The following is a 57,671-nucleotide window of genomic DNA, read 5'->3' as shown; positions in this document are numbered from 1 at the left end:
TCATGGAAATTTGAACTACTAATCGTTTGATTAGTACCATTAAAAGTAACAGCTCTGTATGACTCAAAAGTACCCGTGTTATTCCAATTACCTGTTAATGATATATTTCTTGAATTAGCATCTAGATAAGCTCCATCAATTGTAATATCACCATCAACATTTATTTCTTTATCGGTGATAATCTTTTCACCATTACCTGAAAAAACTAAAGATGGTAAACTTGCTGTATTTGCATTCTGAAGACGTTGTTCTTGATCTCCATTAAAGTGGATTATTGCTCCATCTCTATAATTAATAGTAGTCCCTTCGTCAAAGTAGAAATAACGTCCTACAAATAATGTATTAACATCTAAGTCTATTTCTGCATTATTTTTATCTAGATCAAAGTTTCTACTAACAACCACATCAGAATAGAATTCAACTCCTCTATCGTTTTTAATATGTAGATTTCCAAATGTTGAATTAGATGTTGTAGTTAAATCTTGACCATTACTAGATTCTAAGGTAGTAGTTCCTGTTAACTGACTAAATGTACCTGTTCCATTCTCAGTCCAATCCCCCCCAACAGTTAAACTTTCATCAGAAGATGATACTGTTACACCATCATTAATACTTAAATCTCCATTAATTATTAGTGTACCACTAATTGTTTTAGTGCCACTTCCGGCAAAGGTTACATTATTAAAATTAGATTCTCTAACCGTCTGATCTCCTCCATCAAATGTCAGGCTTCCAGTCATGATTGTCCAATCTTGATCCATTAACCAATCACCACCTATTGTAATGCTCTGACTATTATCGCTGAAATCAATATTTCCTCCTACTCTAGAAAAATCACCTTCAACATCTAAAGAACCTCCAGCAGTTTTTACACCAGATCCAGATAACTCAATATTATTATAAATAATACCCGTTGGTATCGTTTGATTAGCTCCATTAAATCTAATTACAGATCCATTCGTACTAAATGTCTTAATAGTAGATGAGTTAGCATTAAGGAATTCAGAAGTTGAAGAAGTACGTAACTCAACAAAATCACCTATTGAAAAATTACTAGCTCCAGTAAAGTCATTCGTTAAAACATGATCTCTGAGATCTATAACCAAATAAGCATTTTCAGCACCGTCAGGGTTGCTTACAACAAATTCCTCTTTGAAATTAATGTTATCATAAAACGTAACATTTCTATCTTGAGTTAAACCTGTTTTATTGACCTGAATCTTACCAAAAGAATAAGAAGTACCACCATCTAACTCTTGTACAGTTTGAGCATTATTTACTCCATCAAAAGTAAATGTACCATACCCAGAAGATGCAGAAGTAATTGAACCTCCGTCTTCATTATAAATATTCCCAGCTAAGTTCACATCAAATGTGGAAAGCTCTAAAGTAACATCATCTCTTAAATAGATATGATTAGCTATATCAACATTCCCAGTAAGTGTTTTGGTATCTTCATCTAAATATAAGCTACCGTAACTCCAGTTTGAATCTGTTGGTTCGATATTCTGTGCTAAAGCCCCATTATAATAAATGAAAGAATTCTCATGAACACTATAATTAGCTGTAGAAAAGCCATTAGGAAAATTATCTGCTCCTCTTAGCTGTAATCTTGAATTATCACCCAATGAGAAAACACTAGAAGATTTACCTGTTAATTGTGCACCATCATTAATGGTAAGATTAATACCATCTTCTATAAAAAAGTCATTAACCTTAAACTCATCTCCAGCTTGAATACTTGAGCTACCTAAGATTTTTATACTTCCTGTGTTACTCAAATCAATAACACCATTTGCCTCATCGTCATAAACAGTTCCTCCATTTATTTCAATATCTCCAGTAATACCAGCAGTAGCATCAAGATCTGTATTAGATAATCTAAAACTATTGAAGGATAAAAGATCAGCTGTGCTTAATTCCGTTAAATCATCAATATGTAATTGACCTGAAGCTTTTAAATCACCAACTATAGTTTTCAAATTATCAACACCATCATCATCTGCGAAACGCACATTGTAAAATGTAACATCGCCTGATAATGTAATACTCTGGTTCGTGAAACCATCGAAATTAGTAGTCGATAAGGTTTGATTGTAAGAAGAGCCACTTTCTACCGAAAAATCTCCATCTATCAACACATTCAAACCTGTATTTACTGTAGTATTTGATGAAATGATAAAATTGCCAGTTGTAAAGACTTCTGCTCCAAAATTAACAATCCCGCCTCCATTAAACTCTACGTTATGAAAGATAAGATCGTTTGAAGTAGCATCTGAAGATAAAGCGATTGCTAAATCATTTGTAAAAATCACGGTACCACCAGCAGAACCATCATATGCTGCCCCATTTGTAATTTCTGACCAACTACCACCTACAGTGATGGTATTTGTTCCTCCTACAAATGTTGCATCATCTTCAATTGTTACATTTCCTTGAATATCCAAATTTCTAGAAACCACATAACTAGCTGTAGTACCATTAGCTTCATTAGGATCTTTAAATGTAACGTTCCCCAACTCTATTGAACCTCCTCCAGATAAAGTAAACGAAGTACCTAAAGAAGAATGCCAAACCAAACTCGTTTGATTCAGAATATCATCATATAAGTCTAATGTTCCTTCAACTGTAATATTATCATTAGCAGTTAAAGTAAAAACATCTCCACTTTTTGTACGAAGAGTCGCCCCAGACTCAACTGTTAATTCCCCAACAGACACATCACTATTTATTTCATAGGTATGTCCATTTAGGATCGTAAATGTTTCGGTGCCATCAAAGACGGGGGTACCTCCATCCCATGCAGAGACCTCCGTAAAATCTGATAGTGCGGTGTTTGATGTATATTGGGCATAACTTAATTTAGATAAGCCCATAAACACCAGAAGTAATAACAGGTAATAAGTCTTTTTCATATTAATAAGAAAAAATTCTTAGCTAAAAATAGAATAGATAGTAAACAGAAAACAAAAATATTAAAAAATGAGTATTAGTTAATATTAACAACGCGAAAAACGCATTGAATTGATAAATAATTGTCAGATTCCAATAACAAAGACAAAATAGTACAATAATTTATTAGGAAAGTAATCTTATCTCAACACTATCAATCCTACTTTCTCTTTAAACGAAATAATAAAAATACAAATAGGATTATGCTCATAAAGGTTTGCCACAATAGAATTTCTTGAAAAACTCACACGATTAACATAGTACAATCAACCATAGGAAGAATTCAACAACAAAACCAAAAATATTCTAAGTATAAATTGCACTATAACAACTTTATCTAAGGCGTTAAGATGAATATCAAAATTATATTTCTAATTTAAATACAAATATAATTCTCACCTATTTGCTACGAAGAACAATATGGACACTAATTATACTATTTCTTTGAAAACAGGCTATATCCATGTTAAAGCTAAGGGTATCAATGATTTTGACACGACTCTTGATATGTGGAAAGACATTATTTCTTCGTGCAAAAAATATAATTGTTACAATATCTTAGGAGAAACCGTAGTTGCAGAAAAAATTGATTTCAAATTTAGTTTTGACATGATAGAAATATTCAAGCGTGTTGAAATGAATATGAGTTATCGAATTGCTTGGGTCAACCATGCCTTTGAAATTCAAGAAGAATTCAATTTTATAGAAACGGTCTTAAAGAACCGATGTATAATCAATGGACATCTATTTAATAATATTGAAGATGCCCAAAAATGGATTTTACTTGAAACTGATAGCGCTACAGCATAATTTTTAGGTTTCCACCTTCCACAATTCCAAGAACATACTTTTATTACGAAATATTTAGAAAAGTAAAAACTACTTTTTAAAGCAATACTCCTACCTTATAAACTGAATCGCTTCTAAAAAAATCACACCCATTTGAATAGTGATTCAACTACCATCTAACCAATTTTTTATTGAAAGTTTTTAAATATGAAAAAGATCTCACTCTATTTATTATTGAGTGTTAGCTCATTTATTGTTTCTTGTCAAAGTAAAAAAGAAGCTAAAAAACCTAATATTCTATTTATCATGTCTGATGACCATGCCTATCAAGCCATTAGTGCTTATGATGATCGTTTGATTCAGACTCCTCAGATTGATAGATTAGCCAATGAAGGTATTCGTTTCACCAATGCATGTGTTACCAACTCAATTTGTGCACCATCAAGGGCGACTATCCTAACAGGCAAGCATACCCACATCAATGGAAAAATTGATAATGTGATGCCTTTTGACACGACACAAGTGACTTTCCCTCAGATATTCCAGCAAAACGGCTATCAAACAGCCATGTTTGGAAAATTACATTTTGGAAATAATCCTAAAGGTGTAGACAAGTTTATGATCTTACCTGACCAAGGTAATTATATAAACCCCGACCTTATCACTGAAAAAGGAGACACAACTATTATAGGTTACGTCACAGACATTATTACAGATCTTACCATTGATTGGCTTAAGGAAGAAAGGGATCAAGAAAAACCGTTCATGATGATGTACCTGCATAAAGCCCCTCATAGACCATGGTGGCCTAAAGCTGATAAATTCGAAAAGTACAGTCGAATGACATTCCCAGAACCAGAAACACTTTTTGATAATTATGAAGGAAGAGGAACAGCAGCTAAAACTGCTGAGATGAATATCCTAAACCATATGCAATATGGTCATGATAGTAAAATCAGACCAGAAACGCTCGCTGAAATGAAAGATGTACTGCCTGTGGTTGATTCATTTCCAAATGGTTTTTATGGACCTTATAACAGAGCAAATAAAGAACAAAAAGCTCTTTATGATCCTATAGTAGATTCTATCAATAATGTTTTCAAAGAAAATTGGCCTAAAATGACCGATGAAGAAAAGATGAGATGGAAGTATCAAAGATATATTCAAGACTATCTTGCTTGTATTGAATCGGTAGATGAAAACATAGGTAGAGTTCTCGATTACCTAGACAAATCTGGATTAGCTGAAAACACAATAGTTGTATATACTTCTGATCAAGGATTTTTCTTAGGCGAACATGGATGGTTCGATAAACGATTTGCATATAACGAATCATTTAAAACACCTTTACTCATTAGATGGCCTGAACATATTAAAGAAGGTACTGTTTCTGAAGAAATGGTTCAAAATCTAGACTTTGCTCCTACCTTTTTAGATGCTGCAGGAATTAAAGTACCAGAAGACATGCAAGGTGAGAGTTTAGTTCCATTACTTGAAGGAGACACCAGTAAGTGGGATAGAGAAGATGTTTATTACCATTTTTACGAATATCCTTCTATTCATATGGTAAAACGTCACTATGCCTTAGTTTCTAAAGAATACAAACTTATTCACTTCTATCATGATGTTGATGAATGGGAATTATACGATCGTAAAAAAGACCCGATGGAGATGAAGAATGTTTATGATGATCCAGAATATGCTGAAATCGTAAAAGAACTTCATCAAAGGCTAATAGCTATGCGCAAAAAATACAAAGATAGTGATGAGTTAAATCAAAAATACATTGATCGTTTTTATCATAGCGAAGAATACAAACATGAGCTAGAAAACTTAAAAAATCATTAATAGTCGATGTAAAGAACTACAGAAAGCCTTTTTGAATATTTTCAGAAGGGCTTTTTTATAGGCTATGCTGTAAGATCAAAGTCAGTAAGATTCCGGTATCAACTTCATCATACTCACTCATATCTAATTCTATTTTTTCACCACTTTTTTTGATGATTGCTAACTTTCCTAAGTCCATATGAACAGACTTTATCTTTTTATACTTTAAAAAACTGATTTCTATAACTTCCAATTTGATTAGAATTAGATTTTTATTCCACCACACATAATTACTCAAGAATAAAGGGAATAAGTAGATCCCACTCAAAATCATAACTCCTAGAACACCTAAGAGCAAACTTATAGTATCAGAAAGTATAGGATATATAAAGAGAGATACTAAGCTGTAAAAAATAAGTATAACAGATAATAGCGTAGATATCATTTTCCACTTTTTCTTGGGGTGGTCAAAGTAAATCTTTCTCATATCAAAAAGTATGAAAGATAGTATTAAAAAATATACAACATTAAACCAAGTAGATTTTGGGTATAAAAAAACCCGTTTTTAGAACGGGGGTTAATTACTTATTTGTTTCGTTTTTGATTTCAATTTTACCACCTGTAGTTTGTAAAACTGTAGCCCCAGATTTAAGAGCATTTTCGATCATTTCCTGTACTTTTTCGTTCATAGTAATTATTGGTTTAAAGTAGGTTTAAAAATCTAAAAACAATAAAAATTTATTTATAGCTTATTTCAAAATAAAAAATAGGGTTTCACTATATGTTTAATTTGAGTATGTATACGGTTAACATAGGAATGAGTTTAAAAATTTAAATGTATTAACAATACAATAAAAGAACTTATAAAAATCCTACTATCTAAACATACCAGACACACAATCGTCAATGTGTACCCCATCATTTATTGAAGCGCTGATGAATATAAGTAAAAAAGGATTATAATACAAATATCATTAGGGCTTAGACCAGACCAACTTCTCCATAAATTAATAAAACACAAGATTTAATTATCAGGATACCTACTTAAAGCCTTGGTCGTAAATGTTGTTCTTCCAATTCAGATTTCAACCACTCTTTGGCTTCTGCTAACTCAGAAATTGAGAAAAACTGAAATTCCCCTGGTGTAAAAAAACCTGCAATCATCAAAGACTCTTTCAATAATTTAGAATCTGTTACAATCGCTATTTTTTCCCAATGCGTATAATGCTTAAGACCTACTTTTGTATCATCCCACAAAGCGGCTCCTTCAAACTTTTCAAATTCTTGATCTAAAAAATATAAAAGTCTTAGATTTTTTCTTTCTGAGAAAGCAGCTTCAACAGCAGGTATAATAATATTTTCATAATCCTCGCCTGTAATAATTTTTGTCAACTGAAAACCTAAAACATCATTCGGTAGATTGTCGATTATATGAACCATTTGAGAAAATAAGTGAATTGAACAGAAATTTTCGATTACAATTTTTACAAGTATTTATAACCTTTATTGAGAAACATAAAATAGGATTTGAGAATTCATATGAAGATTCTAAATCGTACATTTCAAGCAATGTTTACAGCTAATAAAACTTCATTTTTATCTTCAAATGAGATATGTTTGTAAATAACATAACTCAGCAGTTGGGAGTGGCGAGAGCCTATTTACTAAGCTAAAAGTACACTTTTTCAACCATTTTATCTTTTACAAGTAAGATTAGGATTTTTAGATGGAGGTGAGAGGCCGTCTAATGTCTATTTGAAGAAATAAACATCATGGATAAACCAACAAGAATACTCATTATCGGAGCCTGTGGACAAATAGGAACTGATTTAGTTGTAGAGTTGCGTAAGATTTATGGTACAACAAATGTTGTAGCTTCTGATATTGCAGAACCTAAAGCAACACTTTTAGATGGACCATTTGAAAATCTTAATATAATGGATTCTGATAGACTGTATGAAATTGTAAAAAAATACGAGATTACAGAAATCTATCATCTAGCGGCTATTCTTTCAGCTAAAGGGGAGCAAAACCCTAAAATGGCCTGGGACATCAACATGACTAGCCTCTTAAGTATCTTAGATATTGCCAAGGAAGAAAGTATCAAAGTCTACTGGCCAAGTTCTATTGCAGTCTTCGGACCAAATACACCAATGGACAACACGCCTCAAGATACAGTTATGCAACCTAATACCGTTTATGGTATCAGTAAATTAGCAGGTGAAATGTGGTGTCAATATTACCACGAAAAATATGGTGTTGATGTAAGAAGTATCAGATATCCTGGTCTTATCAGCCATGGTTCTTTGCCTGGAGGTGGAACGACTGACTATGCTGTAGATATTTTCTACAAAGCTATTGAAGGAAATGAGTACGATTGCTTCCTTTCAGAAGACACTTACCTTCCAATGATGTATATGTCTGACGCTGTTCGTGCTACTATCGAATTGATGAGAGCACCTGCTGAAAAGATTAAAGTTCGTACATCCTACAATTTGGCTGGAATGAGTTTTTCTCCTAAAGAAATTTATGAGGAAATTAAAAAGCATTACCCTGAATTTAAAATTAAGTACTCACCTGATTTTAGGCAGGCTATCGCAGACTCTTGGCCTTCAAGTATAGATGATTCTGTAGCTAAAGAACATTGGGGTTGGAATGAAAAATTTGACCTTGCGGCTATGACAGATGATATGCTTTATCAGCTTAAAAAAAAGATTAAAATAACTGTTTAGGTTATCAAAAGACTTATATAGATATTAAAAGGAGTGTTTTCAAATTGAAAACATTCCTTTTTTTATGATTTTAATCTAATCTGATCACAATTGTATAATCTTAATTTTTCCTTATCTTAAAACTATTTAAACAACACATACTAACAAATAAGGAGAAAATGTCAGCTGATAAAAGACGCAAATTCTTAAAAAATGCGAGTATTTTGGCTGGTACTGTTCTAAGCGGAAGCTTAGTGAGTGCTTGTAATCAAGATAAGATTAAATCGGTTCAGATTCAGAAGAAATCTAAAACCTACAATTGGCGATGTGTAACTGTATGGCCGCCAAATTTCCCTGTATTAGGTACTGGAGTAGTTGATCTGGCCAAAGAACTTGAAATCCTTTCCGAAGGGAGACTTAAAATTCAAGTTTATGGCTCAGGTGAATTAGTTCCTGCATTAGAATCTTTTGATGCCGTTCAACTTGGAGGTGTTCAGATGGCACATGGTGCTTCCTATTATTGGGGAGGAAAGATGCCTTCTGCAGTATTTTTCTGTGCTATTCCATTTGGAATGACCGCTTCTCAAATGAACTCTTGGATATTATATGGTGGAGGTTGGAAACTTTGGAAAGAACTCTACGACAAAGTAGGACTTATTCCATTTCCATGTGGAAATACAGGAGTGCAAATGGGTGGCTGGTTCAATAAAGAAATAAATAGCATTGAAGACTATAATGGTCTTAAGATGAGAATGCCTGGACTTGGGGGAAAAGTTTTAGCGAAAGCTGGTGGGGCTGCTGTTACTGTACCTGGTGGAGAAATTTATACAAACCTAGAACGAGGAGTTATTGATGCTACAGAATGGATTGGCCCTTATCATGATTATCTTATGGGTTTTCATAAAATAGCAAAATACTACTACTACCCAGGTTGGCATGAACCAGGTCCAATGCTCGAATTAGTTTGTAATAAGAAAGCTTACGAAAGTCTTCCGAAAGAATTACAACAAATGATCGAAACCGTTTCATTGAAATATAACACCTCAATGAGAGCTGAGTTTGACGCGATGAATAATCTGTATTTAAACAAGATCATGGAGGAATCTGATGTACAACTAAAAGCTTTCCCAGATCAGGTCATGCAATCACTTAAACAAATATCGGAGGAAGTCATTGGTTCATTAGTAGAAAATGATCCTTTTTCACAAAAGGTATTTAAAAGTTATGCTGAGTTCAGAAAAAATATTTCAACATGGGAAAAAGTCTCTGAAAAACCCATGGGATTATACATGTAAAAAAGGTCCTCTAAGTTTCTTCTACTTAGAGGACCTTTTTTATTTTCAACCTATTACCCAGCTCCCCACTCCTACATCATGTATAGTTTTAAAACTGTATTTAAGAAATTTTAAAACACCTTCCCAACGCTCTCCTTCTACTTTGTGTCATAAACATATCACAATCAAGATAAACCAACTAACATTGTTCAAATAGAAAATATTGAAAAATGCAATCTTTATCAAAAGGTAAAAATGGTTTAATCTTAAAAACAAACAACAACTATCTAATCGTACTCAGAGGTTTTACCCTCTTGAGCATTACAATTTTATTATTTCAGTCACAAAGTTATGCTCAGCTAATTGTAAAAGACAGTTTAAAAGAGTATCCATATTCACTCCCTATTTGGGGACAAAAAGCACATAAAAAAGGAATAAAAATGCCTCTACCCATTGGATTTAGTGTGAATTATGTTAGTAGTACCATGGGAATGGGGATTTCAGACTTAACTATTGATCTAAATCCTATCGAGTATAAAAAGGATCGACATGGTGAATATAAACTCGATGAAAATGGGAATAAAATTCCTAAATCGTATTTGGGTCAAAACATGTCTCAAGAGATGATTGATGGGCTAGTCGACGACCACATCATAGGTGCTCTTAACGAAGAAGTGACTTTAGCAACAGCAAATGGCTGGAACTATAGAATGGATATTTACTTACTTCCATTTCTGAATGTTTATGGTATGATTGCAGATGTAAAAGGAACAACCTCTGTAGGACTAGGACCTGACATGACAACAGTAGATTTTGATGCTCTAGCATACGGAGGGGGAGTCTCTCTGATGTATGGCATTAAGGGCTGGTTTACTACTGTAGATATGAATTATTCTGTAAGTAGTACTGACTTAATTGATGAACTCGTCCCTGTTAGCACTTATTCAATGCGTATTGGAAAAAAGTTTGAGATCAACAATGGTAAACAAGGATTTGCTATATATTTAGGAGCAATGAATCGAAACTTTATGAATGATAAAGCTTCTCCAGGTACTATTGACCTTAAAGAGCTTCTTACAAATATTGAAGACCCAGAAGAACCAAAACTTCCAGATGCCATACGAAATCAAATCATAAGTACACTTGAAAACACAAGAGTCAACTACTCGATCAAAAAAGAATTACTTCAAACTTGGACAGTCCAATGTGGCTTTAGTTTTGAATTCAATGATCATTTTGCGCTAAGGGGAGAATATGGAATTGCTGAAAATAATAAATTTCTAATGACAGGACTGAATTATAGGTTCGGATTCTAAACTTTACTAATCATAAAAAAGGCTGTTTATAAACTAAAACAGCCTTTTTACATTCATTCCCTACTTCACAATTATTAGCTGAAAAACCTGCAAATGGTTTACTCTAGAAACAAACATATCAAAAGTCTTTCTATCTTTGAACACCTAATTAACCTAATTTAAACTTGATGGAAAGTACTTCCATGAAGGAACATTATTAATCTATTTTAAATGCAAACTTTATTTAAGAAAAAGTTTGAGAGCTTACCTATGCTCTTATTTTTCTGTGCTTGTCAAAAAGGACTAATTTTTCTCTTTATTCTAAACTTCATAAACCTAGTTATACCAAATCATTCATTTGCTCAACAAGCTGTCATTAAAAACATCAGTGACTCAACTGAGATAAATGATTATCAATACATATTTCCATTACTTGGAGAAAACGTCAACGAAAAAGGTTTTACTCTTCCCTACCCTCATGGAATCATGATCAACTACCTTACTGGAAAACAGATGTTAGCTATCGATAAAATGCAAGTAGGTTTCAATAATCATGGTATGATTGATCTAGATCCTATTATCAAATTCAAGGATAATCAAGTAAATATTCACTCAATCAATACAAGAGTTGATACTTGGGTTCTTCCATTTCTAGATGTCTATGGTATTGCTGGGAAAAGCTATTCTAATACAAATATCCATGTGGTAGAACCCATTAACCTTGACCCTATAGTTGATGTTGAGAGCAAATACTATGGTGTTGGAGCTATGCTCGCTGGTGGAATCGGTAAATTCTTCATTTCTGTTGATGCGAATCAAGTTTGGACATTCAGCCCACAGCTGGATGATCCATCAAAAGTACTAACTGCTGGAATCAGAACTGGGCCAACCTTTAAAATCAAAAATAAACCTGAAATGAATATTGCATTATGGACAGGCCTTCAATTTTCCCGATTTGGAACAGAAACAGCAGGACAAATTGATGCTTCTGATATTTTCCCTAATGGTTCTGAGCAGATCAAACAGACTCAACAACAATTAGCTATTTGGTATGACAACCTCTCTCCGATCAAACAAAAATTATATGAAACTCCTTATAACAATGTTCAAGATGGATTATCAAGCCTTGAAGGAAACAGCACCATACAGTACTCTATGGATAAATATATAGAATACCCATACAACTTATTATTAGGTGCTCAATGGCAAATCAATAGGCGATGGCAAATAAGAACGGAGGCTCAAATATGTGGCGATAGAAGTGCAGGACTTTTTTCTGTCAATTACAGATTTGGTGTCAAAAAAAGAAAATTTAGAAATGCTTAAAGACAAAAGAGTCAGATACTTTAAATGTACCTGACTCTTTCGCTTTATCTTAATTCTATTTGAGGTTTAAAAAGAAGAAAAGCTTAAGCCTCTCCTTTGTTTCTTTTCATAGATTCAAAAACCAGTCTTTCTTCCTCTTGTTGAAGTAATTCCTTAGTAACTTTAGATACTGTCAACAATTCGGCCATAGCTTTTTCAGCATCATCTTTAAAACTATACTTTTTTAGAGCTTTAACCTCTCTACTGATTTTCACTTCTGCCTCATTCTTGAAATAAGCTGTAACAAACTTCTTAAGATGTAAATCGATTGTTTTTTTCAGCCTTTCCTTTTCCTTACTCATCTTTATAATTCAATATTTTATGCAAAGAAACCCATTTTTAATCACATTCACTAATCATAAAACCTTCATTAGCAAAATGAAATTCTAGTTTTCTTCAAAAGGTAAAAAAGCATATTTACCAATCTGCCAATTGCGATTAAACATTTGAAGTAGTACTGCAGCTTTAGCTTGATCCGCATAATACTGTTTAGCTACTTTCTTAAAGGTATCCCCTTTTTTCACAAAATGAACCCCTTTGACAGGTACTATAAACCAACCTTCTTTACCAACCGGAATGTATTTGATTGTAGCAGTTGGGACATGAAATAAATGTGCAACATCAGATGATTTCAAAACACCTTCATCATCTCTGAATAAAGCATATAAACGACATTTCTCGGTATCAAGTCGATCAAAAGAACGTTGAATTATCCAATCTTTTTCCAATTTTTCATTGGCTATTATAGATGCTAATTGATCATCTTTCTTATCAAGATCAGCTAATAAAATTTCATTCTTAGCCTTTGTATCTTCTTTATCAGAAGTTAGGTTTGAAAATGTAAAAAGATGAAAACCTAAGATTAAACCAACAAAACCCACCATTGAGGCAAAAGCAATAAAATCTTTTGTCTGAATTATTTTAAAGATTTTCTGCTTCTGATTCATTGGAGTTGCCAAAGGTTGTTTCTCAACTTTACCTTTAACTTCCTTCAGTATGAACGAAATACTCTCAGTCGTCTCTTTCTGAAGAATATCATTTATTGTTTGTTTCTTCTCTGCTAATGTTTGGTTTGAAGAGACAATTTTCTGTAGATAATAGGAGTCCACATAATTTAAAAGCCTATTTGGGCAAAGCAACAAAAGGTCTCCATGAATTAACTTGACATTTTCTAAGACCTCTGAAGTAGACTCAGAATCTAAATCTTGATTTATAAAAGTTGAGATAGTACTATTATCTTTCTTATTCAATCTGATTAACATCCCTCCTCTCAAAAGAAATAAATGATGACCTCCTGAATGATAAGAACAGAGTTGATTATTCTCATTAAAATAAATAGCAGAAAAAGGCATACTTGAACTACTCGGATATTTTTCAACTAGCATTGAATAAGCTTTTTCAAGCATTTTAGCTGAAATATCCTGTTGACTTAACAACTTCAAGTATTCTTGTTCAAGGGCTAAAAACTCTCCATTTTCTGATGAAATCAACACAGATAATGGATTTGTGTTCCCTTTTGTATATTCTAATTGGTCTTCGTTTTTATACTTTATCATAGCTTCTAAAGCTTGTAGCACACCTACAAAAGTAAGAGTATTCATTTCAAAATACATCATTTCTCCAACTATTACTTACGAAGTCAGAAAATATACTGATTTGCAATAAATAAAGAGTAAAGCTTAAGATTCAGATAAATAACCAATAATCATAACACATAACTTGCGCTACTCAAATAAATTGCGTTTCATTATACTACCAAAAAACCTAATTGACCTAAAATCATACTTAACCCAGCTATAAGTAAGATTTAACCTATTATCAGTACTTGACTATGACACTACGTACTTACAGACTACTTCTGTGTACATTCCTATTTTGGGCATGTGCATTACCTTCTTTTGCAACTCATATTGTTGGTGGAAATCTAAACCTCAAACACTTAAATGGGAATAGGTATGAACTTTCCTTAATCATATATTTTGATGAAATAAATGGAAATCATCAAGCGATAGATCGAATTGTCCCTATTTCAGCTTTTACTAAAAATCATAACTGGGTCGAAACATTTGAGTTGAGTTTAAGCTCTCAGACACCTGTGAACTACAAATATCCAGAATGTTCAATTCCTGAGATTGTAACGACCAAAATAGTTTATAAAAATACGATAACACTTTCCCCTACAATCTATACCGATCTGAACGGTTATTATTTCTCATTCGAAAGATGTTGTAGAAATGCAACTATCGTAAACATCATTGAACCAGAATTCAATGGCCAAACCTTTTATCTAGAATTCCCTGCCGTTAATCAGAACAGAACTTCTTTTATCAATTCTTCTCCAAACTTCAAGGAAGTTGAAAACAATTATGCATGTGTAGGACAACCATTTTCTTTTGATTTCGGAGCTATTGACTCTGATGAAGATCAATTAAAATATTCGTTATCTGTCCCTTTGGAAGGAAACAGTTCACCTCTTAATCCTCTTCCTGCACCTCAGAGTGGCCCTTACCCCGAAGTCACTTTCACCAATGGTCATAGTCTTGCTGAATTAATAAAAGGGCAGCCTGCTTTAAGCATTAATGACGACACAGGAATGTTGTCAGTTACTCCAAGTGAAGAAGGGCTATTCGTATTTGCAGTAAAGTGCGAAGAATTTAGAGATGGTGAAAAGATTGGAGAAGTCCGTAGAGATTTTCAGATTCTAGTCAATGAATGCCAAGAAGCGACACCTCCAATTATTGAATCGCTTCAGAGTAATTCACAACTTTGGGAAAGAACCTCTGAAGGAATTGAGATTGATAACACTGAGAATCTTGAATGCTTTTCAGTAAATGTACTTGATGTTGATTCGGATAATATTTCATTAAGAATAAAGGAAAGCAGAGGAATTGATTTAAATAAGATTTCGGTACTAAATTTCAATCAAAGAGTTAATGAATTAGGTTATGCAACTTTTGACGTATGCCTTGATGGCTGTATATCACAAAACGCTAATGAAGTAGCTTTTTTAATTGAGGTATGGGATGAAAGCTGTTCTCAACCATTAAGAGATGAAGTATGGGTGAATTTAAAAGAGCAAAATCCTAACAATTCTCCAACCATAGAAACAGATATTATACTCCAAGAAGAGAAGTACATTTTAAAAGCTCTAGTCAATCATGAATCGAGCTTTTCTTTAGAAATTAATGACCTAGACAGAGATTCAATAGCTTTTGCGTGGAATACCTCGGCTGATACCTTAAACATTTTAGGAATATCTCCTTCAGAGGCTTTCGGAAGAGGTCTCCTTACTCAAACATTCACAATCAACCCTAACTGTGAATTATTTGCTTCAGATGAGTTTGAGCATATTTTTGAGCTAGAAGGAATTGCAAAAGACATTGCTGAATGCGGAGTGATAAGCGAAACAAAAATAAACATCGAGATTCACCTCATCAGACCTGAAAACTCGCCTATGAAGCTTTCATCTGATTTAGAGTATGATGAAAATCTAGATTGTTATTTATTAGAGGTCGGGAGTAATCAACTGAAAACGATTTCAATTTTAGGAGAAGACCAAGACCCCTACGCTATTTCAATTAGTGCACATCAACAAAACTTTAGCTTCGAAACTTCAGGATCATTATTAGGAGAAGTAAAAGGAACTCCTAATCAAAGTTTACAATTGAATGTAGTTGGAGACTGCTCTATTCTTAATAGCGAAGATGGCTTTGCACCAAAATCATATTTCATAAAAGTAAAAGGAGAAGAATATGATGATTGTGGAAAAAGAGGTGAGACAGAGTTAAAAATTAAGGTAACGGTCATACATAATCCAACGGAAAATACAGCTCCTAAAATGACACTTAGGGGAGCAAACACAACAGATTCTCTCTATTACCAAAAAAGCATGTTTATTGGAGGTTTAGCAGATTTCAGCCTTCAATTCATTGACCAAGAAAATGACATGCTGAACCTAACCATTAAAAGTAGTGATGGAAACATTCTAAGTCAGCTAAATTTGAATGATCAAATAGTTTCTGAAACCACTCCTTTTGACTTCTCTATTGATGCTCTTTGCGAATTGATTCCTGATGGTCAAACAGAAAACAAAATACTTCTAACCTTCGAAATTGAAGAATTAAAAAATTGTAACACAGCTCTTACACATACCATAGAATTGGAGCTTCTCATTAGTGATTATCTAAGTTTAGAAAAGCCATTCCCAAATGCTTTTTCGCCAAATGGAGATGGGAAGGGAGATCACTTTTACTTACATCATGTCCTTCCAACAGACAATTGCCAAAGTTACTTTGAAGAGATTCAAATAGTGAATAGATGGGGTGAATCGGTTTACTCTAGTACAGATAGAGAATTTAAATGGGCTGCAGAAGAAATCAGTAGTGGTACTTATTTCTATATCGTGAAGTTTAGTAATAAAAACTTCAAAGGAAGTGTTCAAGTCTTTAAGTAAAAGTAAAAAGCTAGTAGCTTATGAATACGCTACTAGCTCTTTTATCATTTCATTTAAACAGAAAATGTCTTTCTAAGTACTCCCCATAATTGCTTTTTCTTTTCTACGTCATTTTGCAATTGGGTTAGACTATCAGAAGAAATAAGCTGAAACTCTCCCTTCTCTACTATATCATACTTTATCAGATCCCCCATATATGTATTCTTATCTAAATCTGAATAATAAAATACTTTAGTTGGGATGAATTGCTCTTTCAATTTTTTGAATGATATTTCTTTGTTCTCATTCAAATTCACAAGCACAAACTCATGGAGAGTCACATTAACTGCTTCCATAATTTTTAATAAAAGCTGAAATTCTTTCGATTTATAGAAATCGCTCTCTTTGTAATCTACAATTACTAAAATATTTCGTTTGTTCTCTCCTAAATAATGAATACCGCCCTTTTTCTCTGTAGAAACTTCATTTGTTTTGGGTACTTCTTGTTGTTCCTGAGCAGTTTCAACCGTAGGTTTTTCAGTCTTTTGAGGTGCTATTTTCACTTCCTCTTGAGGTGTCTCTATTTCAACAGATTCCTCTTCTACACTGATCACCTCTAACTGTTCACTTCCTTTATGAAGTGAGCTTATCTCTTCTTCTGTCAACTGAAATTCTTCTTTCTCCTTATCTAAAAGAAATAGCGTTTCAGGAATTATATATCGTAAAGCATTCAAGTTATCCAACTCCATAGCTGAAAAATAAAAAAACTCCTGCTAAAAAGCAGAAGTCTATATTGAATTTTTTCAAGATGAAATCTAATCGATTAAACCGAAAAGCTCTCTCCACATCCACAAGTTCTTGACGCATTAGGATTTACAAATTGGAATCCTTTACCGTTCAAGCCATCGCTAAAGTCTAATGTTGTACCCAAAAGGTAAAGTAAGCTTTTCTTGTCTACAAAAATCTTAACCATTTTATCCTCGAAAACTTCATCCGAATCTTTTGGTTCATCGTCAAAAGAAAGGTCGTACATCAAGCCCGAACAACCTCCACCTTTCACTGAAACACGAACGTGGTAATTGTCAGTTTTGCCCTCTTCTTGACGAAGTGCGATGATTCTATCCTTTGCTTTATCTGTTATATTTATCATAATAGTATGTTTTCTTCTCTTATACTAAACTGCAAAAAAAGTATCTTCTCTCTTATTAAACGTCATTTATTAACAAATTGATTAAAAAAAAGTTTCAAATTTGCCTTCCAATCTGAATATAGCAATGACGTAATATGAATATTTCAACTTTAAATGTCGCGATTTTAAATTGCATTTTTTTCCTTATTCCATTAGTTACTACTGCACAAAACCATGTTTATCATGCATATATAAATCTAACAGAAACTGATTTCGGAAAATTACCGATCAACTTGAAAAGAAATGGTTCTCCGCAACAAGAAATCCATTTTAACTTTCCGAAGAGTATCCAAGGAACCTATAGTTATCAAAACTACAATAGATTTATAGAACTTCCGAAGTCTGATAACATTCAATCCTATACTTTAAATGAAGATGTATTTATAATCAAATCAACGCAACCAATCGATCGTATTTGCTACACAGTAAATCAAAGTTGGGACAAATCACCAAACGTGATTTTTGAACCTGCTTCTACCCTATTTTCAAAAGAAGTAGCATTACTCCAATGGTGGGCGATTTTGCCCAAAATCTTAAATGAAAATGCGAAATACATTATCCATCTAGAAATTGAAAACGATAAATACATCACATCAAGTACTCCATTTACACAACTCAATGATTCCGTTTTTGTTTCTGACACACTTTCCTACGAGCAAATTCTTGATCAATCTCTACTTTACAGCGACCAAGAAACGGTATCTTTTAATTTAGAAGAAAGTAATCTAAAAATACAGATTGGGAGTTATTCAACTCTAAATAAAATACACCCTTATCATCTATACAAAGACATACACGAGACATTATCTACTATTTCTGTCTACCTTCCAAAAGAAGTTTTCCCTATTACATACTCCACACTCTTCTATTTCAACCACAAACCATATAAAAGTGGAAAACAGGGGGCTTTAGAACATAAAAGTGGAGCTGTATTTACTTTTCCAGAAAGTAAATATGAATACCTGAAAGATGAAATTAGAAAAACTATTGCCCATGAGTTTTTACATATTCTGAATCCTTTAGTAATATCAAATACCTCTTTACAAAACTACGATACTCAAAATCCAGATATCGGGCAACAGCTGTGGTTTTACGAAGGACTGACTGAATACTTGGCTGTAAAGTTACTTTGGCAATCTGAATTAATTTCGGATGAGCAATTCTTAGAAGAAATCCTTCAGAAATACAATCGTAGTCTTTGGTATGACAATACTGTTCCATTATCAAAACTCAGTGAAGATGTACTTTCAGAATACAGAGAACAATTTGGGAATTTCTATAACAAAGGATTCTTAGTCTCCTTAAGTCTTGACCTTTTCTTCTATCAGAATAATTCTGAATTCACGATCATCGAATTGCTACATATTCTACTTGAAAAGTATCCTGAGGGATTTGAAGATGATAAACTTTTCTCCATTCTTGAAAAAGAATCTTCTGTAAAAGGTGTTAATAAATTCTTAAAATCGATCATTCAAAAAAATGACGATCTTCCTCTAGAAGAGTTCTTATTTAAAATTGGAATTGACTTTACGCCTATACATAAAATCCCCAAAGCTTCCTTAGGGAATATCGGTATCGCTTTTAAAGATGAAAAAGTAATTGTCACTGATGTATCTGAACTTGATCAATTTGGGAAAGCCATCGGATACCAAAAAGGTGATATCCTCTTCTCTTTAAATAATGAATTACTCACGACTGAAAACTTCCCATCTAAAGTTTCAGAATTTCAGAATGAAAGTAATTCTAAAGACACCATCAAAATTCAGATTTTAAGAAATGGGAAGCAGATACATACTAAAGCGAAAGCCTTAATTAACTACCAAGAAGAAAAGGCATCAATAGGATTAATCTTGGAAGAAAAAGCTTCTTTCTTCCTGTTTAAAGAACACAGTATTCTTCAACAAAAAGATTAATAGACAAATTTGAAATAGTTTATATTCTTAAACGAAAATTTTTAAGAAAATTCGGTAATTCTAAAAAATAGAAAATACCTTTGTCTACATTATTGGGCTTTCAACCTTAGATATATGAACTTAAAACTTAGAAATCCTTTGGCTGTCTTCGATTTAGAAACGACAGGACTTAGTACTATAAAAGATAGAATTGTAGAGATTTCTATCGTTAAGATTATGCCAAGTGGAGAGAAAATTATTAAAACCAAACGTCTTAATCCTACAATTCCGATCTCTGCTGAAAGTAGTATGATTCATGGAATTTATGAAGAAGACATTAAAGACTGTCCTACTTTTAAGCAAGTTGCTAAGGAGATTGCTCAATTCCTTGAAGGAGCCGACCTTTGTGGTTTTAATGTATTAAGATTTGACCTTCCATTACTTGTAGAAGAATTCTTAAGAGCCGATGTAAACTTTGATCCTACATCACGTAAAGTAGTAGACGCTCAGAAAATTTTCCATATGATGGAGCCTCGTACACTAGGCGCTGCTTATAAATTTTATTGTGATAAAAGTCTTGAAAACGCCCATTCAGCTGAAGCTGATACATTGGCTACTTTTGAGGTTCTTGATGCTCAAGTTGCCAAATATGAAGGCGTTAAGATGAAAAATGATAAAGGCGAAGAATATACTCCTATTGAAAACGATATTGACTCACTTCACAAGCTTTCATCAAACAACATGATTGACTATGCTGGTAGAATGGTCTATAACAAACAAGGGATTGCTGTTTTCAACTTTGGTAAACATAAGAACAAGCCAGTCACAGAAGTTCTAAAAAGAGAGCCAGCCTATTATGATTGGATTATGAATAATGAGTTTCCTCTTAATACAAAACAGAAGCTTACTGAAATCAAGCTAAAAACAATGTTTAGCTAAATCCGATTCAACTCTTAATTCAAAATATAAGCTCTTTTTGAAGTCAATTTTAGCTACTTCAAAAAGAGTTTTTTTTATAAAAAAATCCCCAATCAAAATAATTGATTGAGGATGGAACGCTTAGTAAATATGGCTTTTATCGTTTAGCTACAGGGCTCACAATTTGCGTTTTACGATCTTGCTTTTCCTTTTTACTATCAAGATCTGTGGTGGCATAGATCAATGAAAAAGGTAAAAGGAAGAAAACAACTAAGGTGTAAGAAAGTCCGATAGCTCTATTCTTCATAGAAGCACGTCCTAGAGTTTCAGCACACCAGATTGGAATGTTACGCACTTTTGGGAAAGGGAAAAGAATCAATACCCCGAAAAGGTTAAAACCAAGGTGACAGAATGCTACAGCAAGAGCAGCTTCATTTTGTGATAATGCCGCGATCATAGCTGTAACTGTGGTTCCTATATTTGCTCCCATCAAAAATGGGAATGCTTTCTTTAATGAGATTTTATCAGCTGCAACTAATGGAACTGCAAGTGATGTAGTTACCGAACTAGATTGTACACCAGCAGTAATTACTGTACCCCAAAACAATGATTTGATTGGAGAACCGAATAACGTACTATCAATACTTTCTTGTGCTTTGCCAACCAATTGTTTTTTCAATAATGAAGTCATTTGATGCAATGAGATAAACAATGTCATTGTAGACACTGTAATAATCATATAAGCATTTTTAGACATCATTACTGAAAGATATTTCACTACGGGCTTAACGGTCACTCCCATGATGCTAAACATCTTGGTATTTTCTGTTTGTTCGTTATAGAAAATACTTGAAGCAAACGCCCCAACAGAAGAAAGTACTCCAAAATAAACTTCGAGTGGAAATAGAATCAATACGACAATTAGGTTAAAGAAATCATGAACCGTAGCTGCTCCGATAGCTTTATTAAATGCACTTTTATCAGAAAGGTGACCTAACGCTACAATAGTACTTGTCACTGAAGTTCCGATGTTTGCCCCCATGATCATAGGAACTGCATTTTGTAAAGACAAAGAACCTGATGCAACAATTGCTACAATCATAGACGTAGTTGTAGAGCTACTTTGAACCAGTGCTGTTGCTAAAAGACCAATGAAAAGTCCAACAAACGGGTTTGATGTTAGCGTGATCATTTCTGTTGCAATATCTTTACCAAGCAACTTAAATCCTGAACTCATAAGGTTCAACGCTACCAAGAACACAAACATTACAGCTACCAGCTTAAATGCTTGTACCAAAATCTTTTGGATTTTGTTTGTTAATTCATTCGAATCACTCATTTTCTTTAATCTTGATAATTCATACCTGAATAGGAAGCAGTTGTTTATTCCATATCAGGTTATCGATTGTAGAAATTTGTATCTGTAAATTCTATTATAAAGCTCGATCAGCTTATTATGATTTGACTACTTTTTCTTATCAAATCTCACATTTCATTTAATATGCTTTGAAATGCTTATCCTAAACTTTTTTCCTTTTAGGTTGATCTCCCACATTAACTAAAATTTGAAGAAACTTTACTCTCTGATAAACAGGTGTAAACAACAATGTTTAGCTAATCTGTGAGACTAAAATTTATACTGATTTATAAGACTTTTTTAGGAAGGGATTGTCAGTCATATAATTGAATAAATGTGCTAGGTGAAACACCGTTTATTCAGGTTTATCTATTTCACTTCTTTTATATAATACGATGCTATCGTATGTATCAATAGGCTTATATTAATTAGAATAAATAGACCTATTCATTAAAGCTCAGATTACTATTAAATTGACAATTATAGAGTTGATCATGATTGATTCTAACTAACCAAATAACAATTCTGCTAATGGATAGTAGAATAAACTTGCAAGTATAATCTAGGCAATAATCTTGCTGGCATCGCTATATACTTACATTGCTAGAACTGCAGTTGCCAAACCTACTGCATCAAAATACTAGACTTTATTTCATTTCGTTAGATAGATCAATCAAAAATTTCAATGAATTATTATTGCTGCCCATTCGGTACAGACTTTTTACAAGCAAATCTTTTTGTTACACAACAATGCTTTTCTTTCAAGCCTTGCTCTAAAAGACAGTGCAATATTCGAGGAAAAAAATCGATATATCACAACTTTCATATTAATATAAGGTTAACGGATAGCACAATAACAACGTAAACAGCACTTGAAAATAAATATGTAGAAACCTCATTATCTATAACTTACCGCATAAATGGTAAACAATTGAAAACAGCATTTTACGTGTAAAAATTATATGAATCAGGGAAGGAAATATCTAAAGAGAAAACAAAGTCCTTTTTTCGACTCATAATCAATCGATTAATATGAGTTATTATTTAAAAAAGGTAAACACGTAACAATTACGTAACACTAGAATTCAAGTAAAACAGGCTTCTGTCAATAAATCTAAATAACTAAGCAAATCAGAATCTAATTGATCATAAAAAAAGGATAATTAAGGCGAAAAATTACAAAAAATAAAAGCCAATTGGATAATTTAAATGATCCAATTGGCTTAATCTATTACCTAAAACTTAACTATGGTAAATACTAATCTTAAATCTTAAATCTTTAGACTTAAGTGTTTATTAGTTTAGTTATTATACCTCTATTTAGTTTACTTTTTCAGAAAGCAAAGTTATGATCGCTTCTCCAACCTCTTTTGCTGAAGCAGGATTCTGCCCCGTCACTAATCTACCATCCACAGAAACTTTTGAAGCCCAGTTTTCAGCTTTATCTACTTTAGCTCCTTTAGCTATAAATTCATCTTCCAATGAAAAAGGTACTACTTCTGTTAGTTTTACAGCTTCTTCTTCTTCATTAGTGAAGACACTAACATTTTTTCCTTCAATCAAGTATTCTCCATTACTCAATTTGATATTTAGTAAACCTGAAGGGCCATGGCAAACAGCACTAACAACACCTTCATTTTCATAAATATCGCGAGCAATTTTTGCTAATTTTTTATTGTTAGGAAAATCCCACATCGTACCATGACCTCCTACGTAATGAATCGCTACGTAATCTTTAGCTTTTACTTGAGACGGCTTCAATGTATTATTCAATTGCTTTTGGATTTCTTCATTCTCCCAAAACGCTTTGTTAACTTTATCATCAAGGTCAAATCCATCTACAGGAGCTTTACCACCTTTTGGACTTACAAAATCAATTTGGTAACCTGCTTTATGAAGAACTTCATATGGGTGAGCTGCTTCACTTAAATAATATCCAGTTTCCTTCCCTGTATCTCCTAATTCTGAGTGACTAGAAAGTACAAATAGGATTTTTTGAGCTTTTTCTGATTGAGCAAAAGTTGAGTTTATTGCTAAGAAAGAGAGGCTAATACTTAAGAATAATAATATGCGTTTCATCTTTATATTTGATTTGTTTAATTAACGATACAAATATCACCTTCTTTTAGAGGCTAAAACAGGAAGAAACGCACAATTTTGATGTGACTTAGATCACACTATCGTTTACCTAATCGACTTAGTGTTTCTCGAGACACCCCTAAATAAGCTGCTATCAAGGTTTTTGGTAAGCGTTGAAATAAATCTGGGTTATATGAAATCAGATCTTCATACCTTTTATCTACCGAATCTTTCATCATTGAAAGTAATCGCTTCTGCAAAGCAACATATCCAAGATTCGATTTACGAAGTAAAAAAATGGTCATTTTAGGATACTTCTCACAAAGGGATTTCCGATCATTTAGGCTTAGACCTAGAAGAATTGAATTTTCGATACAATCAATATTGATAGTCGCTTTTTCTGACTGAAAAAAAGCTTCATAATCAGAAACCCACCAATTCTCTGCTCCAAACTGAAGAATATGTTCTTTGCCATTTTCCTCGATAGCATATGTTTTAAGCAATCCTTCAACTACCCAGTATTCGTGATTTACAGAATCGCCTTCTTGAACTAAGAATTGATGCTTTCTTAACTTCTTTAAGTTGAAATAGGAATAAATATCTTCAAACTCATCATCAGTCAAAGAAATTAATTCCTCTAAATGTAGTCTAAACTTTAAAGCTATTTCAGAATTCATTTGTAAGTAAAATGGGAGGTCTATTTTATATAGAAACAAATAGAGAAAAGAAAAGGCGAGCTTCGAAAAGCTCGCCTTTTACAATTTTGGTATCTATATCAATTATAGAGACGCCATGTAAGAGATCAACTCAAGACATTTGTTTGAGTAACCCCACTCGTTATCGTACCAAGAAACAACTTTCACGAAGTTGTCATTCAATGCGATACCAGCATCAGCGTCGAAGATTGAAGTTCTTGCATCAGAAACGAAGTCTTGAGATACAACTGCATCTTCAGTGTAACCCAATACGCCTTGAAGACCACCTTCTGCAACTGGAGTTTCAGAAGCTTTCTTCATAGCTGCTTTGATGTCCTCGTAAGAAGCACCTTTCTCTAGACGACAAGTCAAGTCAACTACAGAAACGTCTGCTGTAGGAACACGGAAAGCCATACCAGTCAATTTACCGTTCATTTCTGGAATAACTTTACCTACTGCTTTAGCAGCACCTGTAGAAGAAGGGATAATGTTAGACAATGCAGCTCTACCACCTCTCCAGTCTTTCATTGAAGGACCATCAACAGTTTTTTGAGTAGCAGTTGTAGCGTGTACAGTAGTCATCAAACCTTCTGCGATACCGAAGTTATCGTTCAATACCTTAGTGATAGGTGCAAGACAGTTAGTAGTACATGATGCGTTAGATACGATGTTTACATCAGCTGACAATTCAGTGTGGTTTACACCGTAAACGAACATTGGAGTGTGGTCTTTAGAAGGAGCAGACATAACTACTTTCTTCGCACCAGCAGTGATATGCTTTTGAGCACCTTCTTCAGTCAAGAAGATACCAGTAGCTTCAAGTACATATTCAGCACCAATTGCATCCCACTTCAAATCCTCAGGATTTCTTTCAGCAGTAACGCGAACTGTTTTACCGTTAACAACCAAGTTTCCGTTTTCAACAGCTACTTCACCGTCGAATCTACCGTGTACTGAATCATATTTCAACATGTACGCGATGTAATCAACGTCCAAAAGGTCGTTAATTCCTACTACTTCGATGTTTTCTTTTGCTTGCGCTGCACGGAAAACTAGTCTTCCGATTCTACCGAATCCGTTGATACCAACTTTAATTGTTGACATAGTCTAGAATGTGGTTAAAGGATATATAAAATTTGTTAACTCAATAGTTGTTCCTGTCAAGGATCAATTTCTCTTATAACATGAAAATTATGAAAAGAATCCCGATCGATGACATTGCAAACATACCAACTCCTCGCAGGATATATAATGATATTTATCATTCTTTAAATTGATCTTTTCCAAGATATATTCTGTACTTTTGACACTTATTGGTATAATATTTTGTAATCAATTAAAAATCAAGATAATTGATTTTAGTTAGAAGGATATCATATTATTTATGTCTAAATAAAAGAATTAAAAAAACTCTAAGATTCTTCTTAGAGTTATATTTTAGGTAGATATTTTTTCAATATTAGAAAGATCGCATGCCTTTATAGATTGCATTTTCATCTAAAGGAGTGAGCGTCCCCTTAAATTCTATCCTTCCACTACTCACATTTGAGTTCACTGTAGCTGTTGCTACATTACTTCCTGACACTAGATGAACCGTTACATTTGCCATAAGCCCCGATCCCATGACATTAAACCTATAGCTTATCGAGCCATTTTTTGTTGTGGTACACTTTATATCAGATATTCTCCCTTCTAGCGTAATACCTCCTATACCATTCGGACCCGGTGCCATAAAACCATTAAATGCTAATTGTAAAGTGGCTTCACCATCTTTTACATAAATAAAATTTGTCCTTTCTGTCACAGGAATCATTCTACCTCTCTTAGTAAAGAGATAATCAGCACTCAAAAGAAATGTTGTATCTTCTAAGCTTTTTTTAGCCAATTCAAATTCTGCATTCTTAATTGCACTTTCTTGACTTTTCCTTAGTTCTTTTTCTTTCTGACGTTCCTCTTTTTTCTTTTGTTTCTGCTCCTTTTTTAATGCCTTTTTCTCCTCTTTTGTCAACTCTTGTACTTCGCTGATATTTTCTTGAGCTAATAATGAATCTATATTAAATGTCAGTAAACATGCTATCGAGAATATTAAATATAGTTTTTTCATAATAGTATATAGGTTTTAAGTTGAAGTCTGTTTTCTAAATATCTGATTATAGATTTCTGTTAGATTGGTCTTAGATCATAATTATTTTATCTTTACTTCTTTTAATAATAAGACACGATGAAGAAAATAATAGTTGCCTTAGATGGACATGCAGGTTGTGGGAAAAGCTCAACGGCAAAGATCGTTTCAAAAGAGTTAGGGTATGTGTATATAGATACTGGGGCGATGTATCGTGCTGTTACATTTCACTTCTTAGAAAACAAGATTAATCTTGAAAATTTAGATGATGTAGAAAGTGAATTAGCGAAAATCACTGTAGGTTTTGATAAAAATCCTGAGACGGGAGCAATTGAAGTTACTCTCAATGGAGAAAGAGTTGAAGCTCACATCCGTACAATGGAAGTCACAAATAATGTAAGTAATGTCAGTGCTATAAAATCTGTTCGTACATTCTTAGTTGCAGAACAGCAAAAAATGGGCATTGAAAAAGGCATTGTCATGGATGGTCGTGATATTGGAACTGTCGTTTTTCCTACTGCTGAACTCAAGGTTTTCATGACTGCAGATGTTGAGGAAAGAGCTAGAAGAAGACAAATAGAAATGGAATCTAAAGGACTTACGGCTTCTTTTGAAGAAATTGTAGAAAACCTTAAGGAAAGAGATCACATTGACTCTACAAGAGAGGAAAGTCCACTCAGAAAAGCTGATGATGCTTTAGTACTTGACACTACAAATCTCAAGTTTGATGATCAAGTAAAACAAATTGTTGATTGGGCAAATGCGCTTATTAAAAACAATTAATAGATTAAACTGTTTTTGGATTAAAAGGGTAATCCTTTAAATATATTTCCCACAATATTCTACTCAAGCTAAACAAATTTATGGAAGTAGTTATTGACCAAAAATCTGGTTATTGTTTCGGAGTTGAGTTTGCCATTCAAATGGCTGAAGAAGAAATGAATGAATCTGGTAGTTTATACTGCTTAGGAGATATCGTTCATAATAGTATGGAAGTGAAAAGACTTCATGCAAAAGGATTACGTGTCATTGATAGAGATGAACTTGCTACACTTAAAGATTGTAAAGTTCTGATCAGAGCACACGGTGAACCACCTGCAACATACAAAACTGCGATTGAAAATAATATCGAGCTAATAGATGCTTCTTGCCCTGTGGTTTTGAAGCTACAAAATAGAGTAAAAAATGCTTATGATCGTGCTAAAGAAATAAATGGGCAAATGGTCATTTATGGAAAAGATGGTCATGCTGAAGTTATTGGTCTTAATGGGCAGACAGGTAATCAAGCGATTATTGTCACAACCATTGATGATCTTGAAAAAGTAGATTTCAACCGTCCTATCGTATTATTCAGCCAAACTACGAAAAGTACAAAAGGATTTTATGGACTTAAAGAGGAAATCGAAAAGAGATTAACTCAAATCCATGGTGAAGATGCTACTTTAGAGTTATTCGATGCCAATGACTCTATTTGCCGTCAAGTTTCTAATAGAGAGCCTCAGATGGTTAAATTCTCATCTGAAAATGATGTTATCATTTTTGTGAGTGGAAAGAAAAGTTCAAATGGTAAAGCACTTTATGGCGTTTGTCTTCAAAATAATCCTAGAAGTTATTTCGTGGAAAATGAAGATGAAATAGATCCTAATTGGATTAAAGAAAATGATAAAATTGGGATATGTGGAGCTACTTCTACCCCAATGTGGCTTATGGAACAAGTTGCTACCTACATTAGAAGCTTATAAGAAAGTAATTTATAAATAAACAAATAGAGGAATCAAGCTTATTGATTCCTCTATTTGTTTAAAAAGTATCCTAAATAAAAAAGGATTGAATTCTAAATTGTTTTTCTAAACAATCTAAAACTCAATCCATTTTTAATATCCAAAATTATCTAGAGGTTTAGTCTACATTATCATGTAAAAATCTATTTCCTCCATCAATACCGTCTTTCTTAACTTGATATCTTGAAGGATCATTACTTTCTCCTTCAGATTCATTTAACTGAACTCCTTTTCTTCTAAAAGCAGGCTCCTCTTGTCTCTCTCTAATTTCATCTGGTGACATATCAGAAATAGACTTCAATTGAGATACTCTCAATCTTGAAGGTCGAGCATTATTTACGACAGGATTTTCGTTCAATGAATCCGATGGATATTCATCGTTGATATCGAAAATTTTCTTTTCTGGTCTTCTATTTACCTTTGGTTCCTCAAAATTAGGCACAGAAGGTTTTTCTACTTCATGAATAATGAACTCACTGTTTTCAGTAGGTTCTGAAGTTTGAATAGAAGGTTCTGGCGTAGACTTAGCTTCTACAGGAGCTGGTTCAGGAGTAGCAGGAGCTTTATAAACAGGTTTCACTGCCTGTTGTTCAGATGAAATAGACTCTTTTGACTGACGAACAAAAGACTCCGAACTATCTATTTCATGAATAGTCTTTTTTTCAACTACTGCTTCTTCATCGTTCGGGTTTTCTCTGTTTGGAAAACCAGTTGCAATAATTGTTACGCAGATAGACTCACCCAAAGATTGATCTGTTGCAACACCAAAAATCACTTCCGTATCTTGGCTACTTTGTGATCTGATATATTCAGTAATCTCATCCAATTCTTCCATTTGGAAAGAGTCAAGATCACTTACAACAAGGCTCAATAATACGTATTTCGCATTATGAATATTTGTGTTATTCAACAATGGAGAAGCAATTGCTCCTTGAGTTGCACGAATTGCTCTATTTTCACCTTCAGCAACAGCAGAGCCCATTACCGCAGCACCAGAGTCTTTCATTACTGTATTAACATCCTCAAAATCGACATTGATAACGCCTTCTACAGTAATAATTTCTGCAATTGATTTAGCTCCAATCGTTAATACATTATCTGCATGAGAGAAAGCTTCTTTGAATGAAGTCTTTCCATAAACTTCGTGAAGTTTCTCATTTAAAATCACAAGTACGGTATCACAATACTGTCTAAGCTCATCAATACCTTCTTGAGCGCGTCTTTGTTTAGGCGCACCTTCAAATTTGAAAGGCATTGTAACAATACCTACAGTAAGTATATCTAGACTTTTGGCTATTTCAGCAATGACAGGAGCGGCACCAGTACCAGTTCCACCACCCATACCAGCAGTAATAAACACCATTTTAGTGTTATCACCTAGTAACTTTTCAAGTTCTTCTCTACTTTCTTCAGCTGCATTTCTTCCAACTACAGGCTTTGCACCTGCACCTAAACCAGCAGTTAAAGCTGTACCTATCTGAACTTTATTTGGTATAGGGCTAGAATTCAATGCTTGAATATCAGTATTCACAATGTAAAAGTCTACATCATGAATCCCCATTTCATACATATATTTAACGGCATTTCCACCGCCACCACCTACACCTATTACCTTTATAATTTTAGAATCGCTTCCGCCTTGTGGTATATTAAACTCGTAACCCGTTGCTTCCATAGTCCTTATAATTAAGCCTCCTTAATTAGCTTTAGTATTTTGTGATACACCTAATACCTCTATCACATAAAAAATAGTGTACCCTTTAGCTATTTCACATTTAAAATTGCAAATATTTTTTTGGATTTCAAAGATAAGAGTATTCGTCACTAATAAGAAGTATTAAGTTGTTAATCTTAAAGCTTCTGATTTGATGTCAGATTAATAATTACTTTTATCATCAAAGTCATCCTTAAGAAATTGCTTTGTTTTATCTAGGATTTTATCAAAAATAGTACCCTTACGTTCTTCTTTTTCAATATGAATAGAAGATTTTTCCTCCATAGGTACATATGGAATTTCTTGATGATGTTGTTTCTCCTCAACTGCTTGAGGTTCTAAACGATCTTCATCTCTATCATCCAAAGACCTGAACCCTGCAAGAACAAGCCCTAAACAAGTAGCATATTTAGGATTTTTGATGATCTCGTCTTGAGTTTTCCCTACATATTCATTAGGGTAACCAATACGAGCATCCAAGCCAGTTCTGTAAGAGAACAACTTACAAATATCTTTAAGAAGAGCACTACCTCCCGTAAACACAACACCACAAGAAAGCTTATCTTTGAAACCTGAATTTTCAAGTTCCATAAGAATCAAGTCAAAGATTTCTTCAACTCTTGCCTCTATGATATATGAAAGGTTTTTAAGAGATATCTCTTTTGTTTCCATATTTCTAAAACCTGGAATAGAGATATATTCATAATCAGATGCAGTTTCTGCTAAAGCCTTACCAAACTTCACTTTAAGAGTTTCAGCATGTGAAGGCATCACAGAACATCCATGACGGATATCTGAAGTAATGATATTTCCTCCAAAAGGAATTACTGCAGTATGTCTCACAATACCATCGTAGTAAACTACAATATCAGTTGTACCTCCTCCAATATCTATAACTGCAACACCAGCCTCTTTCTCTTCCTTGTTCAAAGTAGCAAGCCCTGTAACCAAAGGATCTAAGTATAAACCTTCGATTTCTAAACCAGCTTGTTCTAAACAATTTCTGATCTTCTTTATCTCATTTATCTCAGCTGTCACTAATTGGAAATCTGCTTCAAGCTTTACACCTGCCATTCCAACTGGATCTTTTACATTATTTTCATAATCTACAGAGAAATACTGAGGTAAGACATGCAGGATATCTGTACCTGGAGAGGTCACAGTTTTTAGCTGATCGTCAAACAAACGCTCTACATCTTCAACTGAAATTATAGCATCATGATGAGGACGTGTGTAACTACCTCGTTGTTCAAAACAACGAATGTGTTTACCAGAAATACCAACATTTACCACATTAATGGAAATGTTTGAAGATTCTTCAGCTTTCTTTACAGCTTGTCGAATTGCCGATACGGTTTTTGTTAGGTTATTAATGCTACCCTCCTTCACCCCTTCCGAAGATGAAACGCCTGAACCTAGAATTTCTAGGTTGCCATAAGTATCTACTCGGCTAACAATAGCACATATCTTAGTTGTACCGATATCAAGCCCAACAACTATTTTGTCATCTTGCATCGTTAGATAATTTTGGATAATTAGAGAATATTTGGTCTAGATCAATCCTTTGCGAGATAGTTAAGTCAAGTTCAAAAAACCTTGAAAAAGATAAAATTCTTTATTCAATACCAAACCATATTACTTACATACAATTTGATTTGAATATTGCAACTTTACAAGTTTGTAAGTATTCCACCCTTCACTTTTCACAATATCATTATAATAAATCTTCATTTTGTCTAATTTACTTTCAAAGTCCTCAACTGTTCCAAATTCAAAGGTTTGATTACCAATTTGAGTATAGATCAAAATTTGATTATCGGCTCCAAATGACAATTGTGAGATGTTGGATTTGAAGAATTCATCGTGAAAAATATACCTTAAAAATCTCAGTATTTTATATCCTTCTAATGTATTATAAAAATTTGGTTTCAATAATTTATTAGCCCCTTTACCTGTCAACATCACGACTCTTGATGTAAACTTTTGAGACAATTGAATTACTTTTCCATCTTGAGTTACATAAGCCCCTTTTCCTTCAGGAGTTAAAACTCTTGCCAATGGTCCATCCTGTTCAATATTCACTAAAAGCCTCCCATTTGGGTCTCTCGCAACTTGAACAGACTGGATAAAATCCAATTTTCTCAACTTTTGTTCTAAACGCAGAAGATACTCATTATCCTCTATGTCTAAGTTTTCAGCATTAAATTGTGTAATAATATCTTTAATCTCGCTATCATTCACAAACTTAGAAACATGCCTATCGGAAATTTGAATTGTATATTTTTCATCAGATACTTGATAGCCCTTATTAAACACATAAAAAGCTGATAGAATCAGAAGAAAAACAGCTACCAATATCCCCCATTTTAGCTTTAAAAGTTGTAAGCTCATGTGCTTTTCGTTTAATTCGAGGAAGTATTATACACTATTTTACACACAAAATTAAACAATATCTATTGAAATTATAAAAATTCAATAGAACAAAATATTCAAATTCATATAATATAATTATACTAAACTGATAACCAGCCTTCATTTATATGAAAACTAAAAGATATAAAATTGTACTATCTATAGCAGGTTCAGATAGTGGTGGTGGAGCAGGCATTCAAGCTGACCTAAAAACTTTTTCATCATTAGGCTGCTTTGGTACAACTGTCATCACGGCAATAACCGCTCAAAATACAACTGGAGTACAAGCAGTTGAAGCATTACCTCCTTCAATAGTTGAAGCTCAGCTAGATTCTGTAATTACAGACTTTGACCTAAATGCAATAAAAATTGGAATGTTACACTCTGATGAGATAGTTTTTAGCATTCACAAAAGATTGAGTACTTCTAATATTCCTATTGTATTAGATCCTGTTATGGTAGCGACAAGCGGAGATCTACTGCTCAAGCAAAATGGTGTTGATGCAATTCGTAATTTATTACTTCCAGTAGTCACATTAATTACACCAAACATTCCAGAGGCTGAAGTTCTCACAGGACTAAAGATAAAAGATAAAAAAGACATGGAGGTAGCAGCACAACAACTCCTCAAAGATGGTGCTAAAGCAGTATTACTGAAAGGCGGACATCTTGAAGATTCTTCAAGTGATCTTTTGCTCTTACCAAACACTCCAGCAATTTGGTTTGAATCGGAAAAAATCCCTTCAGTAAATACGCATGGCACAGGCTGCTCTCTATCGAGTGCTATTGCTAGTTTTCTTGCCTTAGGAGATACATTGGAACAAGCTGTCAGAAAGGCTAAGAATTATATCCATAATGCAATTTTGGAAGGTAAAGATTACAAAATTGGAGAAGGGCATGGACCTATAAAACACTTCTACGCTCAATGGGATTAAAACCTCATTTCTTAGTACCTAAAAAGGCAAACATCATCTGTTTGCCTTTTTATTTTTCTTTAAGAAATCCTGTATATTTTCAACTACTCCGTTCATAAGATTTTTTCTAGATATTTCACTAGCCCATGCTATATGAGGAGTTAAAATCAATTTTCGATCACTTTGAAGCTCTAAAAATTTATGATTTGATTTGATTGGTTCATGAGCATAGACATCAATTGCAGCAGCCCTAATTACATTATTTTTCAAGGCCTCTACTAGATCCTCTTCATTCACGATTCCTCCTCTCCCTGTATTTATTAGAATTGCAGATGACTTCATTTTTAGTAATTCATCTTTAGCAATCAAATTTTCTGTCTTAGAATTCAAAGGTGCATGGATTGTAATTATATCAGAATAGTCTAATAATTCATCCAGCTCCAATCGTTCATAAACATCTGATCGATCTATACCCGAACTCGAATAATAATATACTTTGGCTCCAAAAGCTGAGAATAACTCTGCTACTCTTTTTCCGATAGCACCTAATCCAATAACTCCAATCTTTTTATTTGAAAGCTCCTCGATTGGCATTCCTAAATGTGTAAATGAATTGTTTTGTGCGTAAGCACCAGACTTTACATAATCATTATAATAACCAATTGGAGCAAGGAAATTAAGCGCTAGACTCAATGTTATTTGCGCTACACTATTTGATGAATAACCACTTACATTCTTTACTCCAATCCCTTTATAACGAGCATACTCTAAGTCCACATTATTCATCCCTGTTGCTGTTACACAAATCAATTTCAGCTTAGGGCAATGATCAATTACTTCCTTATCAATCCTTACTTTATTTGTTAGAATAATGTCTGATTCTTTACATCTATCAATTACTTCATTCTTTTTTGTTGATTGATAAATTTTCACTGCTCCAATGTGAGCTAGCATTGTTTCTACGTCAGTATCTCCAAGTGTTTCACGATCTAAAAAAACGATATTCATGTATAAAAAATATGTGAGTTTCTATATTGTATAATACAAGCATAAACAATCACCTCCAAAAAGAAAAACCTACTCTCAAAATACATTGAGAATAGGTTTTGTAAACTATCTAATTGGCTTATTTGTCATTTCAAATAAAAGCTGACCTCCCGCTTTTATTTCATCATGATCAAAAAATAGTGTCTCTAACTTTTTACCATTTAAATAAACCTCCTTTACATATTTATTTTCTTTTGAATTATTCTTTACTTCTACTTCAAATATACCATTCTCAAGTTGAATACTTGCTTTATCAATTATTGGTCTACCAATTGTATAAATTGACTCACCAGGTGCGACTTGATAAAAACCCAAAGCATTCAAAATGTACCAAGCAGACATTTGCCCCACATCTTCATTTCCACAAATACCCTCAGGGGTAGGACTGTATAATCCATACAAGATTTGATCTATCAAAGATTGTGTTTTCCAACTTTCCCCAACATAATTATATAAGTATGCGGTATGATGACTCGGCTCATTGCCATGTGCATATTGCCCAATTAACCCTGTTATATCCGCGGAAGCGTGCTCACCTTCTATTTCTGAACTTTCAGAAAAAAGCTCATCTAATTTTTCAGAAAACAGCTTTTCGGACCCAAATAAACTTATCAAACCATTTACATCATGAGGAACAAACCAAGACCATTGGTATGCATTCCCTTCGGTAAAGTCTCCATTTTCATGGTTAGAATATTTTGGACTAAAAGGTTCTTTCCAAGTCTCATCAGCATTCCGACCTCTCATAAATCCTGTATTTGGGTCAAAATAATGAGCATAGTATTTTGAGCGTTCTTGATATTTTTCAGTTATACTATCATTTTTAGCCCTTTGAGCCAATAATGAAATACACCAATCATAATAAGCCATTTCTAAACCATATGACACTGATTCTGAAGTTGAATCTGCAGGAATCAATCCGCTACCCAAATTCACATACTTATTTGGTAATCCCATCAAGGTTTTAGCTCTTTTCTCACTCAACTTATTTACTATTTCAGGATGATATTCAGAACTAAAAATGGATGCCTCCAAAGCTTTGTCTAGGTACTTTTCATCAACTAATCCTTTACTAAATGCATCTGCAATTATAGAAACCGCAGGATAACCGACCATAGTAGATGTATAATTTGCAGAAAGAGGCCATTTTGGTAACATTCCACCTTCATCATATTTTTGGAGTAGATTCTTCACATATTCTCCCGTCTGACCTGGTTCGATAATCGTTAACAGTGGATGTAAAGCCCTAAATGTATCCCACATTGAGAACACTGAGTAATTTATCCCAACTGTATTTATATGGATTTTTTTATCCATACCTCTATAACTTCCATCTACATCTTGGAATGTAATTGGTGCAATGAGACTATGATACATCCCTGTGTAGAAATTCTTTTTAATTGTTTCATCAGCTGTTTCAATCAAAATTTTATCTAAACGCTTCTTCCATTCACTTATAGCATTTGATTTTACAGTCTCAATATCCCAATGATCAATTTCTTGATTAAGATTTTTCTCAGCCCCTTCCTGACTTACAGAAGAAATCCCCACTTTAATTTTTAAATCTTTAATTGACGGATTAAAAGTAAGAAACAACTTCAATAGTTTTCCTTCTACAGATTTTCCCGATTTAACCTCTACCCCATTTTCTGTAAAAACCTGTTCAATAATTGGCTCTGAGAACTTCGCATAAAAATGTACAGGATCATCAAATGACCAACCACAGGTAACTTTTGTACCTCTGATTGTATATGCATCTATCACTTCAATTTGAGAACTAATTGGCTGATGATCCCAAGTGAGTTGAAGTGTGTGCCCTAAATCGAATTGCACTTTTGGAGTTTCACCTTCAGGAAATATGTATTTATGAAATCCAGCTCTTAATGAAGCACTTAGTTCTGCCGAAATTCCATTATCAAACTTCACTTTATAAGCTCCTACTTCTGCACTCTCATTTTCCTTTAAAAAAGTAGCTTTCAAAGCATTTGATTTCTCTCCTACAAAGGGAAGTACTAAAACATCCCCCATATCACCAATTCCTGTACCACTAAGATGCGTATGACTAAAACCAAGAATTGTACTATCGGAATAATGATATCCACTACTAGCATCCCACCCATTCACTCTAGTATCTGGACTAAGTTGTACCATCCCATTTGGGAGTACCACTCCTGGAAAAGTATGTCCATGAAAACCAGTTCCGATAAATGGATCGACGTATTCTAAAATATCTTCATCTTGGAAATTATCTTTAGAGCATGCTGATAATACAAAAAGTATAAGGATGGTATAAATAGACTTCTTCATAGGTTGGAATTTTATAATGTACAAAAAGCTAGATATTAGAATAAAGAGCATGAAAAATGCAATTTGTACCCACCATCTTAAATATGTGATTTAAGGATTGAGCATAAAAAAAGGCAAGAAATTAATTTCCTTGCCTATTAATTATTTCTACTGACAAACTATGCTTCATCTAAACATTTTTGAAAAATTTCAAGAAACTTCCCAACATGATAACCATCAGCTAAACCATGATGTACATGAATTGATAATGGAAGAATCATTTTACCATGCTTATTTAAAGTTTTCCCAAAAGTTATTTTAGGGACACAATCTGCATATTGAAAATTTCTAGCATGTGATAAACTTGTAAACGAACTCCATGGTATAGATGAAAAATGGATTACATCAATTCTTCCTGTTTCTTCGCTCAATCTTAAACCCTCCGAATTTTGAACATTTTCAACCTCTTCTTTCAAGTTTTTTTCAAACTCTACAAAAGACTCTTGAAATTTAATAAATGAAAAACCAAATGTATGATCTGCTCTTCCAATCGTAGGAGATGCATTTATTTGATCACAGACAAAGACCTCTCCCTCTTGAATTCTATACTTAAATTCTTCAACTTGATTTGCCGCTCTTAAAGCTTGATATAGATAGTATGCAAAAAAAGAATACCCTTCTTTCTTCGATAATTCATAAGCTTTAGTACAATCTACATCAGCTACAAGTCCCCAAAATGGCTCATCAAACTTTGAGAAAAACTCGAAATGCTCCCTTCTATTCCAATTCTTAAGATCTAGCTTTTTCATATACTCCCGATATTTTTTTGCAAATCTAGCAATTTGTCTGAAGAGTATAATGTTTTCAAATGGTATGACTGATTAATTTTCTCAATTAGGTTAAGTTTTATTACCGAGAGTTCTTGTATATAAAACTATCGTATTCGCTAATCTTGACTTTCTATAATTACTATAAAACACTATGACGAAAACGGAAAATTTTAAAGCACTTGTAATCAAAGAAGAAGGAGAAAACTTCATTAGAAGTATTGAACAAAAATCAATTGATGAACTACCAGAAGGTGATGTTTTGGTAGAAGTCATGTATTCTTCTTTAAACTACAAAGATGCGCTCTCTGCAATCGGAAATAAAGGAGTTACAAGAAACTATCCACACACTCCTGGAATTGATGCTGTTGGTAAAGTAGATAGCTCTAACAATGATAAGTTCAAAGAAGGTGATGAAGTAATTGTGACTAGCTATGATCTAGGAATGAATACTTCTGGCGGTTTTGGACAATACATTAGAGTTCCTTCGGATTGGGTTCTAAAACTCCCTACTGGCTTGAGTATGAAAGAAGCTATGGCCTATGGTACTGCTGGTTTAACCGCAGCAATGTCTGTTTTCAAATTGGTTGAACAAATAAAGCCTGAGGATGGTAAAATCATTGTTTCTGGAGCAACTGGAGGAGTAGGTTCAATGAGCGTAGCCTTTCTATCAAAGTTAGGTTATGATGTAGTTGCAATTACAGGCAAAGCTGACTCTCATGAGTTCTTGAAAAACCTTGGAGCCTCTGAAATTATTTCAAGAGATGAAATTGGTCAAGAAGAAAAAAGACCAATGCTCAGAAGTCAATTTGCTGGAGCCGTTGATACTGTTGGAGGTGTTATCCTTGAAAACATCATCAAACAAACTAACCCGATGGGCGTAGTGACCTCATGTGGTAATGTTGCTTCTCCAAAGCTAAATTTGACGGTATTTCCATTTATCCTAAGAGGTGTAAGCCTTGTAGGGATTGACTCACAAAATTTCCCGATGTCACTAAGAGAAAAAGTATGGCAACTTATGGCTACAGATTGGAAACCCGACGCTCTTTTAGACATCGTTGAAGAAGTTTCCCTCGATCAAATAAATGAAAAAATTGATCTTATTTTGAAAGGACAAGTTTCAGGACGAGTTGTCCTTAACTTAACAAAGTAATATATTTCAGCTCTAATATTTGTGATGAGTAATTTTCATTACTCATCACAAGTTTATCTTTTACCCAATTATTAATTTCATTGAATGGATAGCTTAGAGCAAATCGACTTTTTAGACCCAATTACTTTTCTAATTACATTTCTAGCTATAAGCAGTATTGTATTCTTTAGATATTTACTTTTTTCAAGCTTCTACCATTATCTATTCTTCGAGCTTTTCAGAAAAAAATATCAAAAGCACTTTTTAAATAGTAAAAAGACGAAAAGAAGACAACTCTATAAAGAAATCTATTGGTCATTTATCAGTGCTTTTATATTCGGTCTTCTGACCACTTTAATGATCATTTTATGGCAGAATGGGATAAGTGCTATTTATCTAAACTTAGATTCATACCCTATTTGGTATATTCCAGTGAGTATTTTAATCGTACTATTTCTTCATGACACCTATTATTATTGGTTACACCGTTGGATGCACTTACCAAAAGTTTATAAGCTAATTCATAAGGTTCACCATGAAAGTATCCATACTTCAGCTATGACATCATTCTCTTTTCATCCTATTGAATCAGTTCTGCAAGCTATTCCTATTCCACTATTCACCATATTCCTTCCGCTACATATCTATGCTATTTTGTTTATCCTAATCATAATGACCGTATCTGCGACAATTAATCATGCAGGAGTAGAAGTTTACCCTATTAATTGGAGCAAAAAATGGATTCTCAAAAATATCATTGGAGCAAAACATCATGACATACACCATAGAAAATTCAATTATAACTACGGGCTCTATTTTAATTTTTGGGACTTGATGATGAAAACAGAAGACAAAAAAAAGAGCCACTCTGGAAAGAGTAACTCTTAATTTATGATTTAATGGAGATTACAATTTAATACCAAATACTGTAATATCATCACGTTGTGAAACGCCCTCCATATAACTTTCTAGTTCATTTTCGATCAAGATCCCTTGCTCACTCATTGGTAAATGAGCATTATCTTGAAGAAGTTGTTTAAACTTCACACTACCATACTTCTTACGATTTGCATTGTTTTGACCAGCAAATCCATCTGAAGCAAGGTAAATAACATCTCCACCATCTAAAATCAATTCTTGATCAGTGTAGAATCTTTCTTTTTCTTTCTGATAACCACCAATTGATTTATTGTCACCTCTAATTTCGAAAAACTCTCCTTTTCTGATACCATAAAGAGGTAACTTCGCTCCTGCGAATGTAACTTTCAAGCGAAGGTCATCAGTAGGCTCAATACAACAAAGTGAAATATCCATTCCATCTTGGTTGTTCGTTTCATACTGATTAAATGACTTCCTAATTCCTTTATGCAACTTCAAAAGAATATCTCCTGGAGTAACTTGAGCTGAACTTTTCACCACATCATTAAGAATTGCAGTACCAACCATAGACATAAATGCTCCAGGAACTCCATGTCCTGTACAGTCAACTACAGCAACATATAACTTTTCTTTTTGGTGACTAAACCAATAGAAGTCTCCACTTACGATATCTTTTGGCTTATAGATCAAGAAATGATTGTGGAAAATCTCACTCAAATATGATTTTGAAGGTAGAAAAGCTGCTTGAATATTCTCAGCGTAGTGAATACTATCCGTAATCATAGAATTCTTTTCCTTGATCACGTTATAAGAGAATATATTTGATAACGCAATAGTTACGTATGATGCTAAGTTTTCAAGAAGTGACTTCTCTTTCTCAGAAAAGGCGTTTTTCTTTCTACTTTGAACTGTCATAATACCGGCTACTCTCCCATCTAAAATAAGAGGAACATAAATCAATGATAGTGGTGTATTTGCATCAACCGTGATTGTTTTCCCATCAAATAATTTAGGATACTCAGCCTCCAAATCATCAATCAAGATAATCTCCTTGTTGTTGTAACAGTTGATTGAGAAGTTATTACCTGAAGAAAGGTTTATCCCTTGATAATCGAAAACTTTCTGATTTTCAATAAATCCTCTAAACTCAAGTTTCTTAATCTGCTCGTTTACAACACCAACTCCAAACGTACTCACATCCATCAGCTTACTGATATGCTCAAAGATAATTTTATTCAACTCTGTCATTTCCAAAGTTGATGTAATCTTTTGACCAATAACACTAAGTGCATGAATATTTTCGTATGCTTTTTCTATTTCAATCTTACTTTCAGCAATTTCTTTTGTTCTTGCTGTAACTACGCTTTCAAGCTCTTTATTCTTCTCATTCAGACGTTTAGAGTTCCATCTAATTACTCCCAAAACCCCAACTGAAAGAGTAGCTACATAAAGTATGATACTCCAAACATTAAAGAACCAAGGAGCAGATACTGTGAAATCATAACTAGCTTCTTCACTGATTGTACCGTAAACGTTTTTACTTCTTACCTTGAACGAATAATTACCAGGGTTCAAATTGGTAAAACGTTGGTAAGTTTGCGTTGTCCACTCCGACCATTTATCATCGAAACCTTCTAATGTATATTGATAAAAGTTTCCGACTTGATTAATGTCATAGAAAGGAGCAGAATATTTAAATGCAATATCATTTGAACTAAAATCGATTTTAGTACCAAGTTGACTAAAAGATGCTTCTTGTGCATTTACTGAATCTGAATTAATAAAATCAAGACCACTGTATATGATAGAGTCTTTACCAACTTCTACACTTCTCAGTAAAGTTTTGAATTCAGCTCCAAAGTCACGCTCAACAACAGGATTATATTTAAATAAACCTCCTGAGCCACCAACCCAAATCACATCATCATCTGACTTTGCTAATACTTCAACCTCAAATACAGGTAATCTCTTAAAAGGAATATCATACCAATAAGATCCTTCACTTCCTTCAAACAAGATTGCAATAGCTTGTTCTTTATTTTTTACTGCTGAAACAATCAATTCATTATCTTCAGCATCATTCGAATTATGCCATAAAACTTCAGCAGATGCATTTCTTTCTTCAAAAAGTTTAGCAAACCTAGGGTCAGGCTCAAAAGTGTTGCTTTCTTTTTTATAAGTATAAATACCTTTGCCTGTAGAATAGATCAAGCCACCATGATAGTAATGTAGACGGTTTCCGTAAACACCCGGCAGACCATTATCTTGGTTCATGTGCTCAGCTACAAAGTCCTTTTTTGAAGCAAGCTCTTTAGCACTTAAATCAAAGTTCTCGGTTTTATAAAATCCTTTGTTATAACAAGAAATCCATAAAACGCCATCATTATCTTCTTGCATAGAACGGATATGGTCAATATTTCTATTTACCATACGCGAGATGAATTTTATTTTCCCGTCTTTGATTTCGTATACATCAATAAATCGATTACCTCCTAAGATAAATCTTTCAGGGCGTATTCTAGATTGATAGAACGATTGATAAGCACCAGATGTAGGCTTATTCTTCATAGAAAACGCTTGAACATTCCCCTCTGAAATTGTATAAGCATTTGCACTTGTACCAACAATTACTTTTTCCTCTTCTCCAAGGTTTAACTTTTCTACAAACCACACTTGCTCATTCTGAGGTATGCCATCTACGTTAGTAAAACCTGTAGGTGTTTTCTTGTAAAGACCTAAAGATGCTACATACAAATCATCACCGTCAGGAAGAATGTCTGTTACCCATCCTCCTACTTCGTCATACCAAAAAGTAAATGGAGAGAATAAATCAATTCTACTCAAACCGTTACCAAGCAACGTCCAAACACCTTTTTGCTGATCTATGAAGAAACCATTGACTTCATTATCATATAGGTTTGCTTGACGATTGATATTTCTTAGCGTTTCTCCTTTTGTATTAATAATGAAAACACCTGAAGTTCTTGTACCCAAACCAATCAGACCGTGGCTTAGCTTAACTACAGATGAAATTCCTTTTTCTACAAAGTTTCTTGAAAATGCTCCGAAAAGAGTTTGCGTCTGCTCTGTTTCTAGATTATATATTTTTGCTCCTTTACTTGAAAGGAAAATCAATTCATTTGCTTTATCTCCTCTGATTACAAATTGGCGACTTGAAGTACTGATTCGACCTAAATTATTAAGCGAGGAAATTTCACCAGTTGAAAGTTGAAAGAACTTTGTTCTTCTTCTTTCATCAGTGTAAGAGAAATAAAGCTCATCTTCTAGCTCATTGAAATTTGCAAAGCGACCTTTTTCATCTTCCTTGTTCTCCCATTCAACTTCAGTTACTTTTTCATTAGCAAATTTCAGAATCTTATTACCTACAAAGATAAATAGACCTTCTTTTGTGCCATGTAACTTCGTAACTCTGGTTCGTCTTAAGTCTGCAGGTAAAAGTTCTACTAAGTTATTGAACTGAGGTTCTTGACTATCTGATTTCTTTGATAAGAAACCAAAATTTTCATCTCCAAGAACATAAACTTTACCATCACCACTCACAGTCAATCCACGTACAGTTTCTGAATTTGGAAGCTTGATCAACTTCCAAAAAGATTGATCAAAAACTAATACCCCCTCAGTATTCGCAAAATAAAGAATTCCTCTATCGTCTTGTACAGCATCCCAGTTTTGACCACCGGCTTCATACGCTACTGGCGAATAGCTATGAACAAAAGTGTTACCAATGGTTTGAGCTAATATATGCTGAGTAAAACTGAAGAAAATAAAAGAAAAAATTATATTAATCTTTTTCATACTACATCTCTAATGGTTTCAGTTCTTTCCCTAAGTCTAAAATTCTTTAAAAATTAAAGAAAACATTAAATAAATACAAAAATAGAACGCTTCAAAGGAAATTATAGTCTATTCTAGAATCAGAATAAATAATTCACATCTGATAACATAAAACTGGACATTCATCAGAAATTATAATAATCTGATTTTTAATTGACTACTATTTTAAGCTAAAGGTTATGGGTTTAGAATATAGAATTTCTCTAAAAAAGCACTTATTTTGACTGTTTAAGGAGTCTCGTTAAACTCTTATGAAATGAAACGAGAACTTGATCCGTTAAGAAATGATAAAATAAGAAAGAGCTATAAAGAAAATTCCCTTCTTTGTTACCTTTGTAAAGGGAGTTTTTGTAGTAAAATTTCACTATTTGATATTGATATCTTATGTTTAAAAAGGTTGACAAACTCATCGTCAAAGCATTTACAGGACCTTTCTTACTAGCGTTTGGGGTCGTTGAGTTTATTTTCCTCTCTCAATTCATGATCTCAAAGTTTAAATACTTTGTTGGGAAGGACTTAGGTTGGGATGTATTTGCTGAATTGTTTTTTTATTTTGGACTATCTTTAGTTCCTACCGCATTGCCACTTGCAATGTTATTTGCTTGTTTGATGACCTTTGGTAATCTTGGGCAACATTCTGAATTAACCGCCATTAAAGGTTCAGGAATCTCACTTACTAGAATACTAAGACCCGTTGCACTTGTTGCAGCTATCATTACTGTAGTCCAAGTATTTTACAACGATAGAGTTGTTCCTTTTTCAAGGTTAAAAGCTTATAGCCTTCTTTATGATGTACGCCAGAAAAAACCTGCTCTAGATCTTACTGAAGGAGCTTTCTATGATGGTTTAGATGGTTACAGTATCAAGGTTGAAGAAAAGAATGATGATAACAGCATCAAAGATGTAATCATCTATAAACACCTTAATAATAGAGGAAATAAAGAAGTCGTAGTTGCAGATAATGGTCGAATGGATTATGTATTCAATAATCAATACATGAAATTGACCCTTTACGATGGAAACAGCTACTCTGAAGTTGAGCCTCAAGACCGTAAGAATAAAAAGAAAAATATTACAGAATACGTTCGAAATGAATTTGATTCTGCCGAGTTCCTTTTCAGCTTAGAGTCATTTGAACTAGACCAAACTGACGAACAATTGTTTGCTGGTCATTCAATGATGAAAACTGAAGCACAACTTACTCATGAGCTTGATTCAACAGAATTGGCGATGGCTAAGTATAATGAAAATTTAGTTCGAAATACTTCTGCACATAGATATTATCGTAGTAAATCTACACAAGGTAAAATTGATACGAAAAACATCGATACTTCATCGATGGAAGAGAAAGTCGAAAAAGACCTAGCAAATAAAAGTAAGTCTGTTCGTATTGCATCTTCAGCATACAATAGTGCAAACAGTATTAAAAACCTTGTAGACACAAACTCTAATCGTCAGAAGAATCAGAGAAAAGAAATTGCACGATCAAAGCTTGAGATTCAAAAGAACTACACACAGGCCGTTGCAATCTTTGTTATGTTCTTGATTGGAGCACCACTTGGAGCAATTGTTAAAAAAGGAGGTATTGGTATGCCAACTATCATTTCAGTATTCTTCTTCGTGATTTACTACATTACAACTACTACAGGAGATAAGTATGTAAAAGAATTGGTTGTTGATCCTGTTATTGGGGCATGGACATCAAATGTCTTCCTAGCCATAATCGGATTCTACTTCTTATCACAAGCTAGAATTGATGCAAGCTGGTTCGATACAGACTTCTACTCTGTTCAATTGAATAAAATCAAAGCTAAGTTTTCTAAATAAAAGCTAGCTTAAATTATAAATGAAGCCTTCTGATTATTCAGAAGGCTTTTTTTTATCTTATTAAACTCGTTCCAAGAGTCAATTAAACATATCCAAGATCACTACTTACTTAAAACGCAGGCAATATTGTTCTTATGAAGAAATAGATATATTAAACAATATTCTACCGTGAACGCTTCAATGAACATTCGCAGCACCATATTCATACTTTTCATTTACTTATTTTCCTGTCAAAGAGAAAACGCCAATCAGCAAATCCCTACAATTTATGTTGCTAGTAAGGTTATCTCAATGGATGATAACTTAACTATTTCAGATGCTATAGCCATTGAAGAAGATAGAATAATCGATATATCATCTCTAAAGACCTTAAAAGAACGCTACCCAAATGCACTTGTAAACTATTCACTTGAAGGTAAAACGATATTACCAGGTTTTATTGATAATCACATCAACCTCTCCTTAGCAGGACTAATCCTTCCGATGCAACTGATTAGCCCTTTTCATTGGGAACTTCCAGATAATATCAATCAAGGAGTTACTTCTCAAAAACAATATCGAAATGCATTAAGCGAACTGATTTCATCTAAAAATGTAAATGGTGAATGGGTTTTAACTTGGGGTTATCACCCTTATTATCATGGAGATATTAGCAGAAAAATTTTAGATAAAATGTCTCCTGAAAAACCTGTAGTGGTTGTTCACCACACCCTGAGGTCTATTCATTTAAATTCGAAAGCATTAGAGTTACTTCAATTTGAGGGTAAAAATTTAGAGGAACATCCTAATATCAAATGGAAAAAAGGTTATTTCTATAATCATGGCTTTGAACTCGTGATCAATAAACTGGGGAATTTGTTGACTAATGAAGAATACATCACCAATAGTTTTCATATTGCCAAACAGCAAATTCACAGAAGCGGAATCACCACTTTTACCCACAGTGGACTAGGGCTTTTCAACACAGTAAATGAGGTAGGCTATACAAAACTTGCCTTGGAAACAGCTGACACCCCTTTTAGAACCTATTTATTGGTTAATGGTAAAAAGCTATATGATGAAGTAGGAAGTCATGTAAAAGCTGAATTCATTATCGATTCTTTGGCTAACCTAGGTGGAAATAAAGTGAGAATGTTTCCAAGAAAAATAAAATTCCCCACCGATGGTTTCTTTCTTTCTTATGAAATGAAACTCAAGAACCCGATACAGACTAATATTGATCAATGGGAAATGCCGCCTGGAGAACTTGAGATTGCAATCAGACACTATTGGAAAAAAAACTATCAAATTATCGTAGATGCTAATGGTGATTTAGCGATTGAAGAGGTTCTAAAATTATTCCGAAAAATAAATCAAGAATACCCTAAACATGACCATAGATTCAGCATCCATGACATCACTTACATTACTCCAAATCTGATTGAAAAGATAAAAGATGAAAATGTTTATGTATCTCTAGCACCCTATCACCTTTATACTTCAGAGCAATATACAATTGAACTCGCTGATTCTAATCGGATACAAAACCTAAATAGAATCAAGTCTTTTTTTGATGAAAAGATCAATACCTCTTTTTACTCTCAATATGTAATTGGCCCACCTAGCCCACTTTTCCAATCATGGATTGCCACCAATCGAATTGATTTCAAAGGGCAATTAAGAACTCCTTCTCAGAAAATACACCTTTTGGATGCTTTAAAGGCTGTCACTATAAATGCAGCTAAAGAACTTGAATTAGATCATGAAATAGGAAGTCTTAAACCAGGTAAAAAAGCAGATCTAACAATTCTTGAAGAAGATCCATTTGATGTGAAATTAACGAAAATTAAAGATATAAAAGTATGGGGTACAATGTTAGATGGGAAGCTTTACCCTATACAAGATTAAACTAATACGGTATTCAGATACATTCACATGAAAATATTCTGAATCAGAAAATCGTAGCCTACCTTGCAAAGTTTTCGAATGAAAAAAATGCAAGTAATTATGGAACAAACACTTACTCAACCAAAAGATTTTACCGATTGGGATAATAGAAGATTTTACGCTTACACATCCTATTTGAAGAGAAAATATGGAGGTAGAGTTCAGAAAGTTTCCATAAATGCTAGTTTCACATGCCCTAACAGAGATGGAAAAGTAGGTAAAGGCGGCTGTACATTCTGTAATAACAGTAGCTTCACTCCATCATATATCACACCAAAATCAACGATTACACATCAGTTAAATGAAGGTTTAGGGTTCTTAGAGAAAAGATACAATAGAAGTAAACATTTTGTAGGTTACTTCCAATCTTACACGAATACATATGGCTCATTAGATGAATTAAAAGAAGTCTACACCGAAGCACTTTCTCACCCTAAAATTAGTGGGCTCGTAATCGGTACAAGACCCGACTGCATTGATGAAGCTCAACTTGATTATTTACAAGAGCTTGCGGAAAAACATATTATAGTACTAGAGTACGGAATTGAGTCTTGCTATAATGATACGCTAGATCGTGTAAATAGAGGACATAGTTTTGAAGATACAATAAAGGCTTTAGAAATGTCTAAAAACAGAGGTTTTCAAGTTGGAGGACATTTATTATTTGGTCTGCCTGGCGATGATAGACAGAGAATGTTAGATCAAGTAGATTTAATTAATGACTTACCACTGGATACAATCAAGTTTCATCAACTTCAAATTGTCAAAGGGACAATCATGGCAAAACAATACCGTGAAAACCCAGATTTCATTAAGCTTTTCAATAAAGATGAATACATCGACTTTATTGTGGAATTTGTGGAAAGACTTCGTCCTGATATTTCAATCCAACGATTTTCTAGTGAAGCACCTCCAAATATTAAATTAGCCCCTGATTGGGGAAAATTAAGAATGGATCAAATCTTAAATCAGATTGAGGCAAAATTGAAAGAAAAAGATACTTGGCAAGGAAAGTTATTCTTATAAATGAAAAACCCTTCCATAGTTCTAATCGCTATGGAAGGGTTCTTTCTTACTTTTGAATCAATTTATAAATTTCATCAACAATCTCATTTGCCGCTTCGGGCTTAGCTAATTCCCCCATACTTTCTTTCAATGAGTTTTGCCATTTTTCATCGCCTAAAACAACAAGAGCTTCATCAATTAACTTTTCTCTAGCATCAATATCCTTGACCATAACTGCTGCTCCCTCATTTACAAGATTCATCGCATTTTTAGTTTGATGGTCTTCTGCCACATTTGGAGATGGAACTAATAAAGTTGGTAACTTTGCCAAGCATAGTTCCGATATTGAAAGTGCCCCTGCTCTAGAAATAACTAAATCTGAGCATGCATAAGCTAAATCCATTCTTCTTATAAAAGGAAGTAACTTTAGACCTTCTGGAAGTTCATTCGGAAGTAAATCCTTATATTTTTCGTAATAATATTTACCTGTTTGCCAAATTAGTTGATAGCCTTCATCCAAAAGTCTCTGAAAGCCATTAAACATACTTTCATTTAGGGTCAGAGCTCCTAAACTGCCACCAAAAACAAATACTGTTTTCTTTTCTGGTGAAAGCTCAAAATGTGTATAGGCTTCTTCTTTCAAATGAGCTAATTCAATAATATCTTTTCGAACTGGATTCCCTGTCATTACAAGTTTATCTGCGGGGAAATACTTCTCCATTTTAGGGTAAGCAACACAGATTTTTGAGGCTCTATTAGCCACAATTTTGTTTACTAAACCGGCATAACCATTCTGTTCCTGAATAACGGTTGGTATCTTATTTCTAACTGCCATTTCCATGATTGGGGCACTGGCATAACCTCCGACTCCGACAACTGCATCAGGCTTAAATTTTGAAATTATTTTCTTTGCTTTGAAAAGACTAGAAATCACCTTAAAAGGAAATGAAAGGTTATCTACTGTCAGTTTTCGTTGTAACCCACTTATTTTTAGACCTTCAATTGGATACCCTGCTTCAGGAACTTTCTCCATTTCCATCTTCCCTTCAGCACCCACAAAAAGGATTTCAGAATCTGGAAACCTTGCTTTAAATGCATCTGCTATTGCAATGGCTGGATAGACATGCCCACCAGTTCCACCACCACTGATAATAAGTTTATATTTTTCCAATTCTCTAGCTATTCAAAATTTAAACAAATCATTCTTAAATAAAGTCTGTTCTTAGTCTCTCTTAAAGTTAGAAACCCTAGAACTTCCTTTTCGATAACTTCCCCCGTAAAGTGTGTTAACCTTTTGAGTTTCTTGAACTGCTTCTTCCTGTTCAATAATAGGCTCATCTTCTAACAAACCACCTCGATCTTCTGGATGAAAAGATGGTAAAGACTCCTCTTCTTCTTCAAGCTGAGTACGTCCAACACTTAGTACTATTCCGAGAGTAGCCCCAGTAAACACCAAAGATGTACCTCCCATACTCATAAAAGGAAGAGGTAAACCTGTTAGTGGCAATATACCGACAACAACACAAATATGAACAAAAGCTTGTATGACAACACTAAAAGTTAAACCTGCTGCGAGTAGCCCTCCAAAGGCTCGTTTGCTATGGGCTATAGTAATCATTCCTCGCCAAAGTATGACTAGGTATAAGAAGATCAAAAATACACCACCCATAAAACCATATTCTTCAACAATTACCGCATAAATAAAATCAGAATATGATAATGGCAAGAAATTTCGTTGAGTACTCTGTCCTATTCCTTTACCTGCAAAACCTCCAGATGCTAAGGCTATGTGCGATTGAACACTTTGTTCACTCATTTGATCTTTATCCAAATAAGTTAAGGTTCGGTTCACGACAGTTCCTAAACGTTGTCCACTGTACAAGGCTACTCCCAAAAATACAATCACACCAAATACAAGAAGTGAAATATATTTTACAGGAACACGCCCGATAAAAAAGAGAAGAACAATTGTACCAGCCAATAAAGCCGCTGTCGAAAAGTCGGTAAGGCCAATAAGCATGCAGATTACACCCGTCCAAGACAATAGCTTTAAGAATACTCTTCTAAACTCCTTGATACTTCGTTGACGTTTAGACAACATACTAGCCATGTTAGTAATTAGTGCCAATTTAGCTATATCAGATGGTTGAAAAGTAAATCCAACTACGGGTACTCTAATCCAACGTGCGGCACTATTGATTTCACTCCCAAAGAAGTAGGCAAATAAAAGCAAACAAGCCGAGGCTATTAAGAATATCCGAGAAATAACTCTGTAATAGTTGTAATCTATTTTATGGCAAATATACATGGTACCCAAACCAAGAAGAGTTAAGATGACATGCTTAAATAAATAGTGTTCAGAATTACCATCCCAACGGAGATATGATTTGGAGCCTGTAGCACTATAAACTACAAGAATACTCCACAACGCCAACAAAATACAAATCGCCCAAATGACCTTATCTCCTTCAAGTTTGTTTAATAGCTTTTTCATATCCGTTCTAGTCAAAAAATCTTAGTTCTATGTCTAAGAATACCTATTTATTTTTTCTTACTCAAGAATTCTTATGTTTTAGTACAGCTTCCTTGAAGCAACTTCCTCTATGTTCGTAGTTTTTAAATAGATCAAAACTCGCACAAGCTGGTGATAATAGAACAACATCACCACTATGAGCTATTTCGAGAGACCAATCTATGACTTCTTCGACACTCTCAGTTGACCTTATTATTGATACTTTGCCTTCAAAAGCTTTTTCAAGTTTAGTATTATCCTTCCCTAAACATAACAGAGCTTTTATTTCTAACTTTTCTAACAAAGGAAATAAAGTAGAATAATCATTACCTTTATCCGTACCGCCAGCAATCCATACTATTGGTTTTTCAAAACTATCTAAGGCAAATTGTACTGCTTCAACATTTGTAGCTTTGGAATCATTGATAAAATCTACACCATTAATATCAGCTACCCACTCCAATCGATGCTCAGCATTTTTAAATGTAGAAAGTCCTTCTTGAATAGCAGAAACCTCACAACCTAAAAACAGTGCTGCACGAACTGCTGCACTCATATTCATTCCATTATGTCCTCCTTTTAAGGATAGATTATTAAAGGAGTAAGCATCAACATTCAACGTTGCCCCATTAAAATCCTTATCAGTAAAATAAACCTCAGTAGCTTTAGTATTAGCCAATGATTGGTGAATTCCCATCAAATAATCATCACTTTTATTTAGAATGAAGCAATCTTCTTTTTGCATATTTTCAGCAATTCTAAACTTCGCTTCTGCATATAAATCCATCTCATATTCATAACGATCTAAATGATCTGGAGTAATATTAAGAAGCATGGCTACCGATGGGTGAAAATCATGGATATCTTCAAGTTGAAAAGAGCTGATTTCTAGCACATAGTAATCGTAGTTTTTTTCGATTACACTCTTTGCAAAACTATCTCCTATATTACCTGCAAGACCTACATTAAGCCCTGCTTGCTTAAGAATATGATGAGTTAAAAGTGAGGTTGTCGTTTTACCATTTGTACCAGTGATTGCAACGAGTTTAGCATCGGTATATCTGCTGGCAAATTCAATTTCAGAACTAATTTGAATACCCTCTGCTTTTAATTTCTGAACAATAGGTACTTTAGGAGAAATACCTGGGCTTTTAATCACTTCATCTGCATTAAGAATAAGAGCTTCTGTATGCTTCCCAGATTCGTATGAAATATTGTTTGCATCTAGTTCTTTTTGATATTTATCCGCAATCTGACCATAGTCAGACACAAACACATCAAAACCTTTATTTTTTGCAAGTAAAGCAGCTCCTACTCCACTTTCACCACTTCCTAAAACGACAATCCTTTTACTCATTTGAAATGTATTTAAACAAAGAAAGAGCTTGAAGTTTAGGAAATTTCTAAACTTCAAACTCTCAGCTCATTATTCTAAGACTATCTAATTTTCAACGTTGCTACTGTAAGAATAGCTAGTAAGATTCCTATAATCCAAAATCTACTGACAATCTTAGGTTCTGGAATATTTTTCTTCTGATAATGATGATGCAATGGTGCCATTAGGAAAACACGTCTTCCTTCTCCATATTTCTTTTTTGTATACTTAAAATACCCAACTTGTATAAGTACAGATAAATTTTCAATTAAGAATACACCACACAATACAGGTATTAAAAGCTCCTTTCTAAGAATGATAGCAAGTACGGCTATGACACCTCCTAATGAAAGACTTCCTGTATCACCCATAAATACCTGTGCAGGATAAGTATTATACCATAGGAAACCGACACATGCACCTACCAAAGCGAAACAGAAAATAGCAACTTCACCAGTATTTGGGATATACATGATATCCAGATAATCAGCAAAAATAAAGTTACCCGACACATAGGCAAAAGCCGCTAAACTGACACCTATAATTCCGGATGTACCAGCTGCTAATCCATCAAGACCATCCGTAATATTTGCACCATTAGAAACAGCAGTGATAATAAAAATCACTACCAATACATATAAAATATTTGAAACAGTTTCATTCTCAAAGGGAATAAGAGAGTGATAATCCATCTCATTATTTTTCATAAATGGGATTGTAGTTTTTAGTGACTTTACATCTTGGTAATCTTGTCCTTTCACCATTTCAGAGATAGGCGTATCTTTTGATACATCTTCACTAAATTCTCTGATTACAACACCTTCATTCATCAACAAGGTTACACCGACAATGACTCCTAAACCTACTTGACCAAAGATTTTAAACTTTCCTCGAAGTCCTTCCTTATCTTTTTTCAGAACTTTCAGATAATCATCTACAAATCCAATCGCTCCAGTCCAAAGAATTGAAGTGATCAAAAGAATGATATAAATATTATCGAGTCTGGCGAATAGAATTGCCGAAAGTACAACAGCACCAATGATAATTACACCACCCATAGTAGGAGTTCCTCTCTTCTCCATCTGTCCCTGTAAGCCTAAATCTCTTACAGTCTCTCCTATCTGTTGTTTCTGAAGAAGTAAAATAATTCGTTTTCCAAGAATTGTAGCAAACAATACTGAAAATAACGCAGCCATTAATGCCCTAAAGGAAATGTACTGAAAAAGTCCTGCTCCTGAAAGATTATAACTTTGCTCTAAGTATTCAAAAAGGTGATATAACATGATATTTAGTTCATTATTTAGCTTCGAGTATTCATTCCTTTACACACTATCGATCTCTAAAAAGAGATAGTAGTACTTCTTTATCATCAAAATGTGATCGTATTCCTTTTACTTCTTGATAAGTTTCGTGGCCCTTCCCTGCCACTAATATGATATCTTTTGGATAAGCCATTTCACAGGCTTTTTCAATTGCTTCTTTTCTGTCAACTATCGTTCTTACCTTAGATGCAGCCCCCATTTCAACTCCCTTTTGCATATCTTGAAGTATGAGTTCGGGTTCTTCATTTCTAGGATTATCGGAAGTAAGGATGACTAGATCACTCAATTCAACAGCTTTAGAAGCCATAATTGGACGTTTTTCCTTATCTCGATTTCCTCCACATCCCACAATAGTAATTATTCGTTCAGATTCATCTCTGATATTATTAATCGTCTTTAAGACATTCTCCAGGGCATCTGGTGTATGTGCATAATCAACTATTCCTCTTATTTGCTCTTTTTGAGAAATAAGTTGCTCAAATCTACCTGCGGCAGTATCTAATGAAGAAATTAATTGTAACACTTCTTGCTCATCTTCTTCTAGTAAAACTGCTACACCATAAATAGCTAATAGATTGTAAGCATTAAAATCCCCAATCAATCGACACCAAACTTCTTGATTATTGATTTCTAAATGAAGCCCTTCAAATGAATTTTCAATTAATTTAGCCTTAAAAGTAGCCATTGCTTTCAATGCAAATGACTTTTTTGAAGCTTTTGTATTTTGAAGCATATACTCACCTCTTCGATCATCTTGATTAATCAAAGCAAATGCATGCTTAGGTAAGTCGTCAAATAATTTTTTCTTGGCGTTTATGTAGTCTTTGAAAGTACCATGATAATCAAGGTGATCATGGGAGATATTCGTAAATACTGCTCCATCTAAATCTAATCCACCTAACCTTCCTTGTACAATTGCATGAGAACTAGCTTCCATGAAGCAATGAGTACAGTTTTTCTGTACCATCTCAGCCATCAATTTATTGATTGTTATTGCATCTGGAGTAGTAAGTTTTGTAGGTATTATTTCATCATTGATTTTATTTTCAATAGTAGATAATAAACCAACATTATGACCCAACTCCATAAATAGCTTTTGGAGTAAAGTAGCAATAGTTGTTTTACCATTGGTACCTGTTACTGCTACAATTTTAAGCTGTTTGGAAGGATGCACATAAAAATTTGAAGCAAGTATACCCAATACGTCTGAAGTGTTTTTTACTTTTACATAAGACACTCCATCCTGTAAATTTTCAGGTACATTTTCTAGCACAATAACTTTAGCTCCCTGCGAAATAGCCTTATCTATAAAGCTATGCCCATCCATTTCAGCGCCAACAATTGCCGTAAACAATCCACCTTCTGAAACTTTTCGAGAATCAATTTCAAGATTTAAAACTTCTTCCTCATTATTTCCCTGTACTAAAGTGTGGGGAATATTCGCTAATACTGTGCTTAATTTCATTAGGAATTCTATGAATATATTTGGTTCTAGAATTTAATTATCATCAAAAAATCACTCTTTCAATCTAGCTCTTTTGAAGCTTTAGAACAATTTCTCTTCCTTTCACAACTTTCGTTCCCGGAGCAACAGATTGCGTTTGAACTCTACCTTCTCCAAGAACTTTAACCTTCATTGATTGATTCTCTAAAAGATAAATAGCATCCTTTAAAGTCATCCCTCTTGTATCAGGTACTGTCTGACGCCCTCCTCTATTGTCAACCCAAACAATTGTATCTCCTTGAACTTGTGTTCTCACCCACTCATTCTTATGCTGATCTAAAGTTTGAAGCCCTAGTTCTTTACTCAAAAGATTCAAGTCTTGATAGTTTCCAGCTTTGATATAAGGCAACGTCATCTCTAGATCTTCATTAACCTCGATAAATCGATCTATATGTTTGATTACTACTCTATCTGCAATCTCTTTGAAAACAGGAGCACAAACTGTTCCACCATATTGCTCATCACCTCTAGGTTCATCAATTACTACAATGGCTGAATATTTAGGATCGTCAGCTGGAAAATAACCAGCAAAAGACGTAAAGTACGTTTTAGTATATTTACCAGACTTCACTTTTTGAGCTGTACCAGTCTTCCCTGCTATCGAATAATCTTCAGAATAAATATTTCTAGCTGTTCCATTTTCAACAACACCAACCAACATTTTTTGAAGATTCTCTAAGGTCGATTTCGAACATATTTTTGAGTCTAAAACTACAGGTTCATATTCTTTTATTTCATGATTCCCTTGTAATATTTCTTCAACAATATAAGGCTTCAACATTCTTCCATTGTTCGCTACAGCATTATAAAGTGTAAGAACTTGAAGTGGTGTAATTGCTAATTCATATCCGATAGACATCCAAGGTAATGATGTACCACTCCATTTTTCATCATCTGGAGTACTAATTCTTGAAACACCTTCTCCTTTCATTTGGAAACCAAGCGGGTCAACCAAATGAAAGTCTTTAAGGTAATTAATAAATTTATCTGGTTTTTCTTTGAATACAGAGTCTACAAGTAAGGAAGTACCAACATTTGATGACTTTTCAAAGACTTCCTGTACTGTCAACTTACCATAACCATAAGAAGTAGCGTCTTTCATTACAGCGCCTTCATAAAACTCATATTTCCCCTGCCCTGTTTCTATAGAATCTTCGAGAGATATTCCTCCTTCTTCTAAAAGAGCCATAAAAGAAGCTAACTTTATAGTGGAACCAGGTTCTGTTACGTGTTGAATTGCATAATTGTAATCTTCATAATAATTTCCATTTCTGGATTTACCAAGATTCACAATAGACTTGATCTGCCCCGTACTTACCTCCATTAAAATAAAACTACCCGAATTTGCATCATGCTTCTTCAACGCTGTATGAAGTACTTCGTGTGCATATTCTTGAATGTCAATATCAATAGTCGTTTTTATATCATAACCATCGACTGAACGAATAGCAGCAACTTCATCCATTGGAATCCATCTTCCGCCTGCAATTCTTTTATACAAAGCTTGTCCATTGAGCCCTTCTAGTTCTTTGTTAAAACTATACTCCAGTCCTTTTCCGACGGTATTCCCTTCTTTTCCTTCTCTAAGAAAACCGACCGTTCTCCTCGCTAAGTCACCATAAGGTTTAAACCTGCTTTCCTCTTTTTCAAAAATGACACCACCTCTATTTCTACCTTCTCGTAAAATCGGCCAAGTTTTAGCAATGATCTTTCGGTCTTTATGCTTAATTAGTTTCGTACTAAGAACCCTATATTTATTTCCTTTCTTTCGATCACTTATAAGTAAGTTTTTGTAATAAGCTTTATTATGCTCCTTAAAATACTTCGAAAGTAAAATGCTTAAGGAATCAATTCCACTATTAAACTTGTCATCAGAAGCAACAGTTGGATCAATGATAAGCTTATAAAAAGGAATTGAAGTAGACAATAAAGCCCCATTATCAGCAAGAATATTTCCTCTTGTCGCTTCAACCTTTCTAAATCTAAGCCCTCTTTTGTCTGCAACATCGGCCCAATGATCATCTTCTGAAAACTGGATATATCCCAATTTGAAGGTTGCAGCCAAAGCCACTAGAAATACTAGAAAAAAACAAATTTGAGCTTTAGATAAGATATTTCTTTTAACGCCTCTTTTCTTGGTTTGCATAATTGTTTTAGTCCTTAGTCAAAAAAATTAATCTTTATCAACTTCAATAATCACAGGAGATGTGTTTGTTGGATACAAACCATTTTTTCTCACTTTCCCATCAATCTTACTTCTCTTTGCCATGTTAAGATAATCATACTTTAAAGTACGATAATCTATTCGTAACTGATCTACCTTTGATTTCAAAGACTCAATTTCTGTGTACTTCTTCTCGGTATAAAAAGTATTTCCAATATAAAGTACACCTAAAATAGTAGCATATATAAAAAATGGAAGAAAGCGAAAAACAGCACTATCCCTATACCCATTA

General features: G+C 33.8%; 43 protein-coding genes (2 of these 43 cut by a window edge). 17 read left to right on the top strand and 26 right to left on the bottom strand.

Annotation, left to right across the window (positions count from 1 at the left end; genetic code table 11):
* Positions 1-2,915, bottom strand: the start of a protein-coding gene (locus BC781_RS13945; RefSeq protein WP_146201693.1) for a T9SS type A sorting domain-containing protein. The gene continues 10,177 nt to the left of window position 1, outside the view; 2,915 of the gene's 13,092 nt are visible here — the first part of the coding sequence; it begins with the start codon at positions 2,913-2,915; its stop codon lies beyond the left edge, outside the window.
* A gap of 457 nt (positions 2,916-3,372) precedes the next feature.
* Here BC781_RS13945 and BC781_RS13940 point away from each other — a divergent pair, with 457 nt between their 5' ends.
* Entirely contained in the window at positions 3,373-3,762 is a 390-nt protein-coding gene (locus tag BC781_RS13940; protein ID WP_109618752.1) for a hypothetical protein, read from the top strand.
* Between the two features lie 186 nt (positions 3,763-3,948).
* The gene (locus BC781_RS13935; protein ID WP_109618751.1) at positions 3,949-5,589 is read left to right on the top strand and encodes a sulfatase family protein; all 1,641 of its coding nucleotides are present in this window, start codon (positions 3,949-3,951) and stop codon (positions 5,587-5,589) included.
* Between the two features lie 55 nt (positions 5,590-5,644).
* Here BC781_RS13935 and BC781_RS13930 read toward each other — a convergent pair whose 3' ends face one another.
* Positions 5,645-6,055 (bottom strand): hypothetical protein, encoded by a 411-nt coding sequence (locus BC781_RS13930; RefSeq protein ID WP_146201692.1) that lies wholly within the window; start codon positions 6,053-6,055, stop codon positions 5,645-5,647.
* Between the two features lie 557 nt (positions 6,056-6,612).
* Positions 6,613-7,008, bottom strand: a complete 396-nt coding sequence (locus tag BC781_RS13925) for a SpoIIAA family protein (RefSeq protein ID WP_109618747.1) — start codon at positions 7,006-7,008, stop codon at positions 6,613-6,615.
* Between the two features lie 332 nt (positions 7,009-7,340).
* Between BC781_RS13925 and BC781_RS13920 the strand changes: the two genes are divergently transcribed.
* The 4 genes from BC781_RS13920 to BC781_RS13905 all read left to right on the top strand — a co-directional run bounded on the left by BC781_RS13920 (position 7,341) and on the right by BC781_RS13905 (position 12,174).
* Positions 7,341-8,300, top strand: coding sequence for an NAD-dependent epimerase/dehydratase family protein (locus BC781_RS13920; protein WP_109618745.1), 960 nt, complete (start codon positions 7,341-7,343; stop codon positions 8,298-8,300).
* Positions 8,301-8,458: 158 nt separating this feature from the next.
* A complete protein-coding gene (locus tag BC781_RS13915; RefSeq protein ID WP_109618743.1) occupies positions 8,459-9,574 on the top strand; it encodes a TRAP transporter substrate-binding protein in 1,116 nt (371 codons plus the stop codon).
* Between the two features lie 209 nt (positions 9,575-9,783).
* Positions 9,784-10,869, top strand: a complete 1,086-nt coding sequence (locus tag BC781_RS13910; RefSeq protein WP_109618741.1) for a hypothetical protein — start codon at positions 9,784-9,786, stop codon at positions 10,867-10,869.
* Between the two features lie 210 nt (positions 10,870-11,079).
* Positions 11,080-12,174, top strand: coding sequence for a hypothetical protein (locus BC781_RS13905; RefSeq protein WP_109618739.1), 1,095 nt, complete (start codon positions 11,080-11,082; stop codon positions 12,172-12,174).
* Between the two features lie 83 nt (positions 12,175-12,257).
* On the opposite strand, the gene BC781_RS13900 is transcribed toward BC781_RS13905, so the two are convergent.
* Together BC781_RS13900 and BC781_RS13895 are read right to left on the bottom strand one after the other, a co-directional pair.
* Positions 12,258-12,515 (bottom strand): hypothetical protein, encoded by a 258-nt coding sequence (locus BC781_RS13900; protein WP_109618737.1) that lies wholly within the window; start codon positions 12,513-12,515, stop codon positions 12,258-12,260.
* Between the two features lie 84 nt (positions 12,516-12,599).
* Positions 12,600-13,814, bottom strand: coding sequence for a hypothetical protein (locus BC781_RS13895; protein WP_146201691.1), 1,215 nt, complete (start codon positions 13,812-13,814; stop codon positions 12,600-12,602).
* A gap of 230 nt (positions 13,815-14,044) precedes the next feature.
* Here BC781_RS13895 and BC781_RS13890 point away from each other — a divergent pair, with 230 nt between their 5' ends.
* Positions 14,045-16,666: a T9SS type B sorting domain-containing protein gene (locus BC781_RS13890; RefSeq protein WP_109618733.1), complete on the top strand. Its 2,622-nt coding sequence runs from the start codon at positions 14,045-14,047 to the stop codon at positions 16,664-16,666.
* 53 nt (positions 16,667-16,719) lie between these two features.
* Here BC781_RS13890 and BC781_RS13885 read toward each other — a convergent pair whose 3' ends face one another.
* Together BC781_RS13885 and BC781_RS13880 are read right to left on the bottom strand one after the other, a co-directional pair.
* A complete protein-coding gene (locus BC781_RS13885; protein WP_109618731.1) occupies positions 16,720-17,394 on the bottom strand; it encodes a hypothetical protein in 675 nt (224 codons plus the stop codon).
* Positions 17,395-17,468: 74 nt separating this feature from the next.
* Positions 17,469-17,795, bottom strand: a complete 327-nt coding sequence (locus tag BC781_RS13880; protein WP_109618729.1) for a HesB/IscA family protein — start codon at positions 17,793-17,795, stop codon at positions 17,469-17,471.
* 134 nt (positions 17,796-17,929) lie between these two features.
* Here BC781_RS13880 and BC781_RS13875 point away from each other — a divergent pair, with 134 nt between their 5' ends.
* Positions 17,930-19,747, top strand: a complete 1,818-nt coding sequence (locus BC781_RS13875; RefSeq protein ID WP_109618726.1) for a M61 family metallopeptidase — start codon at positions 17,930-17,932, stop codon at positions 19,745-19,747.
* Between the two features lie 114 nt (positions 19,748-19,861).
* Entirely contained in the window at positions 19,862-20,665 is an 804-nt protein-coding gene (locus BC781_RS13870; RefSeq protein ID WP_109618724.1) for a 3'-5' exonuclease, read from the top strand.
* A gap of 136 nt (positions 20,666-20,801) precedes the next feature.
* On the opposite strand, the gene BC781_RS13865 is transcribed toward BC781_RS13870, so the two are convergent.
* From BC781_RS13865 to BC781_RS13845, 5 genes are all read right to left on the bottom strand, one after another.
* Positions 20,802-21,983, bottom strand: coding sequence for a Na/Pi symporter (locus tag BC781_RS13865; RefSeq protein ID WP_109618722.1), 1,182 nt, complete (start codon positions 21,981-21,983; stop codon positions 20,802-20,804).
* A 1,338-nt stretch (positions 21,984-23,321) separates the two neighbouring features.
* Positions 23,322-24,080, bottom strand: a complete 759-nt coding sequence (locus BC781_RS13860; protein ID WP_109618720.1) for a type 1 glutamine amidotransferase domain-containing protein — start codon at positions 24,078-24,080, stop codon at positions 23,322-23,324.
* Positions 24,081-24,178: 98 nt separating this feature from the next.
* Complete coding sequence (locus BC781_RS13855; protein ID WP_109618718.1) at positions 24,179-24,757, bottom strand: Crp/Fnr family transcriptional regulator; 579 nt, start codon at positions 24,755-24,757, stop codon at positions 24,179-24,181.
* Between the two features lie 102 nt (positions 24,758-24,859).
* Positions 24,860-25,879, bottom strand: coding sequence for a type I glyceraldehyde-3-phosphate dehydrogenase (gene gap / locus BC781_RS13850; RefSeq protein WP_109618716.1), 1,020 nt, complete (start codon positions 25,877-25,879; stop codon positions 24,860-24,862).
* A 355-nt stretch (positions 25,880-26,234) separates the two neighbouring features.
* Positions 26,235-26,879, bottom strand: a complete 645-nt coding sequence (locus BC781_RS13845; protein ID WP_109618714.1) for a DUF4251 domain-containing protein — start codon at positions 26,877-26,879, stop codon at positions 26,235-26,237.
* A 117-nt stretch (positions 26,880-26,996) separates the two neighbouring features.
* Here BC781_RS13845 and cmk point away from each other — a divergent pair, with 117 nt between their 5' ends.
* Both cmk and BC781_RS13835 read left to right on the top strand, forming a co-directional pair.
* Positions 26,997-27,680, top strand: a complete 684-nt coding sequence (cmk, locus tag BC781_RS13840) for a (d)CMP kinase (protein WP_109618711.1) — start codon at positions 26,997-26,999, stop codon at positions 27,678-27,680.
* A gap of 80 nt (positions 27,681-27,760) precedes the next feature.
* Entirely contained in the window at positions 27,761-28,639 is an 879-nt protein-coding gene (locus BC781_RS13835; RefSeq protein ID WP_109618709.1) for a 4-hydroxy-3-methylbut-2-enyl diphosphate reductase, read from the top strand.
* A 157-nt stretch (positions 28,640-28,796) separates the two neighbouring features.
* Here BC781_RS13835 and ftsZ read toward each other — a convergent pair whose 3' ends face one another.
* The 3 genes from ftsZ to BC781_RS13820 all read right to left on the bottom strand — a co-directional run bounded on the left by ftsZ (position 28,797) and on the right by BC781_RS13820 (position 32,783).
* On the bottom strand, positions 28,797-30,353 hold the full coding sequence (ftsZ, locus tag BC781_RS13830; protein ID WP_109618707.1) for a cell division protein FtsZ: 1,557 nt from the start codon (positions 30,351-30,353) through the stop codon (positions 28,797-28,799).
* Between the two features lie 201 nt (positions 30,354-30,554).
* The gene (gene ftsA / locus BC781_RS13825; protein ID WP_109618705.1) at positions 30,555-31,907 is read right to left on the bottom strand and encodes a cell division protein FtsA; all 1,353 of its coding nucleotides are present in this window, start codon (positions 31,905-31,907) and stop codon (positions 30,555-30,557) included.
* Positions 31,908-32,027: 120 nt separating this feature from the next.
* Positions 32,028-32,783, bottom strand: coding sequence for a cell division protein FtsQ/DivIB (locus tag BC781_RS13820; RefSeq protein ID WP_109618704.1), 756 nt, complete (start codon positions 32,781-32,783; stop codon positions 32,028-32,030).
* A gap of 149 nt (positions 32,784-32,932) precedes the next feature.
* Here BC781_RS13820 and thiD point away from each other — a divergent pair, with 149 nt between their 5' ends.
* Positions 32,933-33,739 carry a bifunctional hydroxymethylpyrimidine kinase/phosphomethylpyrimidine kinase gene (thiD, locus tag BC781_RS13815; protein ID WP_109618702.1) on the top strand — a complete coding sequence of 269 codons (807 nt, stop codon included), beginning with the start codon at positions 32,933-32,935 and terminating at the stop codon, positions 33,737-33,739.
* Between the two features lie 33 nt (positions 33,740-33,772).
* Here the strand turns inward: thiD and BC781_RS13810 are convergent, their stop codons facing one another.
* The 3 genes from BC781_RS13810 to BC781_RS13800 form a co-directional block, all read right to left on the bottom strand.
* The gene (locus BC781_RS13810; RefSeq protein ID WP_109618700.1) at positions 33,773-34,726 is read right to left on the bottom strand and encodes a D-2-hydroxyacid dehydrogenase; all 954 of its coding nucleotides are present in this window, start codon (positions 34,724-34,726) and stop codon (positions 33,773-33,775) included.
* A gap of 105 nt (positions 34,727-34,831) precedes the next feature.
* Positions 34,832-37,072, bottom strand: coding sequence for a GH92 family glycosyl hydrolase (locus BC781_RS13805; protein WP_109618698.1), 2,241 nt, complete (start codon positions 37,070-37,072; stop codon positions 34,832-34,834).
* A gap of 158 nt (positions 37,073-37,230) precedes the next feature.
* Positions 37,231-37,860, bottom strand: a complete 630-nt coding sequence (locus BC781_RS13800; protein WP_109618696.1) for a chloramphenicol acetyltransferase — start codon at positions 37,858-37,860, stop codon at positions 37,231-37,233.
* A gap of 172 nt (positions 37,861-38,032) precedes the next feature.
* On the opposite strand from BC781_RS13800, the gene BC781_RS13795 reads away from it, so the two are divergent.
* Positions 38,033-39,031 carry a YhdH/YhfP family quinone oxidoreductase gene (locus tag BC781_RS13795; protein WP_109618694.1) on the top strand — a complete coding sequence of 333 codons (999 nt, stop codon included), beginning with the start codon at positions 38,033-38,035 and terminating at the stop codon, positions 39,029-39,031.
* A gap of 84 nt (positions 39,032-39,115) precedes the next feature.
* A complete protein-coding gene (locus BC781_RS13790; protein WP_109618692.1) occupies positions 39,116-39,898 on the top strand; it encodes a sterol desaturase family protein in 783 nt (260 codons plus the stop codon).
* 18 nt (positions 39,899-39,916) lie between these two features.
* Here the strand turns inward: BC781_RS13790 and BC781_RS13785 are convergent, their stop codons facing one another.
* A complete protein-coding gene (locus BC781_RS13785) occupies positions 39,917-43,705 on the bottom strand; it encodes a SpoIIE family protein phosphatase (RefSeq protein WP_109618690.1) in 3,789 nt (1,262 codons plus the stop codon).
* Between the two features lie 423 nt (positions 43,706-44,128).
* Here BC781_RS13785 and BC781_RS13780 point away from each other — a divergent pair, with 423 nt between their 5' ends.
* The 3 genes from BC781_RS13780 to BC781_RS13770 all read left to right on the top strand — a co-directional run bounded on the left by BC781_RS13780 (position 44,129) and on the right by BC781_RS13770 (position 48,523).
* Entirely contained in the window at positions 44,129-45,571 is a 1,443-nt protein-coding gene (locus BC781_RS13780; RefSeq protein ID WP_109618688.1) for an LptF/LptG family permease, read from the top strand.
* 180 nt (positions 45,572-45,751) lie between these two features.
* Entirely contained in the window at positions 45,752-47,458 is a 1,707-nt protein-coding gene (locus BC781_RS13775) for an amidohydrolase (protein ID WP_109618686.1), read from the top strand.
* A gap of 78 nt (positions 47,459-47,536) precedes the next feature.
* Positions 47,537-48,523 carry a TIGR01212 family radical SAM protein gene (locus BC781_RS13770; RefSeq protein WP_211323807.1) on the top strand — a complete coding sequence of 329 codons (987 nt, stop codon included), beginning with the start codon at positions 47,537-47,539 and terminating at the stop codon, positions 48,521-48,523.
* 46 nt (positions 48,524-48,569) lie between these two features.
* Here the strand turns inward: BC781_RS13770 and murG are convergent, their stop codons facing one another.
* The 7 genes from murG to BC781_RS13735 form a co-directional block, all read right to left on the bottom strand.
* A complete protein-coding gene (murG, locus tag BC781_RS13765) occupies positions 48,570-49,673 on the bottom strand; it encodes an undecaprenyldiphospho-muramoylpentapeptide beta-N-acetylglucosaminyltransferase (protein WP_245935618.1) in 1,104 nt (367 codons plus the stop codon).
* 51 nt (positions 49,674-49,724) lie between these two features.
* Positions 49,725-50,996: an FtsW/RodA/SpoVE family cell cycle protein gene (locus BC781_RS13760; protein WP_109618683.1), complete on the bottom strand. Its 1,272-nt coding sequence runs from the start codon at positions 50,994-50,996 to the stop codon at positions 49,725-49,727.
* A 61-nt stretch (positions 50,997-51,057) separates the two neighbouring features.
* Complete coding sequence (murD, locus tag BC781_RS13755) at positions 51,058-52,371, bottom strand: UDP-N-acetylmuramoyl-L-alanine--D-glutamate ligase (RefSeq protein ID WP_109618681.1); 1,314 nt, start codon at positions 52,369-52,371, stop codon at positions 51,058-51,060.
* A gap of 80 nt (positions 52,372-52,451) precedes the next feature.
* Positions 52,452-53,672: a phospho-N-acetylmuramoyl-pentapeptide-transferase gene (gene mraY / locus BC781_RS13750; RefSeq protein WP_109618679.1), complete on the bottom strand. Its 1,221-nt coding sequence runs from the start codon at positions 53,670-53,672 to the stop codon at positions 52,452-52,454.
* Between the two features lie 46 nt (positions 53,673-53,718).
* Positions 53,719-55,176 carry a UDP-N-acetylmuramoyl-L-alanyl-D-glutamate--2,6-diaminopimelate ligase gene (locus BC781_RS13745; protein WP_109618677.1) on the bottom strand — a complete coding sequence of 486 codons (1,458 nt, stop codon included), beginning with the start codon at positions 55,174-55,176 and terminating at the stop codon, positions 53,719-53,721.
* A 64-nt stretch (positions 55,177-55,240) separates the two neighbouring features.
* Positions 55,241-57,361: a penicillin-binding protein gene (locus BC781_RS13740; RefSeq protein ID WP_109618675.1), complete on the bottom strand. Its 2,121-nt coding sequence runs from the start codon at positions 57,359-57,361 to the stop codon at positions 55,241-55,243.
* Positions 57,362-57,388: 27 nt separating this feature from the next.
* On the bottom strand, positions 57,389-57,671 hold the 3' portion of the coding sequence (locus BC781_RS13735) for an FtsL-like putative cell division protein (protein ID WP_109618673.1). The gene runs 95 nt beyond the window's last position; the window shows 283 of its 378 coding nt (coding positions 96-378); the start codon falls outside the window, past its right edge; the stop codon is at positions 57,389-57,391.

The organism is Sediminitomix flava, from assembly GCF_003149185.1.
In the GTDB taxonomy this organism is placed as follows: Bacteria; Bacteroidota; Bacteroidia; order Cytophagales; family Flammeovirgaceae; genus Sediminitomix; species Sediminitomix flava.
This window is presented reverse-complemented; position numbering and strand designations above follow the sequence as displayed.

Excerpts from the sequence above, each read along its gene's own strand:
- BC781_RS13940 (WP_109618752.1), top strand. The coding sequence starts at position 3,373 with ATGGACACTAATTATACTATTTCTTTGAAAACAGGCTATATCCATGTT.
- BC781_RS13935 (WP_109618751.1), top strand. The coding sequence starts at position 3,949 with ATGAAAAAGATCTCACTCTATTTATTATTGAGTGTTAGCTCATTTATT.
- BC781_RS13930 (WP_146201692.1), bottom strand. The coding sequence starts at position 6,055 with ATGAGAAAGATTTACTTTGACCACCCCAAGAAAAAGTGGAAAATGATA.
- BC781_RS13925 (WP_109618747.1), bottom strand. The coding sequence starts at position 7,008 with ATGGTTCATATAATCGACAATCTACCGAATGATGTTTTAGGTTTTCAG.
- BC781_RS13920 (WP_109618745.1), top strand. The coding sequence starts at position 7,341 with ATGGATAAACCAACAAGAATACTCATTATCGGAGCCTGTGGACAAATA.
- BC781_RS13915 (WP_109618743.1), top strand. The coding sequence starts at position 8,459 with ATGTCAGCTGATAAAAGACGCAAATTCTTAAAAAATGCGAGTATTTTG.
- BC781_RS13910 (WP_109618741.1), top strand. The coding sequence starts at position 9,784 with ATGCAATCTTTATCAAAAGGTAAAAATGGTTTAATCTTAAAAACAAAC.
- BC781_RS13905 (WP_109618739.1), top strand. The coding sequence starts at position 11,080 with ATGCAAACTTTATTTAAGAAAAAGTTTGAGAGCTTACCTATGCTCTTA.
- BC781_RS13900 (WP_109618737.1), bottom strand. The coding sequence starts at position 12,515 with ATGAGTAAGGAAAAGGAAAGGCTGAAAAAAACAATCGATTTACATCTT.
- BC781_RS13895 (WP_146201691.1), bottom strand. The coding sequence starts at position 13,814 with ATGAATACTCTTACTTTTGTAGGTGTGCTACAAGCTTTAGAAGCTATG.
- BC781_RS13890 (WP_109618733.1), top strand. The coding sequence starts at position 14,045 with ATGACACTACGTACTTACAGACTACTTCTGTGTACATTCCTATTTTGG.
- BC781_RS13885 (WP_109618731.1), bottom strand. The coding sequence starts at position 17,394 with ATGGAGTTGGATAACTTGAATGCTTTACGATATATAATTCCTGAAACG.
- BC781_RS13880 (WP_109618729.1), bottom strand. The coding sequence starts at position 17,795 with ATGATAAATATAACAGATAAAGCAAAGGATAGAATCATCGCACTTCGT.
- BC781_RS13875 (WP_109618726.1), top strand. The coding sequence starts at position 17,930 with ATGAATATTTCAACTTTAAATGTCGCGATTTTAAATTGCATTTTTTTC.
- BC781_RS13870 (WP_109618724.1), top strand. The coding sequence starts at position 19,862 with ATGAACTTAAAACTTAGAAATCCTTTGGCTGTCTTCGATTTAGAAACG.
- BC781_RS13865 (WP_109618722.1), bottom strand. The coding sequence starts at position 21,983 with ATGAGTGATTCGAATGAATTAACAAACAAAATCCAAAAGATTTTGGTA.
- BC781_RS13860 (WP_109618720.1), bottom strand. The coding sequence starts at position 24,080 with ATGAAACGCATATTATTATTCTTAAGTATTAGCCTCTCTTTCTTAGCA.
- BC781_RS13855 (WP_109618718.1), bottom strand. The coding sequence starts at position 24,757 with ATGAATTCTGAAATAGCTTTAAAGTTTAGACTACATTTAGAGGAATTA.
- gap (WP_109618716.1), bottom strand. The coding sequence starts at position 25,879 with ATGTCAACAATTAAAGTTGGTATCAACGGATTCGGTAGAATCGGAAGA.
- BC781_RS13845 (WP_109618714.1), bottom strand. The coding sequence starts at position 26,879 with ATGAAAAAACTATATTTAATATTCTCGATAGCATGTTTACTGACATTT.
- cmk (WP_109618711.1), top strand. The coding sequence starts at position 26,997 with ATGAAGAAAATAATAGTTGCCTTAGATGGACATGCAGGTTGTGGGAAA.
- BC781_RS13835 (WP_109618709.1), top strand. The coding sequence starts at position 27,761 with ATGGAAGTAGTTATTGACCAAAAATCTGGTTATTGTTTCGGAGTTGAG.
- ftsZ (WP_109618707.1), bottom strand. The coding sequence starts at position 30,353 with ATGGAAGCAACGGGTTACGAGTTTAATATACCACAAGGCGGAAGCGAT.
- ftsA (WP_109618705.1), bottom strand. The coding sequence starts at position 31,907 with ATGCAAGATGACAAAATAGTTGTTGGGCTTGATATCGGTACAACTAAG.
- BC781_RS13820 (WP_109618704.1), bottom strand. The coding sequence starts at position 32,783 with ATGAGCTTACAACTTTTAAAGCTAAAATGGGGGATATTGGTAGCTGTT.
- thiD (WP_109618702.1), top strand. The coding sequence starts at position 32,933 with ATGAAAACTAAAAGATATAAAATTGTACTATCTATAGCAGGTTCAGAT.
- BC781_RS13810 (WP_109618700.1), bottom strand. The coding sequence starts at position 34,726 with ATGAATATCGTTTTTTTAGATCGTGAAACACTTGGAGATACTGACGTA.
- BC781_RS13805 (WP_109618698.1), bottom strand. The coding sequence starts at position 37,072 with ATGAAGAAGTCTATTTATACCATCCTTATACTTTTTGTATTATCAGCA.
- BC781_RS13800 (WP_109618696.1), bottom strand. The coding sequence starts at position 37,860 with ATGAAAAAGCTAGATCTTAAGAATTGGAATAGAAGGGAGCATTTCGAG.
- BC781_RS13795 (WP_109618694.1), top strand. The coding sequence starts at position 38,033 with ATGACGAAAACGGAAAATTTTAAAGCACTTGTAATCAAAGAAGAAGGA.
- BC781_RS13790 (WP_109618692.1), top strand. The coding sequence starts at position 39,116 with ATGGATAGCTTAGAGCAAATCGACTTTTTAGACCCAATTACTTTTCTA.
- BC781_RS13785 (WP_109618690.1), bottom strand. The coding sequence starts at position 43,705 with ATGAAAAAGATTAATATAATTTTTTCTTTTATTTTCTTCAGTTTTACT.
- BC781_RS13780 (WP_109618688.1), top strand. The coding sequence starts at position 44,129 with ATGTTTAAAAAGGTTGACAAACTCATCGTCAAAGCATTTACAGGACCT.
- BC781_RS13775 (WP_109618686.1), top strand. The coding sequence starts at position 45,752 with ATGAACATTCGCAGCACCATATTCATACTTTTCATTTACTTATTTTCC.
- BC781_RS13770 (WP_211323807.1), top strand. The coding sequence starts at position 47,537 with ATGAAAAAAATGCAAGTAATTATGGAACAAACACTTACTCAACCAAAA.
- BC781_RS13760 (WP_109618683.1), bottom strand. The coding sequence starts at position 50,996 with ATGAAAAAGCTATTAAACAAACTTGAAGGAGATAAGGTCATTTGGGCG.
- murD (WP_109618681.1), bottom strand. The coding sequence starts at position 52,371 with ATGAGTAAAAGGATTGTCGTTTTAGGAAGTGGTGAAAGTGGAGTAGGA.
- mraY (WP_109618679.1), bottom strand. The coding sequence starts at position 53,672 with ATGTTATATCACCTTTTTGAATACTTAGAGCAAAGTTATAATCTTTCA.
- BC781_RS13745 (WP_109618677.1), bottom strand. The coding sequence starts at position 55,176 with ATGAAATTAAGCACAGTATTAGCGAATATTCCCCACACTTTAGTACAG.
- BC781_RS13740 (WP_109618675.1), bottom strand. The coding sequence starts at position 57,361 with ATGCAAACCAAGAAAAGAGGCGTTAAAAGAAATATCTTATCTAAAGCT.